Annotated in this window: 41 protein-coding genes and 1 pseudogene (2 of these 42 cut by a window edge); 27 read left to right on the top strand and 15 right to left on the bottom strand. The window is 52.3% G+C overall.

Annotated elements, in window-relative coordinates; genetic code table 11:
* Positions 1 to 913, bottom strand: partial view of a calcineurin-like phosphoesterase C-terminal domain-containing protein gene (locus F0P93_RS06665; protein ID WP_150875555.1) — the 5' portion only. It extends 698 nt beyond the left edge of the window; only the first 913 of its 1,611 coding nucleotides appear in the window; the start codon lies at positions 911 to 913; the stop codon falls past the left edge of the window.
* A 35-nt stretch (positions 914 to 948) separates the two neighbouring features.
* Complete coding sequence (locus tag F0P93_RS06660) at positions 949 to 2,115, bottom strand: glycosyltransferase family protein (RefSeq protein ID WP_150875554.1); 1,167 nt, start codon at positions 2,113 to 2,115, stop codon at positions 949 to 951.
* 191 nt (positions 2,116 to 2,306) lie between these two features.
* Here F0P93_RS06660 and F0P93_RS06655 point away from each other — a divergent pair, with 191 nt between their 5' ends.
* The 3 genes from F0P93_RS06655 (at position 2,307) to F0P93_RS06645 (ending at position 7,098) form a co-directional block, all read left to right on the top strand.
* Entirely contained in the window at positions 2,307 to 3,665 is a 1,359-nt protein-coding gene (locus F0P93_RS06655; RefSeq protein WP_150875553.1) for a GH1 family beta-glucosidase, read from the top strand.
* Between the two features lie 369 nt (positions 3,666 to 4,034).
* On the top strand, positions 4,035 to 5,132 hold the full coding sequence (locus tag F0P93_RS06650; protein ID WP_138990849.1) for a fatty acid desaturase family protein: 1,098 nt from the start codon (positions 4,035 to 4,037) through the stop codon (positions 5,130 to 5,132).
* 364 nt (positions 5,133 to 5,496) lie between these two features.
* The gene (locus F0P93_RS06645; RefSeq protein ID WP_150875552.1) at positions 5,497 to 7,098 is read left to right on the top strand and encodes a cryptochrome/deoxyribodipyrimidine photo-lyase family protein; all 1,602 of its coding nucleotides are present in this window, start codon (positions 5,497 to 5,499) and stop codon (positions 7,096 to 7,098) included.
* A 30-nt stretch (positions 7,099 to 7,128) separates the two neighbouring features.
* On the opposite strand, the gene F0P93_RS06640 is transcribed toward F0P93_RS06645, so the two are convergent.
* Positions 7,129 to 7,635 carry a GNAT family N-acetyltransferase gene (locus F0P93_RS06640; protein ID WP_150875551.1) on the bottom strand — a complete coding sequence of 169 codons (507 nt, stop codon included), beginning with the start codon at positions 7,633 to 7,635 and terminating at the stop codon, positions 7,129 to 7,131.
* 162 nt (positions 7,636 to 7,797) lie between these two features.
* Here F0P93_RS06640 and F0P93_RS06635 point away from each other — a divergent pair, with 162 nt between their 5' ends.
* Positions 7,798 to 8,505 carry a DUF4369 domain-containing protein gene (locus tag F0P93_RS06635; RefSeq protein ID WP_150875550.1) on the top strand — a complete coding sequence of 236 codons (708 nt, stop codon included), beginning with the start codon at positions 7,798 to 7,800 and terminating at the stop codon, positions 8,503 to 8,505.
* Between the two features lie 45 nt (positions 8,506 to 8,550).
* On the opposite strand, the gene F0P93_RS31465 is transcribed toward F0P93_RS06635, so the two are convergent.
* The 5 genes from F0P93_RS31465 to F0P93_RS06615 form a co-directional block, all read right to left on the bottom strand.
* Positions 8,551 to 8,721 carry a hypothetical protein gene (locus F0P93_RS31465; RefSeq protein WP_171062792.1) on the bottom strand — a complete coding sequence of 57 codons (171 nt, stop codon included), beginning with the start codon at positions 8,719 to 8,721 and terminating at the stop codon, positions 8,551 to 8,553.
* A gap of 85 nt (positions 8,722 to 8,806) precedes the next feature.
* Positions 8,807 to 9,253, bottom strand: a complete 447-nt coding sequence (locus tag F0P93_RS06630; protein WP_150875549.1) for a hypothetical protein — start codon at positions 9,251 to 9,253, stop codon at positions 8,807 to 8,809.
* A 75-nt stretch (positions 9,254 to 9,328) separates the two neighbouring features.
* A complete protein-coding gene (locus F0P93_RS06625; RefSeq protein WP_150875548.1) occupies positions 9,329 to 10,111 on the bottom strand; it encodes an RHS repeat domain-containing protein in 783 nt (260 codons plus the stop codon).
* Positions 10,112 to 10,174: 63 nt separating this feature from the next.
* Entirely contained in the window at positions 10,175 to 10,912 is a 738-nt protein-coding gene (locus F0P93_RS06620; protein ID WP_150875547.1) for a response regulator, read from the bottom strand.
* 30 nt (positions 10,913 to 10,942) lie between these two features.
* The gene (locus F0P93_RS06615) at positions 10,943 to 12,706 is read right to left on the bottom strand and encodes a histidine kinase dimerization/phosphoacceptor domain -containing protein (protein WP_150875546.1); all 1,764 of its coding nucleotides are present in this window, start codon (positions 12,704 to 12,706) and stop codon (positions 10,943 to 10,945) included.
* Between the two features lie 391 nt (positions 12,707 to 13,097).
* Here F0P93_RS06615 and F0P93_RS06610 point away from each other — a divergent pair, with 391 nt between their 5' ends.
* The 3 genes from F0P93_RS06610 (at position 13,098) to clpB (ending at position 20,976) form a co-directional block, all read left to right on the top strand.
* A complete protein-coding gene (locus F0P93_RS06610; RefSeq protein WP_150875545.1) occupies positions 13,098 to 16,463 on the top strand; it encodes a T9SS type A sorting domain-containing protein in 3,366 nt (1,121 codons plus the stop codon).
* Positions 16,464 to 16,539: 76 nt separating this feature from the next.
* Positions 16,540 to 18,099, top strand: coding sequence for a C1 family peptidase (locus tag F0P93_RS06605; RefSeq protein ID WP_150875544.1), 1,560 nt, complete (start codon positions 16,540 to 16,542; stop codon positions 18,097 to 18,099).
* 231 nt (positions 18,100 to 18,330) lie between these two features.
* Positions 18,331 to 20,976: an ATP-dependent chaperone ClpB gene (gene clpB, locus F0P93_RS06600; RefSeq protein ID WP_150875543.1), complete on the top strand. Its 2,646-nt coding sequence runs from the start codon at positions 18,331 to 18,333 to the stop codon at positions 20,974 to 20,976.
* Between the two features lie 406 nt (positions 20,977 to 21,382).
* Here clpB and tnpA read toward each other — a convergent pair.
* Positions 21,383 to 21,843, bottom strand: a pseudogene (tnpA, locus tag F0P93_RS06595) (IS200/IS605 family transposase).
* A 151-nt stretch (positions 21,844 to 21,994) separates the two neighbouring features.
* On the opposite strand from tnpA, the gene F0P93_RS06590 reads away from it, so the two are divergent.
* From F0P93_RS06590 to F0P93_RS06560, 7 genes are all read left to right on the top strand, one after another.
* Positions 21,995 to 22,675, top strand: coding sequence for an RNA polymerase sigma-70 factor (locus tag F0P93_RS06590; protein ID WP_150875542.1), 681 nt, complete (start codon positions 21,995 to 21,997; stop codon positions 22,673 to 22,675).
* A gap of 22 nt (positions 22,676 to 22,697) precedes the next feature.
* A complete protein-coding gene (locus tag F0P93_RS06585; protein ID WP_150875541.1) occupies positions 22,698 to 23,717 on the top strand; it encodes a FecR family protein in 1,020 nt (339 codons plus the stop codon).
* On the top strand, positions 23,714 to 27,190 hold the full coding sequence (locus tag F0P93_RS06580; protein ID WP_150875540.1) for a SusC/RagA family TonB-linked outer membrane protein: 3,477 nt from the start codon (positions 23,714 to 23,716) through the stop codon (positions 27,188 to 27,190). The genes F0P93_RS06585 and F0P93_RS06580 overlap by 4 nt, the downstream gene beginning before the upstream one ends.
* 92 nt (positions 27,191 to 27,282) lie before the next feature.
* Entirely contained in the window at positions 27,283 to 28,713 is a 1,431-nt protein-coding gene (locus F0P93_RS06575; RefSeq protein ID WP_150875539.1) for a RagB/SusD family nutrient uptake outer membrane protein, read from the top strand.
* A 249-nt stretch (positions 28,714 to 28,962) separates the two neighbouring features.
* Positions 28,963 to 29,685 carry an SGNH/GDSL hydrolase family protein gene (locus F0P93_RS06570; RefSeq protein ID WP_150875538.1) on the top strand — a complete coding sequence of 241 codons (723 nt, stop codon included), beginning with the start codon at positions 28,963 to 28,965 and terminating at the stop codon, positions 29,683 to 29,685.
* Positions 29,686 to 29,785: 100 nt separating this feature from the next.
* Positions 29,786 to 31,402: an FAD-dependent oxidoreductase gene (locus F0P93_RS06565; RefSeq protein WP_150875870.1), complete on the top strand. Its 1,617-nt coding sequence runs from the start codon at positions 29,786 to 29,788 to the stop codon at positions 31,400 to 31,402.
* A 218-nt stretch (positions 31,403 to 31,620) separates the two neighbouring features.
* Positions 31,621 to 32,271, top strand: a complete 651-nt coding sequence (locus F0P93_RS06560) for a response regulator (protein ID WP_150875537.1) — start codon at positions 31,621 to 31,623, stop codon at positions 32,269 to 32,271.
* A gap of 13 nt (positions 32,272 to 32,284) precedes the next feature.
* On the opposite strand, the gene F0P93_RS06555 is transcribed toward F0P93_RS06560, so the two are convergent.
* Positions 32,285 to 34,354, bottom strand: coding sequence for an ATP-binding protein (locus tag F0P93_RS06555; protein ID WP_150875536.1), 2,070 nt, complete (start codon positions 34,352 to 34,354; stop codon positions 32,285 to 32,287).
* Positions 34,355 to 34,574: 220 nt separating this feature from the next.
* Between F0P93_RS06555 and F0P93_RS06550 the strand changes: the two genes are divergently transcribed.
* The 4 genes from F0P93_RS06550 to F0P93_RS06535 are packed head-to-tail and all read left to right on the top strand — an operon-like array spanning position 34,575 to position 39,696.
* Entirely contained in the window at positions 34,575 to 36,269 is a 1,695-nt protein-coding gene (locus F0P93_RS06550) for a trypsin-like peptidase domain-containing protein (protein ID WP_150875535.1), read from the top strand.
* A gap of 47 nt (positions 36,270 to 36,316) precedes the next feature.
* Positions 36,317 to 37,264 (top strand): Stp1/IreP family PP2C-type Ser/Thr phosphatase, encoded by a 948-nt coding sequence (locus F0P93_RS06545; protein WP_150875534.1) that lies wholly within the window; start codon positions 36,317 to 36,319, stop codon positions 37,262 to 37,264.
* Positions 37,257 to 39,014 (top strand): serine/threonine-protein kinase, encoded by a 1,758-nt coding sequence (locus F0P93_RS06540; RefSeq protein WP_150875533.1) that lies wholly within the window; start codon positions 37,257 to 37,259, stop codon positions 39,012 to 39,014. Before F0P93_RS06545 ends, F0P93_RS06540 begins: the two co-directional genes overlap by 8 nt.
* A gap of 49 nt (positions 39,015 to 39,063) precedes the next feature.
* Positions 39,064 to 39,696 (top strand): OmpA family protein, encoded by a 633-nt coding sequence (locus tag F0P93_RS06535; RefSeq protein WP_150875532.1) that lies wholly within the window; start codon positions 39,064 to 39,066, stop codon positions 39,694 to 39,696.
* 70 nt (positions 39,697 to 39,766) lie between these two features.
* Here the strand turns inward: F0P93_RS06535 and F0P93_RS06530 are convergent, their stop codons facing one another.
* Both F0P93_RS06530 and F0P93_RS06525 read right to left on the bottom strand, forming a co-directional pair.
* Positions 39,767 to 40,849 carry an SDR family NAD(P)-dependent oxidoreductase gene (locus tag F0P93_RS06530; RefSeq protein WP_150875531.1) on the bottom strand — a complete coding sequence of 361 codons (1,083 nt, stop codon included), beginning with the start codon at positions 40,847 to 40,849 and terminating at the stop codon, positions 39,767 to 39,769.
* A 62-nt stretch (positions 40,850 to 40,911) separates the two neighbouring features.
* Positions 40,912 to 41,886 carry an alpha/beta fold hydrolase gene (locus tag F0P93_RS06525; RefSeq protein ID WP_150875530.1) on the bottom strand — a complete coding sequence of 325 codons (975 nt, stop codon included), beginning with the start codon at positions 41,884 to 41,886 and terminating at the stop codon, positions 40,912 to 40,914.
* A gap of 167 nt (positions 41,887 to 42,053) precedes the next feature.
* Between F0P93_RS06525 and F0P93_RS06520 the strand changes: the two genes are divergently transcribed.
* From F0P93_RS06520 to F0P93_RS06510, 3 genes are all read left to right on the top strand, one after another.
* Positions 42,054 to 43,220, top strand: coding sequence for a YncE family protein (locus tag F0P93_RS06520; protein WP_150875529.1), 1,167 nt, complete (start codon positions 42,054 to 42,056; stop codon positions 43,218 to 43,220).
* A gap of 185 nt (positions 43,221 to 43,405) precedes the next feature.
* Positions 43,406 to 43,798: a T9SS type A sorting domain-containing protein gene (locus F0P93_RS06515; RefSeq protein WP_150875528.1), complete on the top strand. Its 393-nt coding sequence runs from the start codon at positions 43,406 to 43,408 to the stop codon at positions 43,796 to 43,798.
* Between the two features lie 422 nt (positions 43,799 to 44,220).
* Positions 44,221 to 47,055 carry a PAS domain S-box protein gene (locus tag F0P93_RS06510; protein ID WP_150875527.1) on the top strand — a complete coding sequence of 945 codons (2,835 nt, stop codon included), beginning with the start codon at positions 44,221 to 44,223 and terminating at the stop codon, positions 47,053 to 47,055.
* A gap of 46 nt (positions 47,056 to 47,101) precedes the next feature.
* On the opposite strand, the gene F0P93_RS06505 is transcribed toward F0P93_RS06510, so the two are convergent.
* The gene (locus F0P93_RS06505) at positions 47,102 to 49,045 is read right to left on the bottom strand and encodes a KUP/HAK/KT family potassium transporter (protein ID WP_150875526.1); all 1,944 of its coding nucleotides are present in this window, start codon (positions 49,043 to 49,045) and stop codon (positions 47,102 to 47,104) included.
* Positions 49,046 to 49,337: 292 nt separating this feature from the next.
* Between F0P93_RS06505 and F0P93_RS31460 the strand changes: the two genes are divergently transcribed.
* The 4 genes from F0P93_RS31460 to F0P93_RS06485 all read left to right on the top strand — a co-directional run bounded on the left by F0P93_RS31460 (position 49,338) and on the right by F0P93_RS06485 (position 52,482).
* Entirely contained in the window at positions 49,338 to 49,580 is a 243-nt protein-coding gene (locus tag F0P93_RS31460) for a YcgL domain-containing protein (protein ID WP_191908742.1), read from the top strand.
* 69 nt (positions 49,581 to 49,649) lie between these two features.
* Positions 49,650 to 49,970: a hypothetical protein gene (locus tag F0P93_RS06495; RefSeq protein WP_150875524.1), complete on the top strand. Its 321-nt coding sequence runs from the start codon at positions 49,650 to 49,652 to the stop codon at positions 49,968 to 49,970.
* Positions 49,971 to 50,095: 125 nt separating this feature from the next.
* Entirely contained in the window at positions 50,096 to 50,884 is a 789-nt protein-coding gene (locus F0P93_RS06490) for a carbohydrate-binding family 9-like protein (protein WP_150875523.1), read from the top strand.
* Between the two features lie 77 nt (positions 50,885 to 50,961).
* Entirely contained in the window at positions 50,962 to 52,482 is a 1,521-nt protein-coding gene (locus tag F0P93_RS06485) for a GH3 family acyl-acid amido synthetase (protein ID WP_150875522.1), read from the top strand.
* Here F0P93_RS06485 and F0P93_RS06480 read toward each other — a convergent pair.
* Positions 52,477 to 53,112: a hypothetical protein gene (locus F0P93_RS06480; RefSeq protein WP_150875521.1), complete on the bottom strand. Its 636-nt coding sequence runs from the start codon at positions 53,110 to 53,112 to the stop codon at positions 52,477 to 52,479. The genes F0P93_RS06485 and F0P93_RS06480 overlap by 6 nt on opposite strands.
* Positions 53,113 to 53,372: 260 nt before the next feature.
* Between F0P93_RS06480 and F0P93_RS06475 the strand changes: the two genes are divergently transcribed.
* On the top strand, positions 53,373 to 55,955 hold the full coding sequence (locus tag F0P93_RS06475; RefSeq protein ID WP_150875520.1) for a PAS domain-containing sensor histidine kinase: 2,583 nt from the start codon (positions 53,373 to 53,375) through the stop codon (positions 55,953 to 55,955).
* 43 nt (positions 55,956 to 55,998) lie between these two features.
* Here the strand turns inward: F0P93_RS06475 and F0P93_RS06470 are convergent, their stop codons facing one another.
* The gene (locus F0P93_RS06470) at positions 55,999 to 56,796 is read right to left on the bottom strand and encodes a hypothetical protein (protein WP_150875519.1); all 798 of its coding nucleotides are present in this window, start codon (positions 56,794 to 56,796) and stop codon (positions 55,999 to 56,001) included.
* Positions 56,797 to 57,047: 251 nt separating this feature from the next.
* Between F0P93_RS06470 and F0P93_RS06465 the strand changes: the two genes are divergently transcribed.
* A protein-coding gene (locus tag F0P93_RS06465; RefSeq protein WP_150875518.1) for a DUF1800 domain-containing protein crosses the window boundary here: on the top strand, positions 57,048 to 57,671 show its beginning. 921 nt of this gene lie beyond the right edge of the window; the window shows 624 of its 1,545 coding nt (coding positions 1-624); the start codon lies at positions 57,048 to 57,050; the stop codon falls past the right edge of the window.

The raw sequence follows: 57,671 nt of genomic DNA, 5'->3' as shown, positions 1-57,671 counted from the left end.
ACGTTTCTCCAGCGCCCTCGCTGGACAGCGGAATGTGATGGCACAAAACCACCAGATGATCTTTCGGTACGTGTTTCAAGTCGTTTTCGACAAATGCCAGTTGATCGGGGCGCAAACCGCCCTGGTAGCCATTCTGATCGCGCGGATCGGGATAGAGAATGTCATCCAGAACGATGAAATGGACTTTCCCCTGCGTCAATGCGTAGGTATTGGGGCCGTACATGGCTTCGAAACTTTCGTCCGACAGACTATCCGATTTGACATCGTAGTTCATATCGTGATTGCCCATGACCTGAAACCACGGCAGATCGAGTTTGCGAATGACGGTATTGTAGGCACCGAACAAGGCCGGATTGTCGCCCACCAGATCGCCCAGGCTGATGCCAAAGCGGAAATTGCCGGTTTTTCCCTGCAGTTCGGAAACCACCCCCCGGTCGAAATGGGCAATCTGCTCGGGAGTATACGCTTGTGGATCGCCGAAAACCAGAATCTGGTATTGATCCGGTTCGTCCTGTTTGGTGAGCGCGAAATCGACGGATTTGGGCAACGGGCCGGTGGGCGCAACGCCCGGAAATTTCAGTTGCGGGGATCCGTTCGGTTTGTGCCGGTAAAAGAACTGGGGTAAATTCTGCGCGTTGACGGGCAGTTTGTAGCCTGTCGGCTTGATCACAAAAAGAATATGATCCAGCCCGACCGGCAGTTGGTACTGACCCTTGGCATCCGTTAGCACCACCTCGCGGCCATTGGAAACCGGAACCTGCGCCAGCCCTGCTTCGGTGCGGTCTTTTTTGCCGTTCTGGTTGCGGTCTTCAAAAACAAAACCCTGGGCAGTATGTTGGGCCTGAGCCAGCACCGAAAGCGTGAGCAAGGTGCCGGACAGCAGCCCGCGAAGTGATAGAATGGAAAATATCATGTGTGAAGGTAGAGTGATTTAGTGATTCAATGTAATCATTTTGTGGTGAAAATGCTGCCATTCCCAGCCGCAGACAGGGTCTTCGACCGCTGTCTGGGCTTTCGGTTGGAGCTTTCCGGGTTGACCGCCCGGTTTAAAGCCGCCAGAAATAAATAGTACCCACGGCCATACCAGGCCCGGAACTGTTGGCTGGCGTCGGCATCGTAGTGGGGTATAAAAGCAAGCAAACGGCTTAGGTCGAAGGAATTGGAAGCAACGCCAACCCCGGCCCGCTGACCATCCAGCGCATTGCAGGCCTGTTCGAAATGGTTGGGTTGGGGAATCATCAGGACGGGTTTTCCCAGGTAAAAGGCTTCGCAAACGGCCTCAAAACCGGCCGTAGTCACCACGGCTCGGCAGTCCTGCATGGCTTCCAGAAACCGTTGGCTGTGGATGGCGTGGTAGGTGAGGGTTGCGTCGATCCGCTCTTCTGCCGCCTGTGTTCCCGCATGATAACAACGCATGGGCAGATCCGGGTGTTGCTGATGGGCCTTCACCAGTTGGGACACCAAACCGGGATGGGTGGTGTAGGCCAGCAAAAAATCGCCGGATGTCGGATTGCGTTCGGTGGCTTCCCGACGCAGCAGGGGTGGAACCACGCGCACCCGGCTACCGGGTATGTCGGGCTGCTGATCGAAAGATAACGCCAGCAATTCCCGGGCACCCCAGGCCGTGAGCCGGGAGGTGAGTTTGAACAGCAGCCGGTCCAGAAGCTGACCTTTCGGAAATGGAAAACGGGGATGAAAAGCCAGATACTGGTGGGCCACGCAAAGCATCGGAACCGTCGGACGGTAAAAACCGTAGGTCAGTCCGCCCAGCAGTTCATAAAAATTAATGACCAAATCCGGTTTCAGGGTTTCAATCGCATCCCGAATCTGACGCATACTGCGCCGGTAGGTTCGGGCGTTTAAAACCGCTTTTAGCGCCGTTCTGGAAGGTTGCAGGGCATTGGTCCGGGTGTGGTAGACCAGTCCCGGACTTGGCAGGGGTGTGATCGGAGCCGGGAATTGCTCGCTGAAAAAGGAAGGGGTCGGGCGGTTTTGGGTAACACCCACCAGCGCACCAACTACCTCATGACCAGCGGTTTCGACCAACTGAGCAAACGAAAGAGCCTGCGTCAGGTGGCCGCGACCTTCGCCCTGTACCAGAAACAATAATCGCATGAAAGTAATTGTACGGTTTTCGGAAGCGAAGCTACATTGACAGGGTTACATGAATTTTACGGTCCGGTTATCAATGCGTGCGTATCCGGCGGTTTTTTACGGTTTTCTTAACACTTTCTTAACAGGCCGGAGGGGTCGATGCCGCCCGAAACCCCTTACCTTTCCGCGTTCAACTTAGTCTTTTACATCGGTTGCATCCTTCATCACCATCCTTTTCCCGTCAGGATTTCGGGGCCGACTTTGTCTGGGGAGCGGCCACAGCCGCCTATCAGATCGAAGGCGCTCACCAGACCGACGGACGCGGGCCTTCCATCTGGGACACGTTCACGCACGACAAACGCTGGGGGCGGTTGCGGGACCACGGCGACGTGGCCTGCGAGTTTTACCACCGCTACGAAACCGATCTGGCTTTGTTAAAAAGTCTGGGTTTCAAGGCTTTCCGCTTCTCCCTGTCGTGGTCGCGGATCATGCCCGACGGAACGGGCCGCGTCAACGAACGGGGGCTGGCTTTTTACAACCGCCTGATCGACACCTGTCTGGCGATGGGCATTGAACCCTGGGTTACGCTCTACCACTGGGATTTGCCCCACGCACTCGAAGCCAAAGGCGGCTGGACCAACCGCGCGGTCATTCGCTGGTTTTCCGAATTTGTCGATTGCTGCACCAAAGCCTTCGGCCATAAGGTCAAAAACTGGATGGTGCTGAACGAGCCGCTGGTGTTTACGGCGGGCGGTTATTTTGCCGGTATTCACGCGCCGGGTCGGCGGGGGCTATGGAATTTTCTGCCGGCGGTTCACCACGCCGTGATCTGTCAGGGCGAGGGCGGGCGGATCATCCGCCGGAACGTGCCCCACGCCCGAATTGGCACCACGCTTTTCTGCGCCCCGGTCGAACCCCACACGCAGCAGGTGCGGGATGTTCGGGCAGCCGCCCGGATCGACGCGCTGGGCAACCGGCTGTTCATCGAACCGAGTCTGGGGCTGGGCTATCCGGTTCGGGAAGCGCCCTTGCTCAAACAGATCATGACCAAATATGCCAACCTCGGCGACCTGCAACGGGCCACTTTCGATTTCGATTTTATCGGCCTGCAAAACTACTTCCGGCTGGTGGTGCGCCACGACTGGTTGACGCCGTATTTTTGGGCGCGGGAGGTGAAACCCCACCGGCGGCAGGTGACGGAGACCACCGACATGGCGTGGGAGGTGTATCCGAAGGGAATTTATCAGGTGATCCGGCAGTTTTCGGCCTACGAAAAAGTCAACGAAATCATCATCACCGAGAACGGGGCGGCATTTCCGGATCGGTTGGAGAACGGCGTGGTCAACGATCCGCAGCGTTTGGCGTTCTACCAGGCCTACCTTCGGGAAGTGTTGCGCGCCAAACAGGAGGGCTTCAAGGTTGGCGGTTATTTTGCGTGGTCGCTGATGGACAATTTTGAATGGGCCGAAGGTTACCGCCCCCGCTTCGGACTGGTCTACGTCGACTATCCCACCCAGCAGCGAATTGTGAAACAATCGGGACACTGGTTTCGGGATTTTTTGACCCGATAAACGTCAACGCCTGCCATGTGTTGGCGGTTTTTGTTTCAGGCAACAAGTTGTTGTTTTAGTGCAGCTTGTGACCCGATGCGATAGCCGTTTGTGTAAATAAATTCGGATCGTAGTGGAAAATAGAAATTTGGGTAGTAATTTTCCACGTCGTAAAATTTACAATTTAACAGGTCAGGGATTACGCCCTTCAATAAATCTTCAATCATTAATCCAATTTGTTTGTTAGTATAGAAGCCCCTAGTTACTCCCGATCCATCCCGCCTGCCAGATGTCAGGCAGTCTGGTGCGGTCGTACTTCCAAGAACCGGCCTTTGTCTGGCTCGCAGAAAATTTGAGGAACCCGGTCGGCTTGTCAACTGATTTGAATTGATGCAAACACCCGTAAAATTTACCAATACCGGTCGGTCGCAGTTCTTTGCCACCGCTCGTCGCCGAGTTGATGCCTATTTTAAGGAAAACGGTATTTCGCCCAATGCCAACTTCGCCATGTGGTTTAAAACCATCTTTTTCTTAGGCGGTTATGGACTCCTGTATGGCCTGATCATTTCCAACCTGTTCAGCGCCTGGACCATGCTGGGGCTGGCCGTTTTGTTGGGCATTTTTGCCGCATTTATTGGCTTCAATGTATCGCACGACGCGATGCACGGTGCGTTTTCGTCCCGAAACTGGCTCAATAAAATACTAAGCAGTAGTTTTTACTTCATCGGGGCCAATCCGTACGTCTGGAAAATTTCCCATAACATTGTTCATCATACCTACACCAATATTTTTGGACACGACGAAGATATCGACGTGGCACCGGGTCTGATTCGGCTGGAAGACGGCGAACGCTACCGGCCGTGGCAACGCTACCAGCATCTGTATGCCCTGCCGCTGTATTCGCTGACGTCGCTTTCCTGGGTTTTTCGGAAAGATTTTGTGAAATTTTTCCAGAAAAAAATCGGACAGCACGCCAATCCGCGCCATCCCCGGCATGAATACATCACCTTGTTTGCTACCAAAGCGGCCTACTATTTCTGCTTTCTGGTGCTTCCTTACCTGGTTCTGGATCTGGCCTGGTGGCAGGTTGCGCTGGGGTTTGTCGTCATGCATCTGGTGGAGGGGGCCTTGATCGCCATCGTTTTTCAGATGGCGCATTTGGTCGAGGGAACGTCATTTCCGGTTCCGGTCAACGGCATGAGCATTCAGGAAGCCTGGGCGGTTCATCAGTTGCGCACGACCGCTAATTTTGCCCCCCGGAGCAAGACGGCCGCTTTCTTCTGCGGTGGCCTAAACCGCCAGATCGAACACCATCTGTTTCCCAAAGTCTGCCATATTCACTACCCGGCCATCACGGAAATTGTGAAAAAAACCGCCGAAGAATTTGAGTTGCCCTACCTGGAAAATCCCACGTTTTTCTCCGCGCTGCATTCCCACTACCGCATCCTGAAACGACAGGGACGGCAGGAACTGGCCGAAGCGGCTTGATAACTCATATAAGCACCTGTTTAGGATTTAAAATAGGGCAAAAATGAAGGGAATAATAAATGTAAAATGATGAATGCCAAATGTAAAAGCAGCTCTCAATCCAGCACTTTTACATTTAGCATTCATCATTTTACATTTATTATTCTTTGCAATTCCGAACAACTTCTAAGCGAAAAGGCCACTCGCTAGGCGGCCAGGAAACTCAACGTTCTAAAGCAGGTCTTACACATGCCTGATCACCAGGCGGTTTTTCCGGATTCAGGGCGTTTGTATTTGAAAATTGCTCCAGAACGCAAACATTTGGATTCAACACGATCTTGTATTGTCCACTGTTTTTCAGGCTTTTTTAGCCCGACTTTGGCTCATGACCGATCGCCCGGCTGTCAACATTCTCTGGTTTAAGCGTGATTTACGCCTGCGCGATCATGCGCCTTTGCAGGCTGCCCTCAACGTGAGCAACCGGCCGCTGCTGCTGGTATACGTTTTCGAACCCGAAGTCATTGCCGATCCGAATTATGATCTGCGCCACTGGCGGTTTGTGACCGAGTCGCTGGCCGATCTGAACCAGCAGCTTTCGGAACTGGAAAAAACCGGGCCGGTGGCTCCTAAATTCAATCACGAGTGGCTTCCCTTTGTGTTCGACGATGAGTCCGAATCGGTTAAGTCACTGGAACCGGAAGGCCCACCCCACATCTGGATTTTTCACCGGAGCGTGCCGGAGGTATTCAACGCCCTTCATCAGATTTTCGCTATCGACACCCTTTTCTCTTATGAAGAAACGGGGCTGAAAGTGACCTACGACCGCGATAAAGCCGTGGCCCGGTTCTGTCGTCAGGCCGGTATTTCCTGGCGGGAATTTCCGTCCAATGGCGTGATCCGGGGGCTCAAAAATCGGGAAACCTGGGCGGACGACTGGCAACAAACCATGCGGTCGCCCCAGCAACATCCTGACCTCAGCCGCTGGAAACCGGCTGATTTGCCCGACGAGTGGTATCGGGCCCAGCGCGGTCCCGACCTTCCCCCGGCGTGGCAGGAACCCCACCCGCTGTTTCAGCCGGGTGGAGAACGGAATGCCTACCGCTATCTGAACAGTTTTCTGGCAAAGCGAATCTCGCTCTATGCCCGGTCGATCTCCAAACCGCTGGCCAGCCGTCGGGGATGCAGTCGACTGTCGCCCTACCTGGCCTGGGGCTGTCTGAGCATCCGGCAGGTTTTTCAGGCGCAGTTAACGGCCAAAAAGAGCATCGATGGCATGTCGTTTCGCCGGCAATTCGATGCTTTTGCCTCGCGATTGCGCTGGCACTGCCATTTCATTCAGAAATTTGAATCCGAAGACCGGATGGAGTTTCAAAACATCAACCGGGCTTTCGACGGGTTGCAAAAAAATGAGAACCCGGCGCAGTACCGGGCCTGGCGCGACGGCCAAACGGGCTATCCGCTGGTGGATGCCTGCATGCGTTGCCTGAAAGCGACGGGCTACATCAATTTCCGGATGCGGGCCATGTTGATGTCGTTTCTGAGTCATCATCTGTTCCAGCACTGGCAGGAGGGAGCCTGGCACCTGGCCCGGCTCTTCACTGATTTTGAACCGGGTATTCACTACGCGCAGGTGCAGATGCAAACCGGCATGACCGGAACCAATACCGTCCGGATCTACAATCCCGTCAAGCAGTCGCAGGACCACGATCCGGAAGGCGTCTTCATCCGCCAGTGGGTGCCTGAGCTGGTCAATTGTCCGCTTGCCTACCTCCACGAACCGTGGCAGATGCCGCCCCTGGAACAGATTATGTGCCATTTTCAGGTTGGGATCGATTACCCGGCTCCGATTATCGATACCGAAGAGACGGGTCGCCGGGCGCGGTTGCTGCTGTATAAACCGCGTGAAACCGAAACCGGTCAGGCTGAAATCGAGCGGATTCTAACGCGGCACGCAATTCCCATGAAAGCAAATACGCAGCCTTCGTGAGTTGAAAACCGCAGTGCCAGCGCTTTCATCCTAAAACCGCAGGACGTAATACTGGCACAAAAAAGTCTGTCCAAATTCTTCAATGGCTTTCTGATAGGTCGGTTGAAAACCGTTACGCTCATAAAACCGCATGAGCGGGGGCCGGGTGGCGTCGGTCTCCAGTCGAATCTCGTGGATGCCACGCCGGAGACATTCTGCCCGGCAGAAATCCAGAATAGGCCCGAACAGATTTTGCCCCCCAAATTGCCTGCGAATGGCGAGTTTATGAATAAAACCGGCGGTATGGTCAGGCACCTCGCCAAAATATAGCGGATCTTTCCATTGCAGGGTGAACGTGGCCGCCGGAACTACCAGCCCATCACCAGCGTCGACAGACATCACATAACTGTGATCCCGGGTGTAGTCGTCGAACAGGTTATCAGCCGTGAGCGTATCGATTTCCCACAAGGTCTGGCCAGTTTCCACGAGCCACTGACCCACCTCGCGGACAATACTCAAAAAGATCTCAGGTTGGTCGTTTCGAAAGGTATACATCATGGAACTGAAAGCGTTCAACGGTGAAAGATGGGCTGATTTTTGCGTGTTTTAAGGAAGCCAGCACCAAGTAAACAATTTTTTGGCTACCGTAAAAACCGGATTCGCTGTAATGAAAACCGTTCAGATTCGTCTAGGCCGGTATCAAAGCTAGCTTTCGACCTCATGCAAACCATCCAACGTCTTTCCGCCCTCTGCCTGCTCTTTTTAGGCACGCTTTGTTCCGCCCAGCAACGTCCGGGCTACCGCGTCGTCGGCCACATTCGGGGATTGCCCGACCAGACGAAAATGTACCTGATCGACGGCGGAAAACGGCAGATCATCGATTCGGCGGTGGTTCGGCAGGAGCGGTTTGTGTTCGATGGAAGCATGGCAGAGGCCGCTCATACGTATCTGTATGCGGGGAAAGGGAGTGTAAGTTTGAAGCTGGCGGACATTCTGCTCGACAACCGAACCATCGAGGTGGAGGGGACGAAACCGGTTTATGACAGCGTGACGGTCAACGGTTCGGACATCGACCGGCTCTGGAAAGAATGGTGGCGCGAAGATCAGCAGATCGGTTACCAGCGTTTTCGGATCAAACAGGTTCAGGAAGCACTGGTTGCCCAAAAAGATACGGCCCGTGCGGGAATACTGAAGAAAATTATGGACGAAATGACCGACAGCCGAATCGGGCTGTTGAAGTCGTACGTCAGACGCTACCACAGCACCGCCGTGGGGGCGGCACTGCCAACGCTTTGTACGTTGGGGAATTATCTAACCCGGGAAGATTACCTCGAAATGTATCGCACACTGTCGTCCACCTGGCAAAACTCCGGTTTTGGCCGGGAAATATTGGAACAGGCAGCCGTAAAAGGAAAGCGGGTTCCGTAAGTCCGATACCAGGAGAATCAACCCGGAAGGCACAATCCCGCATTGTCAGCTAAACAGAATTGTCAGCGCAATGGCTACGAACGTCAGCACCACCAGCCAGTCGGGTCGTTCGGGCCGGGGCTTTTTCCGGGCCGGTTTCCCGTATTGGTTGTAGTAATTGGCAAAGCGGGTGGATCGGGTTTGAAGAGGGCGTTGAAAAAACAGTTGAGACATCATGACGTAGGGGTTGTTTCACGATTCAAAACTGCCCGCCGAATCTTAAACGCAACTGAATATCTCCTTAGAATTTCCTTAGAAGCCTTTAAAGTTCATACGTAACGGTTTGGTGAAGCACCGGGCCACCTTCCGGTTTGAACGACACCTGCATCAACCCTTTTTTGTTGGATTTTTGATAGGAAGCTTCCTGATCCGAGGTTTTGTACGGAATCGGGTTCGTTTCGAAACCCAGGATCTTTTTTTTCAGTGATCCCTCCCCAAACGAAATCGGTCGGAAGCTGGCTTCGGTCAAGGCCGTATCCACTTCGGTCACGGTAAAAACGGAGTCCTGAGCGGAAATGCCCTGAATTTCAATCAGTAACAGGCCTTCGGCAGTGGTCGGTTTGCCCGCTTCGTCCACCAGCGCAACGGAGACAATCAGGCCATTAGCCCCGTCTTTCCGCACTTCCACTTCTTTCAGTAATTTGGGCGAATTCTCGTTTTTGCAGCCTGCCAGCAACAGCAGAGCCAGGAAGAAACCAGTAATTTTCATGGGGTCAGTTCGTTAAGGGATCATTCCCCTTACTAACTGCTTTCGTTGAAAAACGGCTAAAATTTGACGGTATTTCTACTGGCAGTCGTATTTATATACTTTTTGTTTATTGACAATCGATGGATTTCCGGTTTGCTGCAACAGGAGAGACGTTTCGGTGGGCAAGTCATTGCTGTACTGGTACGTTGCGGTGTAGCCATAGCCAAAATCCTTGTACTGGACCGGATTGTTCACACTGAGGTAGTGGCTTTTGTCGACCAGCGAAGACACCAGCGGAATGAGTTGGAAAGCGGGCTGGTTGAGAAAAGGCGATTTTTTGTCGTCGTACCGGTATTCCGCGTAGAGTCTTTCGGTCTCCTGGTTTTTCGCGTAAAACACCTTGGTCACATTCCCGGCGGCATCGTATTCCATGCGTTTGAAGTAGGTCCGCTGCCCGCTGGGGTCCACCACCGAAATTTTGGTAATGCGGTTTTGCGCATCATACGTCGGCGTTGCCGTTACCGTCCGGGCATTGTCGATGGCGTTGATGGTCGCAATACGGCCACTGGCGTCGTAGGTCACCGTATGCTCTTCCGCTCCAAGGTTCTCGAATTGGGAGATGCCGGCCAGAAACCGGGTTACGCGGCCTGTGGCGTTGTAGGTAAACGAAAACACGTTGAACGACGACTGCCTGATGGCGGCAACGCGTTTGTTGGCGTCGTAGGTAATGGACACCGGTCCGGAGTCAAAATAGAAGTCGGGGACCTCATTGACAAGGCAGGTCTGATTCTGCGGATCCGGCGGATCTTTTTTGTCACCACCACACCCGAGCAGGAAAGCAACCGCGACACAAACGAGCAAAGTAGTTCTGGCTTTCATACGTTGAATGAGTGGAATCGGTTTTGTAAAAATGGGAATTGTACGGGTTATTTCATAGTTCGCTTACTTCGTTTTGACCACTTTGAGTTTTTGCATAAGCTTTTTCCGATTAGCTACCGGAATTTGAATGGGCATCGTATGAGTAGTCATATAGAGATGATTCTGTTCAACCCTTTTGAGGTGATGAAGGTTAATCAATATTGACTGTGATACGCGGTAGAAATTAGAAGCCGGAAAATATTGAGACAAATGACTCAAATTTGTACTAATGCAATAGGGGATATCTTTCCCAATTAAATATACATTGGTATAGGCTCTATCAGCAATTAAGTATAGAACGTCGTCAAGGGCAATTTTCTCATGACCATTTTTTACCGGCAAGAACAGTGATCTGGAGGAATCCGTGGGATCAGTCAGAGTCGACTGGAAAAAATGGTAAGCCAGTTCTACCTGCAATACTAATTCGTTAGCCCGGTAAGGTTTAAGCACATAGGCTGCCGGGAGGGTCGCTTTGGCCTCTTGAAACGTCTGGGGGTCCGAATTCGCTGTCAGGTAGAGAATGGGCATCTGATGATGAACCAGCAATTCTTTCGCAGTCGCAATCCCATCGGCTGTTGAACCTTCCAGTACAATGTCGATGAGGGCTAAATCGGGCGGATTTCGCTTAACGGCAGCTAAAGCCTGTTGAGAATCTCGGGCAATGGCCGTGACTTTGTGACCCGCTTCCTCAAGGGTTTCGCTGAGATCCATTGCGGTTATGGTTTCATCTTCAACGATCAGAATTTTTAATGAGGTAGGCATAGGATAAGAGAGAATACCGGACAAGTATACTCAAGAAACCGTAAACATCATCGTAAATACGGTTCCCGAAGATTGATTTTCGCTGCCGGAGACAAACCGGGACGTTCCATTCAACTGAACGACCTGGGATTGAATCAGGGACATTCCGAACGAAGCTTTTCGGGTATTCGGGAGCCTATCATCCTGAACCAGCACCAGGCGGCTTACCTCCGCATTTTCGATTCCGGGGCCATTATCTTCTACGGTTAGTTCAATTTTGTTTTTGTGGCGGTGGCAGCGGATGGTAAACCGAGGCAAAACCGTATATGGGAAAGCATATTTACAGGCATTCGTGGTGAGTTCATTAATGACCAGTCCCAGGGGAACGGCCTTATCGGCGGTCAGGTAACCGGCATCAATCTCAAATTCCGGTAGAATCTGATCGTACCCGTAGGATCTTAACACGCCCTGCACCAGTTCGCGGACAAATTCATCCAGATCGACTTGAGCCAGCTTGTCGCCGTCGTAGAGCTTCCGGTGCAGGAGTGCCATCGATTCGATCCGCAACCGGCTTTCTTCCACCGCCTTTTTGGCGTTTTTATCCGACAGGCGCTTGGATTGCAGGTTAAGCAGACTCGATATTACCTGTAAGTTATTTTTAACCCGGTGGTTCTGTTCTTTTAACAATTCTTCGTTTCGGTAATTGATGCGTTGGTTTTTCCGGTATAATTTATAAAAAAAGATGCTGGCGATCACGGCTAAAATAGAAAACAGGGTAGTTGCCACAATGAAACGCTGTTGATTCTCAAGCGCCTTGTTTCGTAAATCGATTTCCTGTTTCTGGGCTTTAAGGAGGGCTTCTTTTTTAGCGGTTTCGTATTCGATACTAAGCCGGGATAGAGCACCTTCGCGGTCGGCCCATAGCCGTTTGCCTTCCAGATCTGTCAATTTTCTGTGCTGGTCCAGCGCTTTTTCCCATTGATGGGTTTGCTCGTAATAAGTCAAGAAACAACCGGCAATCATGGCTCGTATTCCGTGTTCATTGAGCCGGCGGGAAGCGTATAAATGATCTGCTTCAGAAATATATTCCCAGGCTAATCTGAGATTGCCAAGCCGTTGATAAACGGTTGAAAGATGAATCAATATTCGAACCTGCCATTCGATATCATTTTTTAATGTAAATAGATTCAACGCTTTGGTCAGATAAGGTATCGATTGCTTCGCCTTGTCTCTTAGTAATAATGCGCCGATGAAGGCATTTGCTTCAGCAATTTTTAGGGTATCCTGAATCAGCGTACTGAGTCGTTCCGACTCTTTATAGCAAAAAAATATACTGTCGTATTCGGCCTTCGTACCCTGACCATTCCAGATGAACTGCCGGATATGACCCAACATACGGTAAGCAATAGCCAACCCTTTTATCGATCCAATCCGTTGGGCTACCTGCCGGGCCGTCAGAGCATAATGCAACGACTCTTGAAAATGCGACTGACGCTGTTCGGTTTCACTCAGCCGGACATACAGTTTTACCAATTCATACGAATCGCCCCGGGGTTCCAGAATCTTTAAGGCTTTCAGAAAATAAGGATGAGCTGACTGATAATTACCCACTTCTTGATATTGCTCACCAAATAAATACCAGCTTTCGGCCAGAAGTAGCGAATCTTTTTCACGCAGAGCTTTTGCTTCTAGTTGCCGGACGTGCTGGATTCGGGCCGGATTGACGCGGAGGCCGGGGTGTTCTTGTGCCTGACTTTCGCTCACTATGCACAGCCAGCCAACCAATAGTAGAAAACACGACGTAAAGCGAAACATTGAGAAGAAATCGGATACTGTGCGGTGTGTAAAGGATACTTCAAGTTAATCAATGTGGAAACTATTGCAATCAGAAGATCAGATTTTGATGAAATTACTCATTTCGGGAGAAGTGCGGTTTGTTTCGGGAGAAAAATGACAGAATTGGGAAGAAAAAATTGGGTATTGGTAAAGAAATTATTGATGATACATTCAATATTAAATATGTTTGATAGTGAAATGTTTTCGGTAAAATTACTCTTAGTATTATTTAGTTATATAATACTGATGCGGTTTTTTTGCAAAAAATGCTTTGTTTAAAGTTGCTTTAAGCGACTAAAACTAGTAATGTTATGGAGCGTAATCACATTTTTTATATATAATATAAAGAAAGTAATGTGCTTTAAATGATATGAGAAAAGTTCTACTTTTTGTGCATCTTTTATTTTCCTTAGCAACTCAAGCACAAGTAGAAATTAGCTTGGAAGGTGAGGGCTTAGATCCTAAACCTAGTATTAGTTACAATAATTTATGCTCTTTAATTGGCGTGGAAGGTAACTCAAACGGTTCGTTCGCTGATCTAAAAGTAGAAATGAAGTTCCCTATTACTGATTTTAAAAGTGCTATTGAGACGGGGGTAGTAAATGTTTTTAGCTTAAAAAACAGCATTAAAAGACCTTTGTCTATAGGAGATTTTTTGCCTGAAATAAGATTCATACCAGACTTAACTTGTTCAACTGATATACTGCATGCTTCTGGATCAGTAGAAGCATATATGGTCAACTTATCTTATTTGATTCCACTTGGTTATGCAAATCCAGGAAAGATTTCCTATGTAGATCCTCTCGAAATTTATTCTCCTAAAGCTACTGTCTTAGAATTACCATTCGAAGCAACTGCTGCTCTTGTTGCAGTTCAAACTTTTTGTAATCCTGCGTTTTCACGGGCATTTGCAGAGGCCAAAATTTCTGTAACTCTCGGTGGACAAACTGCCACCGCGAAAGGAGAGCTGGTTTTGGAAAATGGAAGTTTTTTAGAAATGGAAGACGTGAACCAACAAAAGATTATCAAAATAAGTATTCCTGCAGGAAAAAGTGTACTTAAAATGAAAATTGAAGGGTATCTGTTTGCACAATCGATTGTCCAAGGCATAGACAAAAATAATAGAATAATGTGTGGGTCAAATGCAGGAGCAATTGCTACTCATTCTTTAGTTGTAAAAAACTTTACTGGAGAAAATGGGACTCAATTACCCGAAGGATTGACAATAAAGGGCTTGGTTACAGGAATTGATTACACAGGGTCCAGTACTTTAAAAAACTGCCCGGATTTTTCCAAAGCCAAAGTTGATACTGTGAATTCTCGATGCGGTCTGGCCAACGGCCGGGCCAGCATTTCGATTCCAACCATCCCGAATGCAACCTTTGAATGGAGTAACGGACGAACCGGGCCGTCGGTATCGGGTTTGGCCAAAGGATCGCATTATGTTATTGTTCGTGATCCGTCGGGTTGCGCACAGGCTATATCGTTTGTTATCGACGACAAGTCGCCTGTACCCACTATAGATTTACCTCCCTATGTAGCTATACGAAAGGGTGAAACTGCAACGCTAAATGCTGCCGATACCACACTAACCGGTTTGACTTATAGCTGGTCAAACGGCGCTACCACGCCTTCGATTGAGGTAACGACGCCCGGAACGTATAAACTCACAGTTACGAATGCCGCTAAATGCAGTTCTTCCTATTCGGTTGACGTTTTTGAAAAAACCGGTTACTGGATTTCCGACGGAAATGTGAAGGCCGACGTCGGCAATTTTTACGATGATGGCGGCCCTACCAAAGATTACACGGGTGACCAAAATCGCCTGGTAACAATTTGCCCTGAATCACCCAATAAATTCATCGTTCTCAATTTTACAGAGGTCGATGTGATCAATTACAATAACCAAGACGTGTTACGGGTTTTTGACGGGTTTAGCTTCGATTGCCCGCTCGATATAAACGTAAATCGCCCAGCTTCATTTACCGCTTCGGCTACGTCAAAAGGCTGTCTGACGGTTTTCTTCCGGGCTAATTCCTACGACATTTCAGGGAGAGGCTGGAAGGCAACCATTATGACAACCGACAATCCCCCGCCGGGTTGTTTGCATGAAATCCGAGCGGTTTCCGGAACATTTACCGACAGCGGAGGGGAAAACGGAACTTATGCAAACAATGAATATAAAGTCTATACGATTTGTCCACCCGAACAGGCTGGTGCCCCAAAATACATAACGCTGGATTTCACGACCGTGGATATTGTTTCTACGTCAGTCTCGCTAGATCATTTAGCCGTATATGACGGGATTGGAACATCCTGTATTCTGGAAAGTAATCTGAGAAAACCGCAAACCTTTACGGCTTCTTCAAATTCTGGAGGTTGTTTAACCGTTGTATTTGATTCGGATAATTCGTCAGTTCGTGAAGGCTGGATTGCAGGAATAGGTACGACCGAAACCGCGGTAAAACCGCCTGAGTATTGCAATTGTGGCACCAATCCAACTCCTTCCAATACCTGTGATGAAGCACCCTTAATCAATAATTTGCAGACCTTTTGTGGCGTTTCATCCATTGATTATTCGGCTAGTATAACCGGAAATATGGCGCAAGGATTTTGTGGGATTATCCACAATAATTCATTTTTCAAGTTTCTGGCTCAAGATACAACAATTACATTAGGTTATCAGTCTCGCGGAGGAACACATAAACTCTGTGAAGGGGTTCAGCTTGCGATTCTTCAACCGGATGGTGCATGTGACTTACCTAAAACGAATTGGAAATACCTGAAATGCCAGAATTTTAATGGCCTCTTTACCGCTGGAAAACTTGATGTAAGCGGGCTAGTGAAAGGGCAGGAATACTATCTGATGATTGATGGGTCCTATGGTAGTGAATGTCTGTATTCGCTAACGGCTGAAAAGGGATTTGCTGCCTGCCCCTTAAAAATGAAAAAAGAAGAAATTATCTGCCATCCGGACGGTGGGTATAGTGTCAGGATTCCCATACGAGGATTAGCAAGTAACCAGGTCTATCGGGTTTATGAAAAAAATAATCTCTACAAAGAACTGAAAGAGACGACTTTTATAGACGATGGAAAAACAACTTCCATCCTGTTTGGACCCTATAAACCTGGTCGGGCTTATCATATCATTATTTCCGGTGGCAACGATTTGGATAAATGCTCGCTAAGTGTCAGTGGTAAAGCGGTTTGCCCACTTCCTCCCTGTGGACTTTCATCGACTATTACAGCCGCCTGCTGGGGTGATTCGGATAATATTACGATAACCGGTCAGATTAGCAATGCAACGTTACCGATCTCGATTGTTAGCGATGTTTATCAGACAATTCTTTTTCCCGATAGTCTGAAAAAAGAAAACATAGTAAATGCAGTCATTAAACGGTCTGCTCTAAACCGTGAAACCGCATTTTACATTACAGATATCAATATGTGCCAGACTGAACAGATGGTTAAGATTCCGGTATGTGATGATTGCCCTGACGATATTTTACTCAAACCCAATCCTACAGATAGACAAATTTCTTTTTGGTACCCTTGTGGCAGTTTTGAAATATCGATTTATGATATGACTGGCCGTTTTTTTGGTAATAGATCGGCAGAAACTTCGAATGAAACAAATAGCTATTCTGTAAACATTGGTGACCTTTCAAGTGGAAATTATCTATTGAGATTACAAAGTGAAAAGGCTGTTATAACTAAGAAGTTTACAAAATATTAACACGGAAGCCGGTGCTCTATGGCAGAACATTGGTAGGATAAGTGTCAAAAAGAATTAAAAATTAAACGGTCTTACTGTGATCCAAAAACTACTTTCTGCTTTCCGTACGATTACCTGGCTACTTCTGCTTGGTTTTATACTCATACAGTGTACAAAATCGGAAACTGCCCCACCACCGGATGAATCGCCGAAAGAAGCCCCTCCGTTGAGCGAGGAGGCTAAAAGCCAGACCGGTTTGATCCCGCTGGACAAAGAGGAATACGAAAAAATACCAATCTATGTTTCGAAAACCTACAAAGGAGGGCGTAGAGCCGTCAAAACGCAGGTTGACTTTAGCGCCGAGATGCCTCCGGTTGGCAATCAGGGACAGCAGGGTTCTTGTAACGCCTGGGCCTCGGCCTATGCGGTGAGGAGCTATTTACACCATAAAGAAACGAAAAAACCGTATGTATTCAATGGCAATCGGGATGACGGTGCGGTTTTCAGTCCGGCTTTTGTGTATAACCAGATCAATAAGGGCGAAGATAAAGGTTCTAGTGTTTCGGAGGCTTATATCCTGATGAAGAACAGTGGCGTCTGCACGATGAAAGACATGCCGTATAAAGATGCCTGGCCGAGTTACAAAACGCAGCCCACAGCCAGCCAGAAACAATCCGCGTTAAATTACCGGATTGCGGGTTTTGGTCGGACGCCAATGACGGAAGAAAGTTTGAAGTCTGTTTTATCGGATAACAATGTGGTGCAGGTCACGATCAAAACCGACCCAAACTTCCACCGACCCTCGGAGAAAGTCGGTGGAGAATTTATTTGGAAATCTTTCGATGCTTCGTCTATTCCTGGTTGGAATGGATTACATGCGGTTGTATTGGTTGGTTTCGATGACTCGAAAAATGCTTTTAAAATTATGAATTCCTGGGGGAACAACTGGGCCAATCAAGGCTTTATTTGGATGGACTATGGACTTTTAAATAAGGTGGTACTGGAGGCTTATATCCCATTTACCGGTCCGGTTTTGGAGCAATTGACTCTCTATAAACCCGTGCCGCCTAAAGGTGACCCGCTGGACCATTTCAAAAATATTCGGATTACCGTGAGCGATAAGCAGGGTGTCTTGGCCGATTCTTGTCTCGTTAGCTACCGAACGGGCGAGGTCTTTCAGTTGAAAGATGGCGCTAAATATGCCGATAAAATCGACGGTGTGTTTATGAGTTCCATCTGCCAGGTTTCGGTCATAACACCCGTAACGTTGCAGGGCTGCGCGGTTGGGTGCGGGACAACCCAAACCAGTAAAACGGTGATTGATCAGAAATGGAGCGTTTACCGCAAGGGGAGTTTTGAAACCGGGGCAACGAGTTTTAACGACCAGAGTCAGATTTCGTCGAGCATCTGGGAAAATCTAAAAACCAGCGTAGACATTGATCAGTTGACCTTTGGTAGTTACAACACACCCAATGACACCTACAGCATCGGGACGCTGATTACTTCAAGTTCGTCCTGTAATGCCGACACCTTCGAGACAAAGATTCTTCGGCGATTTGTAACTCAGGATGGGAAAAAAGGTCTGATGCGATTGACGGGTCGGGGAAAAACCGGCACAGGCTGGTGGATTACGTTTGATCTGAAAATTCAGAAATAGAGAGGCTAACCGTATTGCTGAATTAACCAACGGGGCACCCTGAGAGATCAGTTGCCCCGTTTTGTTTTAGATGCGTGTGTCATTATGGCAATTATTTTATCGATTTTTACTAAATCTCCGCCAAATTGTCCGAAAAACCCGGCTGGCCTGCTCTTTGATAAATAGATTACAGCAACGAAAACGCAAACCGGGCAGTAGTTGTTACGCCGGTAAAGCGTTTAACCCACAACCATGAACTTAACAAATTACACCATCAAAGCGCAGGAGGTCATCCAGCAGGCGGCCCAGATTGCGCAGGGAAATCAGCAGCAGTCGGTGGAAACCGGTCACGTGCTGAAAGCGATTATCGACGAAGATCCCAACACAATGGGGTTTCTGTCGAAAAAAACCGGCGTTAATTCCAGCCAACTGACGCTGGCCCTGGACGCCATTGTGAACGGGTATCCGAAAGTGTCGGTAGGCGCGCAGGGAACTCCCAACATATACCTCGGAAACGACCTGAATTCGGCTTTGCAACGAGCGACCAAACTTTTGAAAGAGTTTGACGATGAGTACGTTAGCATCGAGTTGATTCTGTTGGGACTTTCGGGGGGCAAAGACGCCGTGGCGACGCTGTTGAAAGACGTCGGGTTCACTGAAAAAGTACTGAAAGAAGCCATTAAAGAGTTACGCGGAAAAAATAATCCTGTGAAAGATCCCAATGCCGAAGCAAAATACCGCTCCCTGGAGCGGTATAGCAAAAATTTGAATGAACTGGCCGAAAAAGGGAAAATTGACCCCGTGATTGGCCGTGACGAAGAGATTCGCCGGGTGTTGCAAATCCTGAGTCGCCGGACGAAAAACAACCCGATGCTGATCGGTGAACCGGGCGTTGGGAAAACCGCCATTGTCGAAGGGCTGGCCCAACGGATTGTGCAGGGCGACGTTCCCGAAAACCTGAAATCGAAAATTATCGTGTCGCTCGACATGGGTTTGCTCGTGGCGGGTGCGAAATACAAGGGCGAATTTGAAGAACGGCTGAAGGCGGTTATCAAGGAAGTGACGGATTCCGAGGGCGAAATCGTGCTGTTTATCGACGAGATTCACACCCTGATTGGGGCGGGGGCTGGCGGAGGAGATGGCGCGATGGATGCGGCCAACTTGTTGAAACCGGCGTTGGCGCGGGGTGAATTGCACGCCATCGGTGCCACCACGCTGAAAGAATACCAGAAATACATTGAAAAGGATAAAGCCCTTGAGCGCCGGTTCCAGACGGTTCTGGTGGACGAACCGGATGTGAAAGATGCGATTTCAATTTTGCGGGGGATCAAGGAAAAATACGAATTGCACCACGGCGTTCGGATCAAGGACGACGCGGTCATTGCCGCCGTCGAACTTTCAAACCGTTACATTTCCGACCGGTTTTTGCCCGACAAAGCCATTGACCTCATGGACGAAGCGGCTGCGAAAATGCGGCTGGAAATCGACTCGGTGCCGGAAGAACTCGACGAACTGAACCGCCGGATCATGCAGTTGGAAATTGAACGGGAAGCCATTCGCCGGGAGTCCGACCGTGACAAGGAAAGCGTTTTGAACCGGCAAATTGAAGACCTCAACGAACTGCGGAACAGCCTGAAAGCGCGCTGGGAGGTGGAGAAACAGTCGGTGAACGAAGTCCGGACGTTGAAAGAACAACTCGATCAACTGAAGTCGGAAGCCGAGCAGGCCGAACGGTCGGGCGATTACGGCAAGGTGGCCGAGATTCGCTACGGTCGTCTGCCCGAAATGCAAAACCGTCTGGATGAGCTGGTTAAATCGGAAGGCGACGGCCAGAACCTGTTGCAGGAGGAGGTGACCGCCGACGATATTGCGGAGGTGGTGGCCAAATGGACGGGTATTCCGGTGAGCCGGATGATGGAGTCGGAACGGGAAAAACTGCTACACCTGGAAGACGAACTGGCGAAACGCGTAGCGGGGCAGGAAGAAGCCATTCAGGCGGTGGCCGATGCGGTTCGCCGGAGCCGCGCCGGGATGCAGGACCCGAAACGTCCGCTGGGTTCGTTCATCTTCTTGGGAACGACCGGCGTCGGAAAAACCGAGCTGGCGAAGGCCCTGGCCGATTATCTGTTCAACGACGAGAACTCGCTGGTGCGGATCGATATGTCCGAGTTTCAGGAACGCCACGCCGTCAGCCGCCTGATTGGCGCTCCTCCGGGCTACATCGGCTACGATGAAGGCGGTCAGTTGACCGAAGCCGTCCGCCGGAAACCGTACAGCGTTATTCTGCTGGATGAGATCGAAAAAGCGCACCCCGACGTGTTCAACATCCTGTTGCAGGTGCTGGACGACGGCCGGCTGACCGATAGCAAAGGCCGGGTGGCCAGTTTCAAGAACACGATTGTGATCATGACGTCGAACATCGGGAGCCACATCATCCGCGAGCGGTTTGCGCAAATGGAAGACTGGAATCGGGAGCAGATCATTGAAGATACCAAAGACGAAGTTTTTGAGTTGCTGAAACAGACGCTGCGCCCTGAGTTTCTGAACCGGATCGACGAGCTGGTGATGTTCCAGCCGTTGACCAAACGAGAAATCCGCAAGATCGTGGGGCTGCAGTTCAAGCACATTCAGGACCGGCTGGCCGAGCAGGGCATTACCATCGAAGCCGATCAGGAAGTACTTGACAAACTCGCCGAAGAAGGTTTCGACCCGCAGTTTGGCGCCCGTCCGTTGAAACGCGTCATGCAACGGCGCATCCTGAACGCCCTGTCGAAGGAGATTCTGGCGGGCCGGATTCAGAAAAATGCTGTGGTCGGCATGATGATGAACGAAGGCGAAAACGGCAAGGAAGATATTCTGTTTTACAACCTTGATAAAGTGATTCCGGCGTTAGACTAACGCGCTGGTACTGGATTGGAAACGCCCGGCTGATGAAGTCGGGCGTTTTTTGTTTCAGATTGGTTTGGTCGCTACGCAACCATGGATTTCGTGGAGATCGTTCGGTTGCTACAAACATTGGGTCGCTAACGCGACCGGGTACATACTGAGTAGTTCGGTTTTATACAAACATTTCGTCGCTACGCGACTCGTTTTCGGGCGTTTGGATGATCGGTCGCGTTAGCGACCCAATGTTTGTAGTAAGAACCTTGACCCACCCATCGGCTCGTCGTGTAGCGACGAAACCATTTTTTGCTGATGTGTGTGGCTCGGTTGGTTCGTTCGCTACCGGAGACATGTTGAGACGATCGGGTTGCTACAAACATTTCGTCGCTAACGCGACGGGAAAATTACCATCTCATTAATTTTATTCTACCGCTTTGAAAATATACCGCGCGTCGAAAGGTACATTGAACTTTTTCAGGAAGGTGGTAGACTCTTCCAAAAACGTCATCGTACGGTGGTGCTCTTCCTGATTTTTAATGTAACGCACCACACGGTCGATTTGAGATTGCCCGTAGGAAAAAGCACCGTAGCCCGACTGCCACTCGAAACGGCCTTTAATTAAACGCTGATCATTCATCCATTTGGAAGAGTCGCCTTTCAGGTCTTGCAGGAGTGACGAAACCGCCTGATTCGGATTCAGACCCAAAAATACATGAACGTGATCGGGCATTCCATTGATCGCAAGGATTTTATGCCCTGATTCTGGACAATCCCGGTCATATAGCGGTACAAATCTTCTTTCCATTCAACCCGAATCAGGCCATGACGGTGTTTGACCGCAAAAACCGTCTGGATGTAAAGCTGGGTGTAGTTGTTTGGCATGACCATCGATAATAACAGGAATTAGACGGTGCCAGGATGGGTATCGTCACCTTGTATGGATTCTTTTTTTGCATTTTAAACATAAAAAATAAAAATCGATTGGGGGATTTTTGGTACTAACTTGTCTTCACTGTACCAGACCCTTTGACCGATGCCAGCCAACGCGTTTCCATTCCGGCCCTCTCCCGACCCAAATCCCGGCGGTCCACCGCCACTGCTCAGGAGCGATGCTGCGACCCCGGTTCCGGTGAGTGCCGACAGCGAGTTGTTCATCCGCAATGCCTTTGCCGCCGACCCGAAACTCGGCTGTGAACTGCTCTTCCGGCAGTATTTCGCGCCCCTGTGCAGCCACGCCATCCGGTTTGTCTACGACCGGCAGGTGGCCGAAGATGTGGTCGCGGATTTGTTCTATACCTTCTACCAGAAAGAACTTTACAAACAGATCAAGGGATCGTACCGGGCGTATCTCTACCAGGCGGTTCGCAACCGGGCCTACAACAGCCTGCGGTGGGAGCTGAGCCGCCAGGAACCGCTGCCCGACGACCTCGATCAGCCCGATCAGGACGCCATGCAGCCCGACCGGCTCTTGCAACAGGACGAACTGTACCGCGCCCTTGAACAGGCCGTTCAGCAATTATCGCCCCAGCGGCAACGCGTGTTTTTGTTGAGCCGGTTCGAAGGGAAATCCTACAAGGAAATTGCCAGCGAGCTGACGCTTTCCCCCAAAACCGTCGAAAATCACTTGTTACAGGCCATTTCAACGGTTCGGCAATTTCTCCGAAACCAGAAACTGATTAGTTATGGGCTGCTTCTGCTGACGGTTTTCGCGTAGCCTCACCGATATACACCTCATCATGGAACCTACCAAAGAATTGTTGTTTACGTACTTTGCCGGTCAGGCCACGTCGGTCCAGCAGAAAGTGATCGGCGAATGGCTGACGCGCCCGGCCAGCCGGGAAACGTATTTTCAGTGGCTGGACGAATGGGAGCGGAGCTTTCCGCAATATGCCCCCGACTTCGCGCATCACCTCGACCAGTTCCGGCAACGGCTCGACAATCCGGACAAAGCACCGGCCCGGGTGATCCGATCGCTGCCGGAGGAAATCCGCCCGTTCTGGCATCCGGCCCGCTGGCTGATCGCGGCTTCCCTCACGTTCGTGTTGCTGGCTGGCGGCTGGTTGTTTCGGAAACCGCTTTTCTACCAGACCATTACGACCAACGCCTACCAACTCCGTTCGCTGAACCTGCCCGACGGCTCTACGGTGGCACTCAACAGCAACTCGTCTCTGCAATTGCCCCGGATGGGCTACGGCTGGTTTTCCCGGCGGGTGGCCCTGAAAGGCGATGCGGTTTTTGACGTGAAGCACCTTTCCACGCACCAACCCTTTGTCGTTCAGGCAACGGATGGCCTGGAGGTGGAGGTATTAGGAACGGAATTTTCGGTGCGAAGCCGGGCCTCTCACGCCGAAGTGGTGCTGAAGCGGGGGAAAGTGAACCTCCACTACAAAACCGCCAATCAACCGGTGCAAAACCTGCTGATGAAACCCGGCGACTGGGTACGGCTCGATGAAAAAGGAGCCTTGCGCTTACAACAACAAAGGGACACCACCCGCTTTGCCCATTGGCGCTACCGGCTTTTTAGTTTCAACAATACCTCTCTGCGCGAAGTGGTACGCCAGATTCGGGCGGTTTTTGGCGTCAACGCGCAACTCGCCGATCCGGCGCTCGCCCGGCGAACGCTGACGGGTACCATTCGCGCCGGTTCCTCCGACGAACTGGCCGAGGCCCTTGCCGAACTGCTGGATCTGAAACTCAGCCACCGCGACCAGAATCTCATTTTTTCAACCCCTACCGAAATCCCACTTACCCAATGAGAAAATCAATACCGCTTGCACTGGCCACTGGCTGGTTGCTCAGTGTCGGTTACGGCCACGCCGTAGCCCAGACGCTGGCTTTTGTCCGAACGCCCCAGCAAACCGACCACGCCCAATCCGGGAAAACCACGCCCACCCTTGGGGTGAGCCAGCCGCTGAAAAACACCCTGTTGCAATTGAAGGACTATTATGGCGTCGATATTTTATTCGAAGAATCAGTCGTGGCACGTCACCTGAGCCCGGCCGAACCGCTCAACCTCAATGCCCGGCTGGAAACCAATCTCAACCTGTTACTGAAGAAGTACGGGATGCGGTTTAAAAAACTGCGGTCCGGGGCGTATCTGATTTTGCCGCCTAAAAACGAGCGGACAACAATTAGTGTACCCGTTGCCGCCACATCCGCAACCGCCGGAACCGGCCCCGTTTCGCTGGATGGCCTGATGAGTCTGTCGACCATTCAGCCCATTGAAACGACCCGGGCCGATGTCCGGATAACCGGACGGGTCACGAGCGAAACCGGCGAGGGGCTGCCCGGCGTCAGTGTGGTCGTGAAAGGCACTTCACGCGGAACAACGACCGACGTGCAGGGACGTTACCAATTGAGCATTCCCAATGAAGCGACTACCCTGGTTTACAGCTTTGTTGGGTATGTGAGTAAGGAGCAGTTGGTGCAAAACCGCTCCGTGATCGATATTCAACTGGTGCCGGATACCAAATCGCTGAACGAAGTGGTGGTGGTCGGCTACGGTCAGGTGAAAAAGAGCGATCTGACGGGGGCCGTGGCCACGGTTCCGGTCGAAGAAATTCGCAAAGTGGCCGTCACGTCGCTCGATCAGGCGTTGCAGGGCCGGGCGGCAGGTGTCCAGATTACCCAGAACTCGGGTGCGCCGGGCGGCTCGACCAGCATTCGCATCCGGGGTGGCAACTCGATCCAGGGCGACAACGAGCCACTGTATGTCATCGACGGTATTCCCTTCAAAAACGATGGAGCCAACTCTGGCTCAAGTTTCAACGTGCTAAGTACGCTCAATCCCAGCGATATCGAGTCGATTTCGGTGCTGAAAGATGCGTCGTCTACGGCCATTTACGGGTCGCGGGGCGCGAATGGCGTGGTGATTATCACGACAAAGCGGGGAAAGGCCGGAAAATCGACCATCACCTTCGATACCTATTACGGGATTCAGAATGTGCGCCGGAAATACCCGGTTTTGAACGGACGGGAATACGCCCAGTTCGTCAACGACGCCAACACGAACGAAGGCCGCCCGGCGGTGTATACGCCCGCGCAGGTCGATGCATTTGGTGAAGGCACCGACTGGCAGGATGAGATTTTCCGGCAGGCCCCCATTTCCAACTACCAATTATCGATTAGCGGAGGGGATGAAAAAACACAGTATGCCATTGCAGGCGGTTATTTCAAACAAAACGGCGTGATTGTCAACTCCGATTTTGACCGGTACTCGTTCCGGGTCAATCTGGACCGCAAGCTGACCAGTAAAATCAAAATTGGCAACAGCCTGACCGTCAACCGCACCGTTACGAACCAGGCCCGTTCGGACGGCGATTTGGGCAGTGCTGGTCTGGTGACGATGGCCGCGCTCCAGTTTCCGCCCATTCTGCCGGTTCGGAACGCCGACGGTTCCTATCTGCTGACCAATCCGGCCCTGGCTTTCACCGCCGACAACCCGGTGGCGCTGGCCCGCGACAACAAAAACCGCAATACCGCCTACCGCGTTTTTGGTAGTATTTTCGGGGATTACCAGATCATTGATGGCCTGAGCCTGCGCGTATCGCTGGGAATCGACGGTATTTTGCAAAAACAGGATTCGTATCTGCCCCGCTCGGTTTCGAGTGGTCTGGCTCAGGGCGGATCGGCGGCTATCTTTAATTCACAGGCCATTACGTGGCTTAACGAAAACCTGCTGACCTACACCCGTACCTTCAACAACGACCACAACGTAACGGCCCTGATTGGGTATACGCAGCAGGCCAGCCGGACGGAAGCCAACCGGGCGCAGGCACGTAATTTTGTGAACGACAACCTGGGTTCGAGCAACCTGGCCTCCGGTTCGGTGCCCTTGACGCCCGAATCGAGCATCGGCACCTGGGGACTGCAATCCTACCTGGCGCGGCTGAATTACGGCTACAAAGACAAATACCTGCTGACGGCTTCGTTCCGAACCGACGGTTCTTCCCGGTTTGGCGCGAACAACCGATTTGGTTATTTCCCCTCGGCGGCCCTGGCCTGGCGGGTTTCGGAAGAAGCCTTTTTGAAGAACAATGCCGTGATCAGTGATCTGAAACTGCGAATGACGTACGGTACGACCGGTAACCAGGATGGAATTGGCAACTACCCGGCGTATTCGCTGCTGGGTACTCAAAACTACGTATTTGGAAACACGGTTTCGACGGGACTGGGCCCGAACCAGATTGCCAACCCGGATCTGTCGTGGGAAACCACTTCGCAGGCTGATGTAGGGGTGGACGTCGGTTTTCTGAACGACCGGATTACCCTGACCGCCGATGCGTATCTGAAACGGACGAAAGACCTGCTGTTGAATGTGACGGTTCCGAGTACGTCGGGTTTTTCCAGTGCCATAAAAAACCTTGGCAAAGTGGAGAACAAAGGCATCGAACTCAGCATCTCGTCGCGCAATCTGGTGGGAGCCTTCAAGTGGAACACCGACTTTAACTTTGCCCTCAACCGCAACAAAGTGCTTGATATTGGTGGAGCCCCCCAGATTTTCGCCGGGAGTGTCGCCAACATCGGCCAGGGCCTCAACTCCGGGATCATTCGGGTGGGCGAACCGCTGGGGTCGTTCTTTGGCTACGTGACCAACGGCCTGTACCAAACCACGGATGAGCTGACGGCCCTGGCCGATCCGCAGGCCCGAAAACCGGGCGACCGCAAATACCTGGATCTGAACGGCGACAAGAAAATCGATGACAACGACCGGACGATCATTGGCCGGTCGCAACCCAAGTTCATCGGCGGGATCAGCAATACTTTCTCGTATAAAGGGTTGGAACTGACGGCATTCTTTCAGGGGGTTTACGGAAACAGCATCCTGAATGCCAACCGCTACGAACTCGAATACCTGAACGCGACCACCAACCAGAGCCGGGATATGCTGAACCGCTGGACGCCTACGAACACCAATACCGACATCCCACGGGCCTCGACCACCCGGCCTGCCAACCGCGTGTCGACCCGGCAGATTGAAGATGGGTCGTACCTGCGGCTGAAAAACATTCAACTGGCGTACAACTTACCGGCCTCCGTGCTCAAAGGGCTGAAAATTCAGTCGGTACGGGTCTATGCAACGGCGCAGAACTACCTGACCTGGACCAACTATTCGGGGTATGATCCGGAAGTAAACCGGTTTGGTCAGGACAGCCGGAGCCAGGGCTTCGACTATGCCAGCTACCCGGCGGCCAAAACCCTTCTGTTCGGACTTAACGTAGGATTTTAAATAGAATGATGAATGATGGATGATGAACGATGAATTCTTACGTCAGCCATCCATCGTTCATCGTTCATCATCCATCATTTGATTTTCCAGTCATGAAAAAACACCTATTCTTTTTCTGCCTGATCGGCCTGATGACGTCCTGCGAAGTGCTGGACCAGAAGCCCGAATCGAATTTTACGCCCGCGAATTTTTATAAAAACGCCGACGATGCCAAAGCGGCTGTCAGTGCGGTCTATGACCCACTGAACAACGCAAACCTGTATAGTCAGGTGATGTGGATTTTGCAGGATCAGGCTACCGATGATGCCGAGTGGGGCAATGGTCGCTCGACCGCGAACCAGCCGAAAAACGACCTCGACAAATACACATTTACCCCGGCCACCAATACGTTCCAGGCCATCTGGTCGACGGTCTATTCCGCTATCAACCGGTCCAATGCGGTGATTACCCGCTTACCGGCCGTTCCGATGGATGATGCTCTGAAAGCCCGCTACCTGGCCGAAGCGAAGTTTATGCGCGGTTTTTATTACTTCACGCTGGTTCGGCTGTTTGGGGGCGTACCCATCATGACCACCGAAACCACCTCGCTGAATGACCTGAGCGTGGCCCGGGCGTCGGTGGATGAGGTTTATACGCTGATTGTTCAGGATTTTACGGAAGCCGAAACCGTACTGCCCGCGAGCTACACCGGAGCCGATCGGGGCCGGGCCACGAAAGGAGCCGCAACCGCCTATCTGGCGAAAGTGTATCTGACCCGTCAGGACTGGGCAAAGGCAGCGGCCAAGGCGAAAGAGGTGATCGATTCGGGGCAGTACGATTTGTGGGCCAACTTCGCGGATGCCTTTCTGATTGCTAACAAAAACGGCAAAGAAGCCGTCTTCGAAATGCAGGCCCTGAGTGGTGGTTTTGGCGAAGGCAGTTGGATGCAGGGCTACATGCGCCCCAATTTCGACCGCGTCAACGGCGTTGCCGGTTTTGGCGATGACCCCGCTACCGAAAATCTGTACAAAGCCTACCGCGACGATGACAAACGCCGGAATGTTACCCTAAGACTCTATTCGGCCACCAGCACCCCGGCGGCTCCGGCCAGTGTGTTGTTTCCGTGTTACGTCTACAAATACCTGGACCCGGCCGCCACCGGTAACGCGGATGGCGGTAATAATTATCCGATTATTCGCTACCCGGACGTGTTGCTGATGTATGCTGAAGCCTTGAACGAGTTGGGTGCCAACAATGCCGAGGCTTATGCCACCATCAACCGCATTCGCAACCGGGCGGGCTTACCCAATCTGGCCCCGAACCTGACACAGGCCCAGTTTCGGGATAGTGTGTTGCTGGAGCGACGGCTGGAACTGGCTTTTGAAGGCCACCGCTGGTATGATCTGGCCCGGACGAAACGGCTGATTAGTGCCATGAAAGCTCAGAATCCGGCGATTACTGTGGCCGAGCACCATTATCTGTTCCCCATTCCCCAAACGGAACGCGATGTGAACCCCAAGCTGGAGCAGAATCCGGGGTATTGAATTTTCGGTGTACGGTTTTCGGTATACGGTTTTTCGATTTACAGTTGAAAATCATTAGAAGTTGTTTGAATTAAGGCCGGAGGCCTGTCCTGTCACTAGTCAACAGCCGATGTCAACGAGTGACAGACCGCCCTTCCAGGGCCCCCCCCGGTTAACTCAAACAGCTTGTTAGTTAACAATGAATGGGGTATGAAAAACAACGCGTCAGCAACCGAAAACCGAAAACCGAAAACTGAAAACCGTTACATCATGCAACGTCGAACGTTTTTGCAAAGTACCCTGGCCGTTGCCCCTTTTCTGGGCAAGTCCTTGTCTGACAACAGGGAGCCAAAAACCGCAGAACCGGGTCCGGTAGTCATCAATACGGGGGTTGGCGGCAACAATACCGTCGATTTGCTGGCCCGGATCGAAAAAGATTGCCTGGCGCAGCGGCCCGAACTGACCATTCTGATGGCCGGAACCAACGACGTGAACAGCAAAAAGCACGTTCCATTGCCCGTCTATGAGCAAAACATGCGGACGATCTGTTCCAGACTGATTGCAATCCGGAGTCAAATTGTGCTGATGACGATTCTGCCAGTGTATGAACCGTATCTGATGACCCGACACGACCCGGCTTTTTACCAGCCGGAGGGCCATGCTGCCCGAAAAAAGGCCATGAATGACGTCGTTCGGAAAGTAGCTTTGGACAACAACCTGCCTTTGCTGGATATGCACCATATTTTCGAAACCGTAGGGAACATTGGTCTGGAAGCGAGCAGCTTGCTGAAAAACGAAGCCAACAGCAACAAAACCGATGGGATTCATCCTACGCCGGAGGGCTACCGGACGATGGCCGTGGCCCTTTACACGTTTCTGGTGCAGCGTCAATTGGTGAAAAACCGCATCGTCTGTTTCGGTGACAGCATTACCCACGGTGACGGCGATGGTAAAAACTATCCGGCTTATCTTCAAAAACTAGTGGCGGCCTGAGTGCTGTCTTTCCTGAATCACTATGACTTTTTACAACCCGTTCGCTTCTGAATTTTTAAAAAAAGGGTCTGTCACCAGCCTCCTGTTGGGCTTGCTCCTGATGCTGCCCGGTTATCGAACATCCACCCTCAAACCGTACGCTGTGCGGCAGGCCGATGTGATCATTTATGGCGGCACGTCGGCCGCCGTGACGGCCGCCGTGCAGGTTAAAAAGATGGGCAAATCGGTTATCATCGTGTCGCCGGATAAGCACCTGGGCGGTTTGTCGTCGGGGGGGCTGGGCTTTACCGATACGGGCAACAAGGAGGTCATCGGCGGACTTTCCCGCGAGTTCTACCAGCGGCTTTATCAGCACTACCAGAAAGACGCTAACTGGACCTGGCAGAAACGGTCGGAATACGGCAACAAAGGCCAGGGAACGCCCGCGCTCGACGGCACCAACCGAACCATGTGGATCTTTGAACCGCACGCGGCCGAGCAGGTTTTTGAGGATTTTGTCAGGGAAAATAAACTGACGGTGTACCGCAACGAATGGCTGGACCGGTCGGCGAAAGGCGTTCAGAAACAGGCGGGGGCCATCACGTCGTTCAAAACGTTGAGCGGTACGGTTTATCAAGGGAAAGTGTTCATCGATGCCACCTACGAAGGTGATCTGATGGCGGCTGCGGGCGTGAAATACCACGTCGGCCGGGAAGCGAACAGCGTCTACAACGAAACGCACAACGGCGTGCAGGTTGGCGTTTTTCAGCACGGCCACTATTTCAAGAAAAATGTGAGTCCCTACAAGGTTGAAGGCGATCCCAAAAGCGGTTTGCTGCCCGAAATATCGACGGAAGAACCGGGCGCAAACGGCACCGGCGACCACAAAATTCAGGCGTATTGTTTCCGGATGTGCCTGAGCAACCACCCCGAAAACCGCATTCCGTTCCCGAAACCCGCGGGCTACGATCCGAGTCGCTACGAACTTCTGGCCCGCGTGTTTGCCACGGGCTGGCGCGAAACGTTTAATAAATACGACCCCATTCCGAACCGCAAAACCGATACCAACAACCACGGCCCGTTCAGTACCGACTACATCGGAAAAAACTACGATTACCCCGAAGCGACCTACGAACGGCGCAAACAGATCATCCGCGACCATGAACTGTATCAGAAGGGGCTGTTGTATTACATGCAGAACGATCCGAAAATTCCGGCGGATGTTCACCAGGCCATGCAGCAGTGGGGTTTGCCCAAAGATGAATTCAAGGACAACGGAAACTGGCCGCACCAACTCTACATCCGGGAGGCCCGTCGGATGCTGGGCGAATTTGTCATGAAAGAAGTCGACGCCCTGGGCAAAACCGTGGTGCCGAATCCGGTGGGCATGGGTTCCTACGCGCTGGACGCCCACAATTCGCAGCGGTTTGTCAAAAAAGACGGTTTTGTTCAGAACGAAGGCGACATCGGCGTTCATCCGGACAAGCCGTATTCGATTGCCTACGGTTCGATTGTGCCGAAAGAAAACGAGTGCAAAAACCTGCTGGTGCCGGTTTGCGTATCGAGTTCGCACATTGCCTACGGTTCCATCCGGATGGAACCGGTGTTCATGATTCTGGGACAATCAGCCGCCACAGCCGCCGTGCTGGCCATTGATGGAAAGACAACCGTTCAGAAAGTGCCGTATGCGAAACTGAAAGAGGTGCTGCTGAAGGACAAGCAGCGGCTGACGCTGTAGGGAGAAAGAGAATATTAAATATCAAATGATGAATGGTAAATGTAAAAGGAGCCCCAATCCGGCACTTTTACATTTACCATTCATCATTTGATATTTAATATTCTTTACATTAAAAACCAACGTAGCTAAGTGGTTTTACATCAGCACGATACCTTGCTATTTTCTAAATCCTCTTTATCTTTGAAAGACCCGCGAGATTTACCCTGACTCTGTTGCCTATGCCCCCCATACGTCTCCTCTTAACGGATGATCACGAAATTATTTTGGACAGCCTGTCCCTGCTGCTGAGCCGCATCGAAGGAGTGGAAGTGGTGGGCACGCTGAACGACAGCCGGGATGTCATGGGTTTTTTGGGGAATCACGAGGTCGATATCGTGCTGTCGGACATGAACATGCCGCATCTCGACGGGATTAATCTGACGCTGAAAATCCGCCAGCAATTTCCCCACATCAAAGTGCTGATGCTGACGGTTTCGGAAGATGCCGACAGCATTCGGGAAGCGTTTCGGGCCGGTATTTCGGGCTACGTAATGAAAAAAGCCGGGAAAGCCGAACTGGAGAAAGCCGTGAAAACCGTGGCTCGTGGGGAGAAATATTTCTCGGAATCCGTTATGACCCAGTTGGTGGCGCTGCCGGTAAGCGCCGTTCGGCCGCTGGACGAAGCCCCTGCGCCCCTGTCGCCCCTGACCGACCGCGAACTTGAGATCATCCGGCTCGTGGCGCAGGAGCTTTCCACCAACGCCATCGCCGAAAAACTGTTCATCAGCCCCGGAACGGTCGAGACACACCGGCACAACATTCTTCGGAAACTGGCCGTCAAAAATTCAATTGGCATCATCAAATACGCCGTCCGGCACGGCTTGCTGTAACGTCAGGGCCGTTTTAACTGGCCATCGGAATCTGGACATTCACACAGGTGCCACCCGGTTCGGGGCTTGACAGGACGAAGCTACCGCCCAGCCGTTCCAGCCGTGACTGAATATTCCGCATGCCAACTCCGTCCGAAAGCCTGTTCTCATCAATTCCTGCGCCGTCGTCCTGAATGGTCAGTTTCAGAAAACCGTTCTGGCGGTGCAGGGCAATTCCGGCACTGCGGGCGTTGGCGTGTTTGAGAATGTTGTTGACCAGTTCGAGCGAAATGGCGTAGAGTTCGTAGGCGGTTTTTCCCCGTACATCCGCGCCCGAGTCGTCCACTTCCAGCATAAACTGGGTGCGGTTCTGAACGTTCAAGGTATCCGTCAGTTTGATCAAAGCCGCTTGTAACCCCTGTTTTTCGAGGATTTCGGGCATCAGGTTGTGCGAAATCGCCCGGATGTCGTCATACACTTCGCCCATGTGATCCAACAGGCGCGTGTGCTCCCGCTGCTGGCCGTCGTCAAACTGCGACGTGTCCATGGCTTCGAACCGCCACTTCAGGGCCGAAACTTTAGCCGCCACGCTGTCGTGCAATTCGCTGGCCACCCGCTTCCGTTCCATCGTCTGACCGCGGTAGAGCGCGGCTTCGATCTCGGCATTTTTCCGGGAAAGTGCTTCGTTGGTGGCCCGCAGCCGCCGGTTGCTCCAGAACACGTAGCCGAGCGTTCCGGCACTGAGCACCAGCAACGCAATCAGGAAGTTGCGGGACTGGGCCAGTTGATCTTTTTCCAGCGAGGTGATGCGGTTTTGTTGCTGGGCCTGCTGAAGTCGGGTTACCTGCTGTTTTTTCTCAAAATCGTAGGTCATGCTGGCCACCGTCGCTTTCTGGATGGCTTCTTCATTCAGCATCGTATCGGCTTCCGCTTTATACCATTTGAAATAATACAGTGCCTGGGCGGGCTGATTCAGGTGATCGTATGAAACGGCCAGTTGCTGCAGGTATTTGGTGCGTTCGGGTCTCATTTCGCGAATGTCTTTCGTCCACGCCAGCCCGGTTTTGGCATACGGAATCGCCCGCTCATACTGCTTCAGCCCGATGTAAATTTCCCCGAAATTATGCTGGGCATTATGCTCCAGAGCCTCCTCGGTTTTCTCAACGGTTTTTCGGTACGTATCCTGTGAGCGTTGCGAATAGGCGAGGGCTTTGTCATACTGGTGGAGAGCAATGTACATCCGGCCCACCGCGCCGTATGCCCGCGCCAGATTACTGGGCAGGTAAGGATTTTCATACGCTTTCACCTGTTCGAGGTAGAGGGAAAGTGCGGATGCGTAGTGGCCTTTTCGCTCGAAAATTTCCGCTTTTTTGCCTATCAGAAAAGTTTTAACCATGCGGTCGTTCAGCCGGTCGGCAATTTTTTCGCCCTCGGCAAAACAGGCCAGCGCATCGTCATACCGGTTGAGTTTCACGTAAGCCGCGCCCAGATTTGGCAGGGTAGACCGCAGGCTTTTCCAGTCGTTCATGCTTTCCTGAATCCGCCGGGCCCTGAGCCACAGATTAATCGCTTCGACGTACTGTCCTTCCCCCATTTGCATGATCGCCAGTTCGTTGTACGCCTGTGCTTCCCAACGCCGGTCGTGGCCTTCCCGAAACTTCGCCAGGGCCTGCTGCAACAGGGTTCGGGCTTCGGGGAGTTTCGCCATGATGTTGGCATACAACTGCGCCCGCCGGAGAAAGACCTGTCCCTGCAACGACCGGTCATGGATGGCAATTGCCCGGTTTTGTGCGGTATCCAGTTGAGCATGGGCGGTTTTTGTGTCAGACAGGTAATCGGCTTCGATGCGGGCCAGGGCCAGCCGGGCGCGGATTTCGCCCGTCGGGTAGTTCGCTTTTTGGGCCACCCGCATACCCGCACGAAGCGTCTGGATGGCGAGTGAATCATAGCCATTCCACCAGAAGTTGGTGGCCAGTTCGTGTAAGGTCATGACGCGAAAACTATCGGCCTGAGGCTGTTTCAGCCGGTTTTGCAGCGAATCGATCACCGGGTTCTGGGCAAAGGCGAACGTACCGGAAAGTAGCAGGAGCAGGAGGTTGCGCATGGCCTGAAAAGAGAAAGAAGATGCCGAAATTACGGATATAAAACGTTCAATAACAACGGACTACCGCAAAATATAGGTTTTCCTATAGACGCAAAATACAGGTTTCCCGGAGTCGAAAATCAGGGCTTTTCCCGATTTCCTGCTGCCGACCGATTCCCCACCTTTGTATTGTCCAAACGGCAAAAAAAACAAGCCTACAACGTATTAACTCCTGTCACTCATGGCTACTCGAATAGAACGGTTTGTCATCCGTCATCTTACCGGCACCAAAGCCAACCAGGTCGAAGAATTCGACTACAAGAAGTATACCGAACTGACGTTCGGCCGGGGCATCGCCAACGACCTGCTGTTCGATCCCGAACTGGATTCGACGGTTTCCCGCGAACACGGCAAACTCGTGAAAGAAGAAGGTCCGCTGCCGGTTTTCAAGGTGATCGATAACAACTCCCGGAACGGTATTTTCGTCAACAAAACCCGCATTGTCGGCTCGGCGGTTCTGCAACCGGGCGACGAAGTGCAGCTTGGCCAGGGCGGCCCGGTTTTTCAGTTCGACCTCAGTCCCCGCCCCGCCGAATGGATGCAAAGCACGCGGGTGGTCGAGATGCCGACGCCCTACAACCCAACCAGTGAATTCAAAATGCCGGTGCCGGTTTCCGACGCAGAGGAATTTTCCGGTGTGCCGGCCAAAGTGGGCCTGGGCAAACAAACCGTAGAACGGATGATGGTGACCGAACGCAAAAAAACAACGCGCTCGGTGCTGGTGGGAGCCGCCCTGGTGCTGGCCATTCTTTCCGGCATTGCCTTCGCGTTTAAAGACCAGTTTCGAACCAACACCACGGTGGTCGTCAACCGCCCCGTTGTGCTACCGGCTTCCAAACCGGATCATTCCCTGACGACCGAGCAAATTGCCACCGCCAACACCAGCAAAGTGGTTTTTATTGAATTTGGTTACAAACTGATCTACACCCCGACTGGCGACGATATTTACCACCAGTATATGCCGGTCAAACAATGGGACGGCACTACGAAAAATTTTCCGATGTACATTGAAGTCGAACCCGGCCAGATCGAACCGCTGCTGGGGCTGAAAAAAGACGTGGCCGTGGGTGAGCCGATTGCCATGCACGGGGCCAGCGGGTCGGGTTTCGTGGTTTCGCCCCAAGGCCACATTCTGACCAATCGCCACGTGGCTGCCGCCTGGAATTCCTACTACAGTTTCCCGCCCGATGCGTTTCCCGGCCTGTTGCTGGTACAGGGTGCCAAGGGTTGGGAAATCAGCCCGGAGCGGGTGCAGCCGTTCCGCTGGGTGCCGGGTGAAACACGGTTTTTTGGCAAAAAACCGATGTCGGGGAAAGTCATCGAAGGCGTCAATACCTACCTTGATGTCACTTTTAACAAAAATGAGCAGCGTTTTCCGGCCAGTGGCAAACCCATCATTTCGCCGAAACACGATGTGGCCATGATCAAAATTGACCTGGCCGAAACGCTGTCGCCCGTTCAGATGCGTAATGCGGAAAAAGACATTGCCTCGGGCCAGTTGGTCACGGTGATGGGTTATCCCGGTATTTCGCCGGATGTGTTTGTGGGTGAAAATTCGTCGGATTTTGCGAACCGCAACCCGCAGTTTGTCAAGGTGCCGGACGTGACCGTCACCCCCGGCAACGTCGGCAAAATCATCAAAGGCCAGAGCAGCGGTAAGTCGTCCAGTTATTACAGCGAGTTCGGGGATTATTACCAGCTCACGGTGAACGCCACCGGCGCGGGCAACAGCGGAGGGCCGGTTTTCGACCGGGAAGGCAACGTCATCGGCATATTCACCGCCAGTAACACCACGCAGGATGCGACCCGCATCACCTTCGCCGTGCCCATCTCGTATGGCCTGGAACTGATGGGACGTCGGCAGGTGGTCGATTGATTCAAGTCCTGAAAAGATGCTTTAACGAACTGATAGTAAGAGCGTTCATGAAAAAAATCGTCCAGTATCTTTTCGGGAAAAAATTGTCACCCGCCTTGCCGGAAACCGTTGAAGAAAGCGTGTCGGCGGAACGCGGGGGGGAAGAGTCGACCCCGCTGCCCGTCGTTTCCGGCGACCTCAATGCCATCGTCGTTTCGGACATTGGGAATGTCCGGAAAAACAACGAAGACACCGGTTTGTTCGTCCGGCTGGCCGATGAAGGCATCCGCCGGGTTAAAGGGTATCTGTTGCTGGTGGCGGATGGCATGGGCGGGCATCTGGCCGGGGAGATTGCCAGTCAGATGGCCGCCGAGATGGTCAGCCGGGAATATTTTCAATTCCGCGACACCACCGAAAATAGCCTGATGCGTGCTTTTCAGATTGCCAACCGGCAAATTTTTGACGAGTCGCTTCAGCACGAAACCTTCCGGGGTATGGGGACAACCTGCACCGCCGTGGTGGTTCAGAACGAGCAACTGTATTTTGCGCATGTGGGCGACAGCCGGGCGTATCTGTACAAAAATGGCCAGCTCGTTCAGTTAACAGAAGACCATACGTATGTCCAGCAATTGCTGAACATGGGAGAAATCACGGAGGAAAAAGCCGCCCGTCATCCCGAGCGTAACGTCCTGACGCAGGCTATGGGGACCAAAGCCGACATTCGGGTGGACCTGGGCCGTTGCGTGCTGCCGTTCGATACCGGTGACCGGCTGCTGCTGTGTTCCGACGGTCTGTACGAATACTGCCGGGAAGACGATTTGCTACGGCTGCTGGCTCAGGACACCTTGCCCCGGGTCGCTTCCGAGCTCGTTCAACTGGCCAAAAACCGGGGTGGTCACGACAACATCACCGTGGTTCTGGCCGAGCGAACCGTCGCCGGAACGCTTCCCGCCCCGCGCGAAACCCGCGAAATTGACGTACCCTTTACGCGTGACAGCGAACGTCTTCATGAATAACCAGAAGCCCACCCTACAAGGCCGTCTCATCCAGCACTACCGCATCGAATCGCTCCTGGGCGAAGGCGGTATGGGGACGGTTTATCAGGCAACCGATACGCTGCTGCAACGACTGGTTGCGGTGAAAATGCTCCACCCGCACCTCGTTTCGCAGACGTCTTTCATGGAGCGGTTTCGGAACGAAGCCCTGATCCTGGCCCGGCTGAACCACCCCAACATTGCGGTTGTCTACAATTTTTTGCAGGATAATGCCGACTATTTCATGGCCATGGAGTACGTCGAAGGCGATAGTCTGGAAGCGTTGATTCGAAAAGCCGGGGCTTTGTCACCCGCCATTGCTGCGGAGGTGGTCAGACAGGGGCTTGAAGGCATGGCACACGCCCACCGGAAGGGGATTCTGCACCGCGACATCAAACCGGCCAACCTGATGCTGACGCCGGAAGGCACCATCAAACTCATGGATTTTGGCATTGCCCGCGTCAGTGGGGAGCAGCGACTGACCCAGGCCAACCGCCTTGTGGGAACGCTTGAATACATGGCACCGGAACTCATTGAAGGACAGGAGCCTTCGCCCGCTTCGGATCTGTATGCCATGGGCGTTTTGCTGTACGAACTGCTGTCGGGGAAACTGCCTTTTGCCAGCCGGACGGATTACGAACTGATGCAGGCCATTGTGCGGGAAAAACCGATTCCGTTGCGAAAACTGGATGGCCAGATTCCGAAAGAACTGGAAGCGGTGGTGCAAAAAGTCCTGGATAAAAATCCGGCCAAACGGTTTGCCGACGCCAAAGCCTTTCAAAAAGCCCTGCAACCGTTTTATGCCTCGGCCCCCGTTCTGGATCCCGCCCACATCATGCCTCCGCTGCCGGTTACGGATGTGGTGGATATGCAGCCCAATCGAAAGCTGGCGGGGGCAAAAAAGTCAGAATCCCACTTTTCAGGACGGTTTTTAGTCCAACATACGCCGGACTGGTTTCGTACGAACTGGGAATTCCTGCTGGCGGGAACCCTCACGCTGGTCGCGGTGCTGTTTCTGGGGATGCTGCTACTGGATCGCAACCCGCTGCCCAATCCCACGACAAAAATCGGTGGGGGCAAGAAACCGTCGGTACAGATTAAGCCCGTTGTTTCGTCCGTAACCTCGCCGACGCTGGTTTATGCGGATTCCCGCGAAAACCGGGTGACGGTTCCAGAACCAACGCCCGATCCGGTTGAAAACAAACCCAAAACGAGCCTGCCGAAAAAACCGGGTGCGATAAAACCCAAAACCGTGCCGCCCAAATCGGTTGAGGAAACACCGGTGACACCGCCCAAAGCAGAACCCGTTGCGCCGACGACTACCGAGCCCATGCCGGAACCGGTGAAACGACCGGTGACCCGCAAGTCGGTTGCCATCAGGCGTTTGCCGGTGAAGCTGGCGTTGAGCAACGATCTGTCGTCGTCCCGCGCTCAGGAGGGAGAGACGGTTCGGTTTCGGGTCATCGACGCGGTGGTGAGTGAGGGCGAAGTGGTGATTCTGGCGGGTGCGACGGCTTTTGGGGAAGTGACCCGGATCAGGCAGGCGGGTAACGATCTATTCCGGAAAAAGGATTTGCTCGAATTTCGGATCTATGCCGTTGAAGCCACCAACGGCCAACGGCTTGCGCTGCGGTCGGCCACCATCAGTGAAGAAGTCAAAGGGAAACCAGTGGTTTTCCCGGCCGGCCAAACCTTCGAAGTCCGCACCGGCGACACGGTTCTTACCTTTTAATCCAGTCCCTACCTAATCGATTTCTCGTACCTAAACGCGTCTTTCAACCATGCGACTTTCCTCAATATTCTTGTTGTTTTTGCTGGCTGGTTTCGTCGAATCGGCGCCCGCTTTCGCGCAAACCATTCGGCAAAAGTCGACGACCGAAGGGCTTAACCTGAGTTTACAAGGCCACATGCTCGGCTGGTCGTCGGACTATTTTCAGTTTCTGGACGAAAATTCCGGCAACGGCATCGGTTTTGGTGGTCGTGTCGGGTTTGGTCTGACGCAGCGGTTTGAAGTATTTGCGCAGTATGACCGGACGAAAATGAACCTGAAAAAAATTGACGCCGAGTCTTTTCAATTCACGAACCTGACGGGTGGGGTTCGCTTTCATTTTTCAGCCACCACCCACGCCCTGCGCCCTTTTGCGGAGATTGGGTATGTTCACCGGGCCGGGAAAGTCGATCAGGTGATCAACAACAATGCCTACGACAACATTCTGTTCAAAGGGGGAGCCGCCCACATCGGCGCGGGTCTTCATTACTTTCTGTCGTTGCCTGTGGCTCTGACCCTGAACGGTTCTTTTCAGGCGGGTGGTAAATCGGCCATCGATCTGAACGGCGAACGGACGACGGACAAAGCCGATGTCAGCACCTTTCGGATTTCAGCGGGGATTGTGCTGTATTTGAGTGAATTGTGAAGTTCGAAACCCTGACAGCGACGGGCCACCGATGTGGTCGAAGACCCTGTCAGGGTTTCGAATCGTTCCGTTAGGACAATGCTTCCGCGAAGGTTTCTTTCGCTTTGGCGACCACTTCTTTGGCCGTGCTGACGGCATCTTTGATGCTGTTCAATCCGCTGAGCAGGCTGTCTTTCACATCGTCGTATACGTCGTCGGCACCGGATTTGATTTTACCCGCTTTGTAGCGATACCGGACTTTGTCGTATTCGCTGCTATTGGCATATACGAGGGCAATGGCCGCTCCGGCCAGCACCACAGCCGCCAGACCGATTCCCCACGTCAAAGCCGCTTTGTTGTCTTTTTCGTCGGTTTTGGGTTCCGCTTTCGGTTGCATGGTCTTCCGCATCATCCCAGCCAGGGTTTCCTGCGGAGCCACGTATGACACCACTTCGTAGGCTTTGTTGACCAAGCCGCCTGGTACGACTTTCGACGCTCCTTTCATCAATGCGTGATATGCATCTTTGGCAACCGTGGCCGGATTGTCCAGATTCTCAGTTGCTTTCGTGTTCGCGGCACCGGCTTTGTTGAAGAAGTCGGTATCGGTGGCGTTGGGAAGCAAAGCCGTCACACTGACGTTGGTGTCCTTCAATTCGTTGATCAGCGACTGTGTAAAATTATAAATATAGGCCTTCGTGGCGGCATATACCGCCATCAGCGGCATGGGGGTTATCGATACCAGCGACGCCAGGTTCAGGATTTTTCCCTCATTCCGCTCCACCATCTCTTTCAGAAAGAGCTTGGTCATCTGCGTGGTGGTCAGGACGTTCAGGTGAATCAGCGATTTTTCCCGTTCCCAGTCGGTTTCGGTGGCAAAAAGCCCGTAGAGGCCGACACCGGCGTCATTGACCAGGACATCGACCGATAGATTTTTCGCTTTGACCTGATTATAGACATCCTGAGCGGCATCTTCTTCCGAAAGGTCTTTCGTAATGACCGCCGTTTCAACCCCGTATTCGTCCCAAAACCGTCCGCCGAGTTCGTTCAGAACATCGGTGCTGCGGGCAACAAGTATCAGGTTGTAACCATCTTTTGCAAACAGTTTTGCCAGTTCCTGGCCGATTCCGCTGGAGGCTCCCGTTATCAGTGCTGTTTTGCTTGCCTTTGTCGTCATGATGTGCGTTGGTTGATTCGTTTCAATCTAACTGCCTGGACGGTCAGATGGTTGGAAATATTTTAGGCTTCGTTCAAAAAATCGCTCAGGGCGTTCAAAAACCGCTCCGGTTCCTGGATGTGGGGAATGTGCCCGACGCCTTCCAGTTCGACCAGTTTACCCGCTTTCATTTTTTTGACGGTCTGTTTTCCCAAAGCAGGATATACCCCATGTTTTGCCTGGTCGTCTTTGGACAGCAGGTTTTTTCCCACAACCGTCCGATCAGCCTGTCCGATAATGAGCAGCGTTGGCGGGTTCAAACGTTCAAATTCGTAGCAAACCGGTTGTTCATAAATCATCAGATAGGTGAGGGCATTGGTCCAGGCAATGGCGTTGAAATCGGGCGATTTCAGGTCGCTGGCCTGCACCCGAACGAGGTCGTCATAGGCTGGTTTCCAGACTGGATAATAGCTTTTCTGGTACTGCCGGTACGATTCGGGCGTGGCTGATTTTTCTTTCTGAAACTGTTGTTCAATGGTTTGATACGGTACAAATGTTTTGTAATCCTCCAGACCGATGGGGTTTTCCAACACCAGTTTTTCCACGGTTTCGGGATACATCAACGCAAAACGAGTTCCCAACATGCCACCCATCGAGTGCGCCAGAACCGTCACTTTCGGGATGCCCAGCGTGTCGAGCAGCTGTTTCGTATTGGCGGCCAGTCGGTGAAAACTGTAGTGAATGTCGGGGTGCGACGACTTTCCCCAACCGATCTGATCGGGCACAATGGCCCGGTAGCCCTTGGTAGTCAGCCATTGAATGACGGTTTTCCAGTAATACCCATTGAAGTTTTTTCCGTGCAGAAGAACGACGGTTTTGCCGTTGGGCCGGCTCGGTTTTACGTCCATGTAGGCCATGCGAACCGGTTTCGACTCCAGCGAGAGCGCCAAATAGCGCACCGGATGTGGATAGTCAACCCCGGACGATTGGGCGGAAACGGGCTGGATGGGTACACCCAAGAGGACGAAAAACAGGAATGTCAGGCAGGAGTGGGGCATAGTCTGAATACGGTTTCGTTATACCTACCAACTCCAGTCCGAATCGGATGGTTTTCAATCCATCTGTTTGGCAACGTCGACCGCCGGTCTTTACCGGGCCTGGGGCGGGTAGATTGGGCTGAATTTTTTCTTCATTCGTCGATAATAACATCCTAAATCCTCCTGAAATGAAACCGACACGAATGATTTCATGCTTTCTGTTTGGCGGGCTGTTGCTTACATTTACGACGGCCTGGGTTTTTACCTCTACCGAAAAAAACAGCCATTTCCTGGTGAAACCCGCGCCGAAAGCGCAGCGGTATCTGTATGTCGTAACGCCGGGTGTGCGGAATTACCTGGGCTACGGCGGACACGGGATTCAGGTTTTCGACATTGATAACCACCACCGGTTTGTGAAATTTATCCCGACGAAGGGTTTTCAGAAGAACGGAAAACCATCGAATGTGAAGGGCGTGGATGTTAGCCTGGCTACCAACTGCTTGTACATCAGCACGCTGGAAGCGTTGCAATGCCTAGACCTGACGACCGAAAAAGTGTTGTGGGAAAAAGAATACGAAGGCGGTGTCGACCGGATTTCGATTTCGCCGGACGGAAAAACGATTTACATGCCTTCGCTGGAAAAAGAATTCTGGACGGTGGTGGATGCCAAAACCGGCGACGTCATCACCAAAATTGTGACCAATTCGGGTTCGCACAATACCATTTATGGACCGGATGGGAATTTTGTGTACCTGGCCGGGTTGAAATCGACAATGTTGAACGTAGCTGACGCAAAAACGCACACGGTCACCAAAAAAGTCGGGCCGTTTGGGGCCGACATTCGTCCGTTTACCATCAACGGTTCGCAGTCTCTGGTATACGTAAACGTCAACGGGTTGCTGGGCTTCGAGGTGGGCGATCTGGTGAGCGGCCGGTTTCTGCACCGCGTGGTGGTGGAGGGCTTCAACATCGGCGAGGTAAAACGCCACGGCTGTCCAAGCCACGGGATTGGGATGACACCCGATGAAAAGGAGATCTGGCTGTGCGACGGTGCCAACAACCGGCTGCACGTTTTTGACAATACCGTGATGCCGCCGGTTCAGAAAACCTCTATTCTGGTGCGTGACATGCCGGGCTGGATTACGTTCAGTGTGGACGGAAAATACGCCTATCCGTCTACCGGGGATGTCATTGAGGTGAAAACACGTAAAATTATCACCAGCCTGGAGGATTCGAATTACAACTGGGTGCAGAGCGAGAAGATGGTTGAAATCCATTTCAGTGGTGGAAAAGCCGTGGCCGCGGGCGATCAGTTTGGCATTGGTCAGCAGAAAAAGGCACCCAAAAAAGCCTGAAAAACGCCGACTCGGAAGGTCCTCCGAAATCTCATCCGGTTTATTGACCATTCGCCCCGGTATTTTTGCCGCCAAAGTACTATGCATAGCAAGGTACCTTATGAAAAACTACCTTTGAATCATCAAAACGGCCGATCCAGGCAGTAAACAACACAAAACACGAACATCCTTAAACAACAAATCTTATGAAAACGCTATTCGCTTCCACTTTACTGGCTTTGACTTTTGCCGTTTCAACCACGTTTGCTGCTGACAACCACGAAAAAGTTAAACCAAAATCAACGTTTCAATCGGCCGTTTATCCCATGATCAACAGCATGAAGGTGAGTGTAAACGTTCAGAAAGAAACCGACAGTAAAATCAATATTCGGCTTATCAACAGCGAAGGCCGGACGCTGGCTACCAAACGATTGGGCGAGGGCCACGAGATCACGACCATCCGGTTTGATTTGTATCAACTGGAAGACGGGGTCTACAAAGTGGAAATCTCCGATGGCGCCAACACGGAGGTTAAAACCGTAAAACTGCAAACCAAAACACCCGTGGTTGAATCGCAGCGTCTGGTAAGCATGAACTAATCACTCAGCATTCGAATTATTAAACAGGAAACCCGGCCCAAAAAACCGGGTTTCCTGTTTTTTTTGTAATTTAAATTGTCTGATAAATTGAATGGTTTAGACGGCTAGGGTTTCGCTTATTCTTTCGGACAGACACGGATTATCTGAAAAGACCGACGGAATTCTTACCTTTACGGGGTAGTCCACGGCATAATTGTTGCTTCATTAAGTTTACAATAGCACTAATTTGGTAACATACTGGTAGGTCATCAGCCAATGCCGGAGACCCAGTGTGCTTAACGCCGGGAAACCGCCGTTGGAATTTGTTTCGTTGTCGATTAATTGATTCGTGGAAGCCTGATTCACATCAACAGAAAGCTTTATTTACCGGAAGCCCTTAACGAAGAAACAGGTACCGTCCGTTTATCTTTGTCAACCCGTATATGTCCCCAATAGAGCACCTCGAACGCCAACTGGCTCTTGAAAGAGAAGTCCGCAGGCAGACGGAGGCTATTCTGGAAGAAAAAAACCATCAGCTTTCCAAGGCTCATGAGCAGCTTCTTCTTTACAAAGAACTGAAAACAAGTGAACGACACTACCGCCACGTGGTGGAGTCGGTGCCGGATATTATTTTCAAAACGTCGATCGACGGTTATTTTACATTCGTCAATTCCGTTGTCGAACACTGTCTGGGGTATACCAAAGACGAAATTATCGGGTTGAGTTTCATGACACTGGTGGTGCCGTCGTGGCGGGCGTCTGTGGCGGAATTTTACCAGAAGATGTTACTGAACAAGCAGCCGAGTTCCTACACGGAGTTTCCGGTGCTGGCCAAAGACGGCCGTACGGTCTGGATTGGTCAGACGTTGCGGGTGGTGGGTGGAGAAAACGACCTGCCCGAACTGGTGGCCGTAGCCCGTGACATTACCGATCGCATCATCAACGAAGATGAATTCCGGACAACGCAGGCCCGGCTGACCTCGCTCATCACCAACCTGCAAACCGGGGTGCTGGTTGAAGATGAAAACCGTACGGTTATTGTTGTCAATCAGCTATACTGTGATCTGTTTGGGATTTCCAGGCCACTTGCCGACCTAATCGGGACCGGTTATCAGCAGTGGGCCATTCCGAACGACGCGTTGTTTGCCACCCCGGATTTGTTCCGGCAACAGATGGAAGACGCTGTCCGCCAGCAGCATACTGTGGCTAATGCGTCCGTTAGCCTGCTGGATGGGCGCGTTCTGGACTGGAGTTATATCCCTATTTTTCAGGAGGGACACTATCGGGGCCACCTCTGGCAATTTACCGACATCACGGAAAAATACCGCTATGATGAACGGATTCGCCGGAGTGAAGAGAAATACCGGGGGATCATGAACCGGATGGAACTCGGTTTGCTCGAAGTCGACGCCAATCAGGTGATCCGGCAAGCGTATGATCGGTTTTGCCAGATGGTGGGGTATACGGAAGACGAACTGATCGGGCAGCGGGCCGACGAATTGCTGGTGCCAAAGGAGTTTTCGGAATTTCTGGGCAAACAGCAGAAGTTCCGTGGGGAAGGCGGTGCCAATTCGTATGAAATGCAACTGATCCGGAAAGACGGCGAACGCATTTGGGTCATCATCAGTGGGGCGCCCATCATCGACGAGCGCGGGAACGTGATCGGATCGATGGGCATTCATTATGACATTACGCAACGGAAACAACTCGAGCAGGAACTGGCTCAGGCCAAGCAGGTTGCCGAAGATGCCCGGCATACCGAGAAGCAGTTTCTGGCCAATATGAGCCACGAAATCCGCACCCCCCTCAATGCCATTCTGGGGTTTTCCAACCTGCTGGAATCGACGGCCCTGAATCTGGAGCAAAAGGAATTTGTGGATTACATCCGAACGGCCGGTAAAAATCTGCTGACGATCGTCAACGATATTCTTGATATTTCAAAAATCGAAGCGGGGATGTTGCCGCTGGAAAGCATTCCGTTCAGCATCAGTTCGCTGGTCGATTCGATCCGGACGATGCTCGATGCTTCGGCAACGGATAAAAATCTGCGGCTGACGGTTACGGCGGAGCCCGATTTACCGGCGGTCGTTCTGGGCGATCCTACCCGGCTGACGCAAATCCTGCTGAATCTGCTCAGCAATGCCATCAAGTTTACCAGACAGGGCGGGGTTGCCGTCCGGATTGAAAAGAAGGAGAAAACACCGGAGAGTGTCCGCGTTCGGTTTACGGTAGAAGACACGGGAATCGGGATGGAAGAGGCCATTCTGCCGCATATTTTTGAACGGTTCCGGCAAGCCAGTGATTTTACGACACGGTATTACGGCGGTACGGGGCTGGGCCTGAACATTGTCAAGTCGCTGACCGAAATGCAGGGCGGCTGGATCAAGGTGGAAAGCAAAACGGGGGAAGGCTCTACGTTTACGGTGGAAATTCCGTATAAAATAGCGCCCCATCAGCCCGAACACGAGGCCGATCTGACCCTGGCGCCATCCGGGCCTGGGGGCCGCGAGGTGACCATTCTGGTGGTAGAAGACAACGTGATGAACCAGCGACTGGCCCTTCAGGTGCTCAACCGGCTGGGCTACCGGGCGCAGGTAGCCGAAAATGGTCAGGAAGCCCTCTCTGTTCTTCAGAAAGAAGAGGTCGATCTGGTATTAATGGACATTCAGATGCCGGTGATGGACGGGTATACCACCACCACCCAGATCCGAACGACGCTCAAAAGCCAGGTGCCGATTATCGCCATGACCGCCCACGCGCTGGCCAACGAACGGGAACAGTGTTTGCAGGCCGGCATGAATGATTTTATACCCAAACCGTTCCAAATCGAAGAGTTACAACGAATTATGCGTAAATACCTGCCGGTCGCGCCGGCCAAAGTTCAAACCGAAAAAGTGTATATGACGCCGAAACCCAGTTTCTCGGTGGAACCGCTCCTGGAAGCCGTCGGGCATGACATGGATTTTGCGGTTGAAATGATGACGTTGTTTCTGAACCAGACGCCAGTGGAGATTCAACAATTGCAACAGTCGCTGGAAGAAGGCGATCTGCTCGCTATTAAGCGGCTGATTCACACTCAAAAAGCCGTCATTCAGACCTTTGGTCTGAACGAGGCCGCCCGACTCATCACGGCCACGGAAGCCCTGATTGCCGACAAAAAGGCCCTGTCTGAAATCACCCCGCTGATCCGGCAGTATTTGCTGGTACTGGAATCGGAACTGCCGGTGATCCAGGCGGTTCTGGAGGCTAATTCGGGGGAGCGGGCGAGTGGGGGGTAGCGGACTTTTTTCGATTCACCGGTTCATCTGTTGCAGACTCCGACGCTCAGGCGTCGATTCGTTTGAGTTTGATGTTTTCGACCGGACGAATCACCAGCGGTACTTTCTCGATTTTGACGGAACTGCTGTCGAGGCCAAACCAGCGGTCCTCGGCGGTCGTAAACCGTTTGATGAAAAAATACAGGTTCATGATCAGTCGCTCCATCCAGGGCAGGTCGTTCTCGAAGGAGAGAAATTTCTCCAGCACCACAAACCGAAAATCACCAATGACATGCTGACGACTGAGGGATTCGTAGCGGCTGGTGATGTCCACTTCCTTGTTTTTAACCAGATCTTCAATCACCTTCCGGAAAAACAGGTTAATCCGCTGCTCCACCCGAAACCCCAGCCGGAACGTGATTTTATACACATCGTCGGTCGCAATCGTATTGACCTTGTACTCCATCGTATACGGGTCATCCGTCGTGTCCACGTGGACAAACCAGAAGATATCGGCCCGTTTGGGGCGCTTCTGAAAGATGGAATAAATGACCTTGGATTCAATTTCGGACTGGCGGGCGGCATTGCTCATAAACACCAGGTGCGTGGCATATTTCGGAATGCTGATATCCCGGCTCAGTTCGATGAGCGGTTTCAGGTAATGGTCGATTCGGACGTATTCCGTCAACCGGAGTTTGATGTAAAATGCCCGGAGCCAGGTATACATTACCACCGCAATGGCGGAGCCAATGAAGAGCGACACCCAGCCGCCGTGGGGAAACTTGATGAGATTGGCGACCAGAAAGGCGCCTTCCAGCAGGACATAGACGACCAGAAACAGCACGACGCCCCAGGCTTTATACCGGTGGCTGTATAAATAATACGTCATCAGGATGGTGGTCATCAGCATCGTCAGGGTGATGGCCAATCCGTAGGCAGCCTCCATGTTGGCCGATTCCCGAAAATAAAGCACAACCCCAACGCAACCGAGCCACAGCAAGAGGTTGATGCTGGGCACATAGAGCTGCCCTTTTTTGACGGATGGATAGCGCAGAATCACCTTAGGCCACAGGTTTAACCGGATCGCTTCACTGATCAGGGTGAACGAGCCGGTAATCAGGGCTTGGCTGGCAATAACCGTTGCGGCTGTCGCAATGCCAATGCCGGCGAAGAGAAACCAGTCGGGCATGAGCGCATAGAAAGGTTTGTGATTTCCCAGCGCCTGGCCTTCCATCGTCAGGAGCCAGGCACCCTGGCCGAAATAATTCAACAGCAGGCACGACTTTACAAAGATCCAGCTAATGCGGATGTTGCCCCGTCCGCAGTGGCCCAGATCGGAATACAAGGCTTCCGCACCGGTCGTGCAGAGAAAAACCGAGCCCAGGAGCCAGAACCCACCCGGATACTCCGCCAGCAGCCACCAGGCATAATACGGATTGACGGCACTCAAAATACCGGGTGAATCCGCGATGTGGATCAACCCCAGGGTTCCCAGCATGATGAACCAAAGCAGCATGACGGGGCCAAAGGCGGTTCCGACGACGCTGGTGCCCAGGGCCTGAATCAAAAACAGAACCGTCAGAATACCAATGACGATGGGAACCGTGGGAATGTCTGGATACAGAAGCTCCAGTCCCTCGACGGCGGATGAAACCGAAACCGGCGGGGTAATGATGCCATCCGCCAGCAGCGCACTGCCGCCAATGACGGCGGGAATGGTGAGCCATTTGGCGTGCCTGCGCACCAGCGCGTAGAGGGCAAAAATGCCGCCCTCGCCCTTGTTGTCGGCCCGCAGGATCAGGATGACGTATTTAACGGTGGTTTGCAGAGTTAGCGTCCAGAAGATGCAGGAAATAGCTCCCCGAACAACATCCGACCGGATCGGCTGGGAGGGACCCAGAATGGCCGAGAGAACATACAGAGGAGACGTACCAATGTCGCCGAAAATAATACCCATGGCTACCAGCAAACCGGCGGCCGTTACTTTATCCAACTGTTGCTTGTGTTCCATGAAAGACCCCGAATCTGCCAATGCGCCGGAAAGAATGAGGTAGTTGAAAATGATCCAATCCAAATGTGTGCCATACCTGTAGTTATTTTATATGTCCCTGACAGGCAGTCTACTAAGAAATGGGGTCCTGATTTGCTCTCCGTTGACCTTTTCATTTTGGTGTGGTCGTTTTTCATTTTGGAAAAGAACCACCCACCAGTACCCGCACGTATGCACTCGCGTCCTTCTGGTATTGTCTTTCGAACACAACGGGTTGAACGGAGTTTTAATCGTATTCAAACCCATTCAAACGATGATCACCCATATCTATCAATCCAGTATTCACGAAAACTGGTATCTGGTTCTTCCAGTCGAAAAAGAGGACGACTTTTCCGGGGTTCCGGCTGACGTACTTGCCCAATTCGGTGATCCCATAAAAATTGAATCGCCTGATGTGGGTCCAGGGGCGCTGGGGATCGATCTTTTTCAGGTCAGAAGTGATTTTGACACCCAGTCTTATCATCTGGCGAAAGTCGTGGACCCCGAAGCGACTTGAGCCAAGTCATTTGCGGAGTCCGTACCGGTAATCCGGTTTGCCGCCGTACTTTCGCAAAAAGACAAACGCATGAGGACCGAGAAATTTACCGTCGCCGACATTAAGCCCATTGCCAAAACGGTGCGGACGGCTTTTGACAAGGCCCTGAATGAATGGGGGCACCCTCTGGACGAATCCGATGATTCGGAGTACGTATTGTTTTGCAAACCCACCACGCGGGCGGTTCATTTCGATCTGACTTTTGCCAAAGGAAACTCGGAGGTCGCGCGCCGGATGCACCAGTATTGTGAGCTGAACCGGCTCGAAGTGATCGGCTATTTTTCCCAATTCGAACTCCGTGAAATGGACAGTGTGGATATTGCCGATAAAATTATCGACCATCTGTATTAGGACTTACGTGTGATTGAATTATCAGACGTAAGTCCTATCTATGAAGACTGACGGGTTCTTTTTTAGAGCCGGAGCGGTTCCTGGGCTGGTAAACCCGCGTATATTTGCCAAAATAACCCTCCCCTATGCCCGACTATACCGCTCGAAAAATTACGGAAACCCTGGAAATCAATGGTGATCTGACCAAACCGGCCTGGCAGTCGGCCACCTGGAGCCCCCGCTTTGTGGACATGGTGACCGCCGGTCCGGGGCTCTACGATACGCGAACCGCCCTGTGCTGGAATGACCACTTTCTCTACATCGCCTTCGTGGCCGAAGAACCTTATCTGGAAGCCCATCTGACGGAACGGGATTCGATTATTTTTCAGGAGAACGACCTGGAAGTGCTCATCGACGGGGGCGATTGTTACTACGAACTGGAGGTCAATGCCCGCAACACCGTGTATGAAGTGTTTTTTATCTGGCGCGATGCCTACGCGAAAGGGAGCCGGTTTGATGTGCCGCTTTTCGATGTCCATCATCCGCAGGCCATGACGTTTGGCGGCAACTTCGACCGCGCCGATGCTACATTCTGGTACGGAAATCACCCGCGCGGCCTCCGTTGGGCATTTCTGAACTACGATCTGCCTGGTTTGCAAACCGCCGTCCGCCTTGACGGCAGCCTGAACGATAATCGGGACATTGACCGGGGCTGGACTTTGGAGATTGCCATTCCGTGGCAGAGCCTGACGTGGCTGGCCAACGGCCGCTCCCTGCCTCCCCAAAACGGCGACCGCTGGCGGATGTTTCTGGGCCGTTTTCAGAAAGTGCCGGTTTCCGGTTCGCAGGTGCATCAGGCCATGGTGCTCACTCCACACGGCGTCTATGATACCCACCAGCCCGAATGCTGGAGCGAGGTTGAGTTTCAGGACTGAAGCCAAACTCACGCTGGCAAACAATGTCACGCCAAAGCAGTTTACCCGGTAGAAATCCTATCCAGTAAACACTTTTTATGGCAGTAATTGGCGAATTCATCCGCAAAGCGATTGATGTATACGGTTTTATCACGTCGGAACCCGACCCGGCCAAGGCACAGCTCGCCGTTTTGCAGGGGCTGCTGGAAAAGGCAAAGCTGACCGCTTTTGGTAAGAAATACAACTTCAGTAAAATCCTCCAAAGTGACGATGTGATCGGCGCCTTCCAGCGGGAAGTGCCTGTGCATGATTACGATAAACTCTATAACGACTGGTGGCATTATCTGCTGGAAGGGCATCAGAATGTGACCTGGCCGGGAGGTCAGGACTATTTTGCCCTGAGCAGCGGTACCACCAGCAACAGCAAGTCCATTCCGGTGACAGACGACATGCTGGATGCCATCCGGAAGTCGGGCATGCAGCAGGTGATGAGCCTGAAAAACTTCGACCTTCCCGCCGATTTCTTCGAGAAACAGATCATGATGCTGGGAAGCAGCGTAAGCCTGATTGAAAAGGACGATCACCGGGAGGGAGAAATCAGCGGCATCAGCGCTTCCAACATACCAACCTGGTTCAGAGCGTTTTATAAACCGGGGGCTGAAATTGCGTCGATTACTGACTGGGACGAAAAAGTGCGCCGGATTGCCGAGGAAGCGCCCACCTGGGATATCGGCAGCCTGAGCGGCATTCCGTCCTGGGTCGAAATGATGCTGAAAGAGGTGATTTCGCACAACAAACTGAACACGATTCACGACATCTGGCCCAATCTGCAGGTCTATACAACAGGCGGAGTGGCTTTTGAACCCTACCGAAAGAGTTTCGAAAAGCTGCTGGCAAAACCGTTGATTTACATCGACACCTACCTCACCTCGGAAGGCTATCTGGCAACCCAGAAAAGACCGGATACGTCCTCACTGGCCCTGATTCTGGACAATGGCATTTTCTTCGAGTTTGTGCCGTTTTCGGACGGGAACCTGGACGACGATGGCCGGGTGAAACCGGATGCTGAAATCCTGACGCTCGAACAGGCACAGGAAAATACCGACTATGTATTGTTGATTTCGACGGTTTCGGGAACCTGGCGCTACATGATTGGTGATACGGTGATGATAACGGACAAAGAACGATCCGAAATCAAAATTACCGGACGCACGAAGCACTTCCTGAATGTGGTGGGTGAGCAATTGTCGGTTTTTCAAATGAACCAGGCGATGCAGAATTTGCAGGGACAATATGATCTGGAAATCAAGGAATTTGTGGTGGCAGCCGTTCGGAAAGACGGGGAGTACATCAACAAATGGTATGTTGGCTCCAATCGGACGGTTGATAATCAGGCCTTTGCAATTTCGCTGGACCAGGAATTGTGTGAAGCCAACAAAAATTACAAAGTAGCCCGGAGCAAGTCGCTGAAAGGGGTGGAAGCGGAGGTGATTCCGGTCGAGCAATTCTACCGCTGGAGCGAGGACTACAAAAAGCTGGGGGGGCAGACCAAAATTCCCCGGGTGATGAAGGAAGAGGACTTTCTGGACTTTGAACAGTACATCAAGGGCCTGTCATAGGGCCTTTTTCTGCTCGTCCAGCTTCTGCTCTTCCAGTTTTTTTACCTGATCAACAATCTCTTCCGGCGAAACATACAGGCGGGCAATCTTGTCCTTGTAGGCCTGCGGCAGCTCCGCGTGATTCAGGATAAACTGTTTGGTTTCAATCAGATAATGCCCGAGTCCGTGGCTTACCGCGTAGGCGTCGGCAATCCGTTCGACTTTCTTGACGTACGCGGGCGAGAGAACATACGACAGGCCAAAACCCACCAGGCCGAGGTTGCTGCGGTTTTCGTAGTCCATGATATGACCAAGCTCGTGGCCAATCCAGCCGATCAGAATGGCATCGGGAATCTGGTGAATCGGAATGGCGGTGTGCGTCAGTTGGAACATGGCGCTGATGTTGATCCGATACGAGCGGTTTTTTCGCTGGTTTAGCAGGGTCCGGAAAACCGGTTGAGCCTGCATGACCGACGACTTGATGCGTTGCTTAAAGACAAACCGGATGGCGGTATTTTTCAGTTCGGGATAAAACGATAAGGCAATCAGAACGTTTTTCTCGATCACTGCAGGGATGATTTTGCGGGCTCCGAATTCGGCGAGCGCGGGTGTGATTTCACGGTTCTGACGACTGATTTTGGAAGGGAGCATAAGCTGGTAAACGAAGGCCCACGGAAGCATGGCTACCAGAATAACCCATTTACGAACGATTGGTTTTCGGAAACGCGGTAGCTACTTTACCGATTTATGAAAGCCAGTTTGAACAGGAGAAGGGCCTGGAATGGGAAAGAAATGAAAAAATACATCTATGGGAGACCATACAATCGAAATCTGACCCGTTTATTTGTTAAAAAGCCATTCTGTTAACTTATTCGGTATTCTTTTTTTGCCTCTGCGCTGCTTTATTGTTTATGAATTCTACTGGTAAGAATAAACCGGCACCTTCTCCACAGTTTCCGGCTGGAGAAAGTGAGATGGGGAACCGCATCCGTTCGTTTGACTGGTCTGAAACGGTGTTGGGGCCGATTGAACGCTGGTCGCCCAGTCTGCGGGCCACGTTGAACCTGATTCTGTCGTCCCGGTACCCGATGTTATTGTTCTGGGGTGACGAACTGCTTTTTTTTTACAATGATGCCTTTCGCCCCAGCTTTGGAGCGGTTGGGAAACACCCCGGCGCCCTGGGCCGGAAAGGCGAAACCGTGTGGCCGGAGAGCTGGTCCATTCTCAAACCCCTGATCGATCAGGTTCGGGTGACGGGCGAAGCGACCTGGAACGAAGACCAGCTCATTCCGCTTTTTCGCAACAACCGGCTGGACGCTGTTTACTGGACACTGAGTTGCAGCCCTGCCTACGACGATAACGGACAGATCAGCGGGGTACTGGTTGTTTGCTCTGAAAGAACGGTTTCTGTAAACGGGCAGAAAAAAGGAGAAGACGGTGAGAATTATTTCCGCCAGCTTATCGAAACCATGCCGGCCATTCTCTGGATTACCGAACCCGACGGCTACTGTTCCTATCTGAACAAGCAGTGGTATGACCACACCGGCCAGTCGGACCAGGAAGCGGAAGGATTCGGCTGGCTCAACATGACCCACCCCGACGACCAGGAAGAAGCCGGAAGGCTATTTATCGAAGCCAACGAAAAGCAGGTGGCTTTCACGGCCTTGTATCGCTTGCGCAATACAAGCGGGGACTATCGCTGGGCCATCGACAGCGGTAGCCCCCGGTTTAATGCAGACGGACGGTATGAAGGCATGATTGGAACGGTGGTGGACGTGCACGATCAGAAGCTGGCCGAAGAATCCTTGCGGGAAAGCGACGCCCGGTTCCGAACGCTAATTGCGGAGGCCCCGGTGGCGATGGCGGTGTATGCGGGCCGGAATTTTGTCGTCGAAATGGCCAACGATGCCATGATCCACGTCTGGGGAAAAACTCCCGCCGTCATTGGGATGGAATTGGCAAAGGCTTTGCCGGAACTGGAAGGACAGCCGTTCATCGGCCTGCTGGAAGACGTCTACACGACCGGCGTACCCTACCAATCGGATGAACAGCAGGCCGATCTGGTGGTGGAGGGTCGTTTGCAGAGCTTCTGGTTCACGTTTACCTACCAGCCGCTGACCAACGAGCAGGGCCAGGTGTATGCCATCCTGAATGTGGCGCTGGACGTTACTGCACAACGGAGCGCCCGCCAGAAAATTGAAGAAGCCGAAAGTGCGTTGCGGGATGCCATTGAACTGGCCGAACTCAGCACTTGGAGCATGGAGGTGGAAACCGGCCTGTTCACCTATTCAAACCGGTTTATGCACTGGCTGGGCTTTGCGGAAAATACCAAAACCATGGATGATGCCTACAATCCGTTGCCGGATGAGTATCGCCAGTCGGTGGCCGATGCCATCGATGCCGTCATCCAGCCTGGTTCGTCCGGTCTCTACGACAACGAGCATCCGATCATCAACCGGCTGACGGGGCAGGTACGGATCATTCACGCGCAGGCCCGGCTCATTTACGATGCACAGGGAAAACCGCTCAGGCTGGTTGGTACGGCGCAGGATATTACGGAACAGCGGAAAGTACAGATTGCCCTGGAACATCAGGTGCAGGAGCGAACGGAAGAACTGGAGGCAACCAACGAAGAACTGGCGTCGACGAATGAAGAACTGGCCGCGACCATTGAGGAACTGGCGACCACCAACGAAGAGCTTTCCGAATCCAACCAGCTTCTGATTCGTTCCAATGAAAACCTGGAACAGTTCGCCTACATTGCCAGCCACGACCTGCAGGAACCCTTGCGGAAGGTGCAGCAATTTGGTGACCTGCTGAAAAACCAGTACTCCTTACAGTTGGGCGACGGCATCACCTACCTGGAGCGTATGCAACTGGCGGCCGGCCGGATGTCGGCCCTCATCAAAGATTTGCTGACGTTTTCACGCATTTCCACGCAACAGGATACCGTTGAGCCGGTTTCCCTGGCGGTTGTGGTCAAAACCGTTCTGAACGACCTGGATCTGGTGATTCACGAATCGAAAGCCGTGGTGACGGTCGATCCGCTGCCGACGGTTCCGGGCGATTCGTCACAGCTCGAACAGCTCTTTCAAAACCTGCTCAGTAATGCCCTCAAATTTCGCCGGAAAGGCACGAGCGGAGTTCTGGTGACCCCCGAGATTCGGGTGACGGCCCGAATCGTTAGCAGCATTGCGTTGCCGACGACCGTAAAACCGGCCCGGGCTGCCGGGTCCTACCACTGCATCGAGGTAGTGGACAACGGGATCGGTTTCGACCAGAAGTATGTGGACCGTATTTTTCAGGTGTTTCAGCGGTTGCATGGCAAGGCCGAATTTGCCGGAACCGGCATCGGTTTAGCGATCTGCGAGAAAGTTGCCTCCAACCACGGCGGAGCGATCACGGCCACGAGCCAATCCGGTCAGGGAGCCACATTCAGCGTCTATTTGCCCGTGGCAGAATCCCTGCGGAAAGAGCGGGGGAATTTGCTTTGATCTGTAGGACTCAGCAAAAGAAACCCGTTGACCGATCAGGCTGCTAATTCGTCGTAAAGGGGTACTTCATAATACTCAGCAGCGGTTTTCCGGTTGAGTCGGCAAAAGAACGGAAATACGCCGAGTCGGAAAGGTCGATCATATCGGGCCGAATGCTGAGCATCGGATGATCGATGACAAACGGTTTTTCGAGCCACAACTCGCCGTTGTTTGCCATCAGCATTCCGTTGGCGGCATTGGCCACAAAACGACTCCCGTCGCCATTGCTGGCGATCTGGAAAGACCAGGTGCCATCGGGTTGAATGATGAAAATTTCTTCGGGGTCGGCATTGGGACCATACACGGTTTGGTAGCGAAGGCGGGAGGGTCGGAACACCAGAGGTTTGGGCGCTTCGCCGTATACCACCCGTTCGATGCGTCCCGGTTTGCCGATGGTCGGGGTGCTGAAATGCGTCAGGGTCGAATCGATGTCGTTCCATTTGGCTTCAAAACAGGCAATAAACTGGTCGAATTCGGCCCGGCTGAAGACTTTGGGTGACACATAAACCGTCCAGGGCGTCTGGTCGGGGCTGGAAAGCTCCAGGTCGTAGTTGCGGATGATCCAGTTCGGATACTGCTCCGGCAACAACGGGAAGCCGGCATTGTAGTCGGACACGGTTTTTCCGTCGAATACCAGCACCGCCTGGTGGTTACGCTCGCCGATGCTCCGCACGGTGGTGTGGTCGATCAATTGCAGCGTGTGGCCATCGTAGGTGCTGACCACCAGTGCATGATCTTCCGGCTGGCATCCGCAAAAGAGATACGAGATCGCTACAAGAAGGGGGAAAACAACAGGTTTCATAACATCAGTCAGTGCAGTATGGCGTGGTCCTAAAAATAGACGGACGCCCGGCCCTATGCCAGCCTCAATGAATACCTGGTCGTTTTGAGTAAATACTTGACAGAAAGGGCTTTGTTTTCAGGTTTATATTGGTGAACTTGTTGCAAGTTACTTTTTAGTTTACTCTGGCTACAATGGCCCGGCTCCGGCTGGCCGGACCGGGGTAGCCGTCCATGCCTGATCGCTCTGTCGTACCCTTTATTTTTTTTGCCGTGTCTCTTCTTGATCCGTATGCAAGTCCATTGACGGCCGATCAGGTGGCCCATTTATTGAGACGGGCTACCTTTGGTCCGACGGCGAGTCAGGTGAAAAGCCTGACCGGGAAAACGGCTGCCCAGCTCGTGACCATGTTGCTGGCCGATCAGCCCCAGCCCGCCCCACCGCTTGATCTGACAACCGGCAAGACGTTTCATGACCAGCCTTTTGATACGGTCAACGCGGGAAAGTTTACGGTTTATCTCAAGAACTGGTGGGCCAATCTGATGCTCAATCAGCCGCTGTCACTGCTCGAAAAAACCACGCTGTTCTGGTCCAATCATTTCGTAACCCGCGATTCAACGGTCAACGACTACCGGTTTATGTACCGGTATACGGCCTTGCTGCGGCAATACGGGCTGGGTAATTTCAAGGCTTTTGCGGTGGCTGTCACGCAGGACCCGGCCATGTTGCGGTTTTTAAACGGGAATCAGAATGTGGCCGGAACCGCCAACGAAAACTACGCCCGCGAGCTTCAGGAACTGTTTGTTACGGGCCGGAATGGCGGCTATTTGGAAGACGACGTTCGGGCGGCCGCCAAAGTGCTTACGGGCTGGGCCGACAGCGGGTATCGCGATGCC

Source organism: Larkinella humicola (assembly GCF_008727875.1).
Lineage (GTDB): Bacteria > Bacteroidota > Bacteroidia > Cytophagales > Spirosomataceae > Larkinella > Larkinella humicola.
This window is presented reverse-complemented; position numbering and strand designations above follow the sequence as displayed.

What these genes read in the sequence shown, in the direction of transcription:
- F0P93_RS06475 (WP_150875520.1), top strand. Translation starts at nt 53,373, where the DNA reads ATGAATTCTACTGGTAAGAATAAACCGGCACCTTCTCCACAGTTTCCG.
- F0P93_RS06490 (WP_150875523.1), top strand. Translation starts at nt 50,096, where the DNA reads ATGCCCGACTATACCGCTCGAAAAATTACGGAAACCCTGGAAATCAAT.
- F0P93_RS06535 (WP_150875532.1), top strand. Translation starts at nt 39,064, where the DNA reads ATGCGACTTTCCTCAATATTCTTGTTGTTTTTGCTGGCTGGTTTCGTC.
- F0P93_RS06515 (WP_150875528.1), top strand. Translation starts at nt 43,406, where the DNA reads ATGAAAACGCTATTCGCTTCCACTTTACTGGCTTTGACTTTTGCCGTT.
- F0P93_RS06555 (WP_150875536.1), bottom strand. Translation starts at nt 34,354, where the DNA reads ATGCGCAACCTCCTGCTCCTGCTACTTTCCGGTACGTTCGCCTTTGCC.
- F0P93_RS06525 (WP_150875530.1), bottom strand. Translation starts at nt 41,886, where the DNA reads ATGCCCCACTCCTGCCTGACATTCCTGTTTTTCGTCCTCTTGGGTGTA.
- F0P93_RS06495 (WP_150875524.1), top strand. Translation starts at nt 49,650, where the DNA reads ATGAGGACCGAGAAATTTACCGTCGCCGACATTAAGCCCATTGCCAAA.
- F0P93_RS06570 (WP_150875538.1), top strand. Translation starts at nt 28,963, where the DNA reads ATGCAACGTCGAACGTTTTTGCAAAGTACCCTGGCCGTTGCCCCTTTT.
- F0P93_RS06565 (WP_150875870.1), top strand. Translation starts at nt 29,786, where the DNA reads ATGCTGCCCGGTTATCGAACATCCACCCTCAAACCGTACGCTGTGCGG.
- F0P93_RS06615 (WP_150875546.1), bottom strand. Translation starts at nt 12,706, where the DNA reads ATGTTTCGCTTTACGTCGTGTTTTCTACTATTGGTTGGCTGGCTGTGC.
- F0P93_RS06520 (WP_150875529.1), top strand. Translation starts at nt 42,054, where the DNA reads ATGAAACCGACACGAATGATTTCATGCTTTCTGTTTGGCGGGCTGTTG.
- F0P93_RS06590 (WP_150875542.1), top strand. Translation starts at nt 21,995, where the DNA reads ATGCCAGCCAACGCGTTTCCATTCCGGCCCTCTCCCGACCCAAATCCC.
- F0P93_RS06550 (WP_150875535.1), top strand. Translation starts at nt 34,575, where the DNA reads ATGGCTACTCGAATAGAACGGTTTGTCATCCGTCATCTTACCGGCACC.
- F0P93_RS06645 (WP_150875552.1), top strand. Translation starts at nt 5,497, where the DNA reads ATGACCGATCGCCCGGCTGTCAACATTCTCTGGTTTAAGCGTGATTTA.
- F0P93_RS06650 (WP_138990849.1), top strand. Translation starts at nt 4,035, where the DNA reads ATGCAAACACCCGTAAAATTTACCAATACCGGTCGGTCGCAGTTCTTT.
- F0P93_RS06580 (WP_150875540.1), top strand. Translation starts at nt 23,714, where the DNA reads ATGAGAAAATCAATACCGCTTGCACTGGCCACTGGCTGGTTGCTCAGT.
- F0P93_RS06540 (WP_150875533.1), top strand. Translation starts at nt 37,257, where the DNA reads ATGAATAACCAGAAGCCCACCCTACAAGGCCGTCTCATCCAGCACTAC.
- F0P93_RS06610 (WP_150875545.1), top strand. Translation starts at nt 13,098, where the DNA reads ATGAGAAAAGTTCTACTTTTTGTGCATCTTTTATTTTCCTTAGCAACT.
- F0P93_RS06530 (WP_150875531.1), bottom strand. Translation starts at nt 40,849, where the DNA reads ATGACGACAAAGGCAAGCAAAACAGCACTGATAACGGGAGCCTCCAGC.
- F0P93_RS06505 (WP_150875526.1), bottom strand. Translation starts at nt 49,045, where the DNA reads ATGGAACACAAGCAACAGTTGGATAAAGTAACGGCCGCCGGTTTGCTG.
- F0P93_RS06560 (WP_150875537.1), top strand. Translation starts at nt 31,621, where the DNA reads ATGCCCCCCATACGTCTCCTCTTAACGGATGATCACGAAATTATTTTG.
- F0P93_RS06575 (WP_150875539.1), top strand. Translation starts at nt 27,283, where the DNA reads ATGAAAAAACACCTATTCTTTTTCTGCCTGATCGGCCTGATGACGTCC.
- F0P93_RS06510 (WP_150875527.1), top strand. Translation starts at nt 44,221, where the DNA reads ATGTCCCCAATAGAGCACCTCGAACGCCAACTGGCTCTTGAAAGAGAA.
- F0P93_RS31465 (WP_171062792.1), bottom strand. Translation starts at nt 8,721, where the DNA reads ATGATGTCTCAACTGTTTTTTCAACGCCCTCTTCAAACCCGATCCACC.
- F0P93_RS06620 (WP_150875547.1), bottom strand. Translation starts at nt 10,912, where the DNA reads ATGCCTACCTCATTAAAAATTCTGATCGTTGAAGATGAAACCATAACC.
- F0P93_RS06480 (WP_150875521.1), bottom strand. Translation starts at nt 53,112, where the DNA reads ATGCTCCCTTCCAAAATCAGTCGTCAGAACCGTGAAATCACACCCGCG.
- F0P93_RS06630 (WP_150875549.1), bottom strand. Translation starts at nt 9,253, where the DNA reads ATGAAAATTACTGGTTTCTTCCTGGCTCTGCTGTTGCTGGCAGGCTGC.
- F0P93_RS06485 (WP_150875522.1), top strand. Translation starts at nt 50,962, where the DNA reads ATGGCAGTAATTGGCGAATTCATCCGCAAAGCGATTGATGTATACGGT.
- F0P93_RS06640 (WP_150875551.1), bottom strand. Translation starts at nt 7,635, where the DNA reads ATGATGTATACCTTTCGAAACGACCAACCTGAGATCTTTTTGAGTATT.
- F0P93_RS31460 (WP_191908742.1), top strand. Translation starts at nt 49,338, where the DNA reads ATGATCACCCATATCTATCAATCCAGTATTCACGAAAACTGGTATCTG.
- F0P93_RS06545 (WP_150875534.1), top strand. Translation starts at nt 36,317, where the DNA reads ATGAAAAAAATCGTCCAGTATCTTTTCGGGAAAAAATTGTCACCCGCC.
- clpB (WP_150875543.1), top strand. Translation starts at nt 18,331, where the DNA reads ATGAACTTAACAAATTACACCATCAAAGCGCAGGAGGTCATCCAGCAG.
- F0P93_RS06660 (WP_150875554.1), bottom strand. Translation starts at nt 2,115, where the DNA reads ATGCGATTATTGTTTCTGGTACAGGGCGAAGGTCGCGGCCACCTGACG.
- F0P93_RS06635 (WP_150875550.1), top strand. Translation starts at nt 7,798, where the DNA reads ATGCAAACCATCCAACGTCTTTCCGCCCTCTGCCTGCTCTTTTTAGGC.
- F0P93_RS06585 (WP_150875541.1), top strand. Translation starts at nt 22,698, where the DNA reads ATGGAACCTACCAAAGAATTGTTGTTTACGTACTTTGCCGGTCAGGCC.
- F0P93_RS06625 (WP_150875548.1), bottom strand. Translation starts at nt 10,111, where the DNA reads ATGAAAGCCAGAACTACTTTGCTCGTTTGTGTCGCGGTTGCTTTCCTG.
- F0P93_RS06470 (WP_150875519.1), bottom strand. Translation starts at nt 56,796, where the DNA reads ATGAAACCTGTTGTTTTCCCCCTTCTTGTAGCGATCTCGTATCTCTTT.